This is a genomic window from Sporofaciens sp. St.21A7, assembly GCF_059728535.1.
In genome coordinates this window covers 5282516-5331510 of record NZ_BAAGFN010000001.1, presented here as the reverse complement: position 1 = coordinate 5331510, position 48995 = coordinate 5282516, and the positions used below count along the sequence as shown (strand labels likewise).

The 48995-nt window shown below is 39.3% G+C and carries 50 protein-coding genes, 1 tRNA gene and 3 pseudogenes (1 of these 54 cut by a window edge); 34 read left to right on the top strand and 20 right to left on the bottom strand.

The window, feature by feature from the left end; genetic code table 11:
- The first annotated feature begins 248 nt into the window (after positions 1 to 248).
- The 8 genes from rpmH to rsmG all read left to right on the top strand — a co-directional run bounded on the left by rpmH (position 249) and on the right by rsmG (position 7400).
- Positions 249 to 383, top strand: coding sequence for a 50S ribosomal protein L34 (gene rpmH, locus AC6I3O_RS26415; RefSeq protein WP_159749322.1), 135 nt, complete (start codon positions 249 to 251; stop codon positions 381 to 383).
- Between the two features lie 48 nt (positions 384 to 431).
- Positions 432 to 782 (top strand): ribonuclease P protein component, encoded by a 351-nt coding sequence (gene rnpA / locus AC6I3O_RS26410; RefSeq protein ID WP_497853384.1) that lies wholly within the window; start codon positions 432 to 434, stop codon positions 780 to 782.
- Positions 779 to 991 carry a membrane protein insertion efficiency factor YidD gene (gene yidD, locus AC6I3O_RS26405; protein ID WP_497853383.1) on the top strand — a complete coding sequence of 71 codons (213 nt, stop codon included), beginning with the start codon at positions 779 to 781 and terminating at the stop codon, positions 989 to 991. Before rnpA ends, yidD begins: the two co-directional genes overlap by 4 nt.
- A gap of 64 nt (positions 992 to 1055) precedes the next feature.
- Entirely contained in the window at positions 1056 to 2123 is a 1068-nt protein-coding gene (locus tag AC6I3O_RS26400) for a YidC/Oxa1 family membrane protein insertase (protein WP_497853382.1), read from the top strand.
- Positions 2124 to 2135: 12 nt separating this feature from the next.
- Positions 2136 to 3041 carry an RNA-binding cell elongation regulator Jag/EloR gene (jag, locus tag AC6I3O_RS26395; protein WP_497853381.1) on the top strand — a complete coding sequence of 302 codons (906 nt, stop codon included), beginning with the start codon at positions 2136 to 2138 and terminating at the stop codon, positions 3039 to 3041.
- Between the two features lie 82 nt (positions 3042 to 3123).
- Complete coding sequence (mnmE, locus tag AC6I3O_RS26390; RefSeq protein ID WP_497853380.1) at positions 3124 to 4554, top strand: tRNA uridine-5-carboxymethylaminomethyl(34) synthesis GTPase MnmE; 1431 nt, start codon at positions 3124 to 3126, stop codon at positions 4552 to 4554.
- A 42-nt stretch (positions 4555 to 4596) separates the two neighbouring features.
- The gene (mnmG, locus tag AC6I3O_RS26385; RefSeq protein ID WP_497853379.1) at positions 4597 to 6519 is read left to right on the top strand and encodes a tRNA uridine-5-carboxymethylaminomethyl(34) synthesis enzyme MnmG; all 1923 of its coding nucleotides are present in this window, start codon (positions 4597 to 4599) and stop codon (positions 6517 to 6519) included.
- A gap of 167 nt (positions 6520 to 6686) precedes the next feature.
- Positions 6687 to 7400: a 16S rRNA (guanine(527)-N(7))-methyltransferase RsmG gene (gene rsmG / locus AC6I3O_RS26380; RefSeq protein ID WP_497853615.1), complete on the top strand. Its 714-nt coding sequence runs from the start codon at positions 6687 to 6689 to the stop codon at positions 7398 to 7400.
- Between the two features lie 43 nt (positions 7401 to 7443).
- Here rsmG and AC6I3O_RS26375 read toward each other — a convergent pair whose 3' ends face one another.
- The gene (locus AC6I3O_RS26375) at positions 7444 to 8403 is read right to left on the bottom strand and encodes an alpha/beta fold hydrolase (RefSeq protein ID WP_497853378.1); all 960 of its coding nucleotides are present in this window, start codon (positions 8401 to 8403) and stop codon (positions 7444 to 7446) included.
- 675 nt (positions 8404 to 9078) lie between these two features.
- Between AC6I3O_RS26375 and tnpA (AC6I3O_RS26370) the strand changes: the two genes are divergently transcribed.
- From tnpA (AC6I3O_RS26370) to AC6I3O_RS26305, 14 genes and pseudogenes are all read left to right on the top strand, one after another.
- Complete coding sequence (tnpA, locus tag AC6I3O_RS26370) at positions 9079 to 9507, top strand: IS200/IS605 family transposase (RefSeq protein WP_497853377.1); 429 nt, start codon at positions 9079 to 9081, stop codon at positions 9505 to 9507.
- A 1676-nt stretch (positions 9508 to 11183) separates the two neighbouring features.
- Positions 11184 to 11948 carry a ParA family protein gene (locus AC6I3O_RS26365; RefSeq protein WP_497853376.1) on the top strand — a complete coding sequence of 255 codons (765 nt, stop codon included), beginning with the start codon at positions 11184 to 11186 and terminating at the stop codon, positions 11946 to 11948.
- A gap of 12 nt (positions 11949 to 11960) precedes the next feature.
- On the top strand, positions 11961 to 12878 hold the full coding sequence (locus AC6I3O_RS26360; RefSeq protein WP_497853613.1) for a ParB/RepB/Spo0J family partition protein: 918 nt from the start codon (positions 11961 to 11963) through the stop codon (positions 12876 to 12878).
- Positions 12879 to 12881: 3 nt separating this feature from the next.
- Complete coding sequence (locus AC6I3O_RS26355) at positions 12882 to 13415, top strand: DUF4446 family protein (RefSeq protein WP_497853375.1); 534 nt, start codon at positions 12882 to 12884, stop codon at positions 13413 to 13415.
- A 28-nt stretch (positions 13416 to 13443) separates the two neighbouring features.
- Positions 13444 to 14730 (top strand): serine--tRNA ligase, encoded by a 1287-nt coding sequence (serS, locus tag AC6I3O_RS26350; RefSeq protein ID WP_497853374.1) that lies wholly within the window; start codon positions 13444 to 13446, stop codon positions 14728 to 14730.
- A gap of 51 nt (positions 14731 to 14781) precedes the next feature.
- Complete coding sequence (locus AC6I3O_RS26345; protein ID WP_497853373.1) at positions 14782 to 15657, top strand: DUF3881 family protein; 876 nt, start codon at positions 14782 to 14784, stop codon at positions 15655 to 15657.
- A gap of 180 nt (positions 15658 to 15837) precedes the next feature.
- On the top strand, positions 15838 to 16272 hold the full coding sequence (gene tnpA / locus AC6I3O_RS26340; RefSeq protein WP_300512659.1) for an IS200/IS605 family transposase: 435 nt from the start codon (positions 15838 to 15840) through the stop codon (positions 16270 to 16272).
- 243 nt (positions 16273 to 16515) lie between these two features.
- Positions 16516 to 18987, top strand: a complete 2472-nt coding sequence (locus tag AC6I3O_RS26335) for an NlpC/P60 family protein (RefSeq protein ID WP_497853372.1) — start codon at positions 16516 to 16518, stop codon at positions 18985 to 18987.
- A gap of 276 nt (positions 18988 to 19263) precedes the next feature.
- Positions 19264 to 19340 (top strand) — tRNA-Arg (locus AC6I3O_RS26330).
- Between the two features lie 408 nt (positions 19341 to 19748).
- Entirely contained in the window at positions 19749 to 20975 is a 1227-nt protein-coding gene (locus AC6I3O_RS26325; protein ID WP_289227658.1) for a site-specific integrase, read from the top strand.
- Positions 20968 to 21954, top strand: a complete 987-nt coding sequence (locus tag AC6I3O_RS26320) for a tyrosine-type recombinase/integrase (RefSeq protein WP_162208674.1) — start codon at positions 20968 to 20970, stop codon at positions 21952 to 21954. The genes AC6I3O_RS26325 and AC6I3O_RS26320 overlap by 8 nt, the downstream gene beginning before the upstream one ends.
- Positions 21947 to 22954 carry a site-specific integrase gene (locus AC6I3O_RS26315; RefSeq protein ID WP_162208673.1) on the top strand — a complete coding sequence of 336 codons (1008 nt, stop codon included), beginning with the start codon at positions 21947 to 21949 and terminating at the stop codon, positions 22952 to 22954. The genes AC6I3O_RS26320 and AC6I3O_RS26315 overlap by 8 nt, the downstream gene beginning before the upstream one ends.
- Before the next feature lie 95 nt (positions 22955 to 23049).
- Positions 23050 to 23517, top strand: a pseudogene (locus AC6I3O_RS26310) (ParA family protein); the annotation flags it as partial.
- Positions 23518 to 23612: 95 nt separating this feature from the next.
- The gene (locus tag AC6I3O_RS26305; protein WP_497853611.1) at positions 23613 to 23699 is read left to right on the top strand and encodes a DUF2000 family protein; all 87 of its coding nucleotides are present in this window, start codon (positions 23613 to 23615) and stop codon (positions 23697 to 23699) included.
- A gap of 84 nt (positions 23700 to 23783) precedes the next feature.
- On the opposite strand, the gene AC6I3O_RS26300 is transcribed toward AC6I3O_RS26305, so the two are convergent.
- Positions 23784 to 24155: a MerR family transcriptional regulator gene (locus AC6I3O_RS26300; protein WP_497853371.1), complete on the bottom strand. Its 372-nt coding sequence runs from the start codon at positions 24153 to 24155 to the stop codon at positions 23784 to 23786.
- A 147-nt stretch (positions 24156 to 24302) separates the two neighbouring features.
- Between AC6I3O_RS26300 and AC6I3O_RS26295 the strand changes: the two genes are divergently transcribed.
- Positions 24303 to 25091 carry an SDR family NAD(P)-dependent oxidoreductase gene (locus AC6I3O_RS26295; protein WP_497853370.1) on the top strand — a complete coding sequence of 263 codons (789 nt, stop codon included), beginning with the start codon at positions 24303 to 24305 and terminating at the stop codon, positions 25089 to 25091.
- A 47-nt stretch (positions 25092 to 25138) separates the two neighbouring features.
- On the opposite strand, the gene AC6I3O_RS26290 is transcribed toward AC6I3O_RS26295, so the two are convergent.
- Together AC6I3O_RS26290 and AC6I3O_RS26285 are read right to left on the bottom strand one after the other, a co-directional pair.
- Positions 25139 to 25495 carry a helix-turn-helix domain-containing protein gene (locus AC6I3O_RS26290; protein ID WP_497853369.1) on the bottom strand — a complete coding sequence of 119 codons (357 nt, stop codon included), beginning with the start codon at positions 25493 to 25495 and terminating at the stop codon, positions 25139 to 25141.
- A gap of 121 nt (positions 25496 to 25616) precedes the next feature.
- Positions 25617 to 25976: a winged helix-turn-helix transcriptional regulator gene (locus AC6I3O_RS26285; RefSeq protein ID WP_497853368.1), complete on the bottom strand. Its 360-nt coding sequence runs from the start codon at positions 25974 to 25976 to the stop codon at positions 25617 to 25619.
- 127 nt (positions 25977 to 26103) lie between these two features.
- Between AC6I3O_RS26285 and AC6I3O_RS26280 the strand changes: the two genes are divergently transcribed.
- Positions 26104 to 26622 (top strand): nitroreductase family protein, encoded by a 519-nt coding sequence (locus AC6I3O_RS26280; protein ID WP_497853367.1) that lies wholly within the window; start codon positions 26104 to 26106, stop codon positions 26620 to 26622.
- A gap of 108 nt (positions 26623 to 26730) precedes the next feature.
- On the opposite strand, the gene AC6I3O_RS26275 is transcribed toward AC6I3O_RS26280, so the two are convergent.
- Complete coding sequence (locus AC6I3O_RS26275; protein ID WP_497853366.1) at positions 26731 to 26895, bottom strand: winged helix-turn-helix transcriptional regulator; 165 nt, start codon at positions 26893 to 26895, stop codon at positions 26731 to 26733.
- Positions 26896 to 26945: 50 nt separating this feature from the next.
- Here AC6I3O_RS26275 and AC6I3O_RS26270 point away from each other — a divergent pair, with 50 nt between their 5' ends.
- Positions 26946 to 27551, top strand: coding sequence for an amidohydrolase family protein (locus AC6I3O_RS26270; protein WP_497853365.1), 606 nt, complete (start codon positions 26946 to 26948; stop codon positions 27549 to 27551).
- Positions 27552 to 27628: 77 nt separating this feature from the next.
- On the opposite strand, the gene AC6I3O_RS26265 is transcribed toward AC6I3O_RS26270, so the two are convergent.
- Positions 27629 to 27958 carry a winged helix-turn-helix transcriptional regulator gene (locus AC6I3O_RS26265; protein ID WP_497853364.1) on the bottom strand — a complete coding sequence of 110 codons (330 nt, stop codon included), beginning with the start codon at positions 27956 to 27958 and terminating at the stop codon, positions 27629 to 27631.
- Positions 27959 to 28208: 250 nt separating this feature from the next.
- Between AC6I3O_RS26265 and AC6I3O_RS26260 the strand changes: the two genes are divergently transcribed.
- Positions 28209 to 29108, top strand: coding sequence for a radical SAM protein (locus AC6I3O_RS26260; RefSeq protein ID WP_497853363.1), 900 nt, complete (start codon positions 28209 to 28211; stop codon positions 29106 to 29108).
- A gap of 168 nt (positions 29109 to 29276) precedes the next feature.
- On the opposite strand, the gene AC6I3O_RS26255 is transcribed toward AC6I3O_RS26260, so the two are convergent.
- The 9 genes and pseudogenes from AC6I3O_RS26255 to AC6I3O_RS26215 all read right to left on the bottom strand — a co-directional run bounded on the left by AC6I3O_RS26255 (position 29277) and on the right by AC6I3O_RS26215 (position 35253).
- A complete protein-coding gene (locus AC6I3O_RS26255) occupies positions 29277 to 29513 on the bottom strand; it encodes a hypothetical protein (RefSeq protein WP_497853362.1) in 237 nt (78 codons plus the stop codon).
- A 55-nt stretch (positions 29514 to 29568) separates the two neighbouring features.
- Positions 29569 to 29739, bottom strand: coding sequence for a hypothetical protein (locus tag AC6I3O_RS26250; RefSeq protein WP_497853361.1), 171 nt, complete (start codon positions 29737 to 29739; stop codon positions 29569 to 29571).
- A 72-nt stretch (positions 29740 to 29811) separates the two neighbouring features.
- Entirely contained in the window at positions 29812 to 30282 is a 471-nt protein-coding gene (locus AC6I3O_RS26245) for a hypothetical protein (RefSeq protein WP_160255078.1), read from the bottom strand.
- Positions 30283 to 30344: 62 nt separating this feature from the next.
- Complete coding sequence (locus AC6I3O_RS26240) at positions 30345 to 31829, bottom strand: nitrilase-related carbon-nitrogen hydrolase (protein ID WP_160255077.1); 1485 nt, start codon at positions 31827 to 31829, stop codon at positions 30345 to 30347.
- A 90-nt stretch (positions 31830 to 31919) separates the two neighbouring features.
- Positions 31920 to 32705: a CPBP family intramembrane glutamic endopeptidase gene (locus tag AC6I3O_RS26235; RefSeq protein WP_497853360.1), complete on the bottom strand. Its 786-nt coding sequence runs from the start codon at positions 32703 to 32705 to the stop codon at positions 31920 to 31922.
- 106 nt (positions 32706 to 32811) lie between these two features.
- Entirely contained in the window at positions 32812 to 33540 is a 729-nt protein-coding gene (locus tag AC6I3O_RS26230) for a DUF3239 domain-containing protein (RefSeq protein ID WP_497853359.1), read from the bottom strand.
- A 33-nt stretch (positions 33541 to 33573) separates the two neighbouring features.
- Complete coding sequence (locus AC6I3O_RS26225; RefSeq protein WP_497853358.1) at positions 33574 to 34023, bottom strand: helix-turn-helix domain-containing protein; 450 nt, start codon at positions 34021 to 34023, stop codon at positions 33574 to 33576.
- Between the two features lie 340 nt (positions 34024 to 34363).
- Positions 34364 to 34660, bottom strand: a complete 297-nt coding sequence (locus tag AC6I3O_RS26220; protein ID WP_497853357.1) for a hypothetical protein — start codon at positions 34658 to 34660, stop codon at positions 34364 to 34366.
- 50 nt (positions 34661 to 34710) lie between these two features.
- A pseudogene (locus AC6I3O_RS26215) lies at positions 34711 to 35253 on the bottom strand (DUF6609 family protein).
- A gap of 460 nt (positions 35254 to 35713) precedes the next feature.
- On the opposite strand from AC6I3O_RS26215, the pseudogene AC6I3O_RS26210 reads away from it, so the two are divergent.
- Both AC6I3O_RS26210 and AC6I3O_RS26205 read left to right on the top strand, forming a co-directional pair.
- Positions 35714 to 36016 (top strand): annotated as a pseudogene (locus AC6I3O_RS26210) (type II toxin-antitoxin system PemK/MazF family toxin).
- Complete coding sequence (locus AC6I3O_RS26205; RefSeq protein ID WP_497853356.1) at positions 36000 to 36884, top strand: hypothetical protein; 885 nt, start codon at positions 36000 to 36002, stop codon at positions 36882 to 36884. The pseudogene AC6I3O_RS26210 and the gene AC6I3O_RS26205 overlap by 17 nt, the downstream one beginning before the upstream one ends.
- A gap of 668 nt (positions 36885 to 37552) precedes the next feature.
- Here the strand turns inward: AC6I3O_RS26205 and AC6I3O_RS26200 are convergent.
- The 3 genes from AC6I3O_RS26200 to AC6I3O_RS26190 form a co-directional block, all read right to left on the bottom strand.
- On the bottom strand, positions 37553 to 38113 hold the full coding sequence (locus tag AC6I3O_RS26200; RefSeq protein WP_497853355.1) for a hypothetical protein: 561 nt from the start codon (positions 38111 to 38113) through the stop codon (positions 37553 to 37555).
- Between the two features lie 298 nt (positions 38114 to 38411).
- Positions 38412 to 39590, bottom strand: coding sequence for an IS91 family transposase (locus tag AC6I3O_RS26195; RefSeq protein ID WP_497853354.1), 1179 nt, complete (start codon positions 39588 to 39590; stop codon positions 38412 to 38414).
- Positions 39583 to 40449: a tyrosine-type recombinase/integrase gene (locus tag AC6I3O_RS26190; protein ID WP_172551161.1), complete on the bottom strand. Its 867-nt coding sequence runs from the start codon at positions 40447 to 40449 to the stop codon at positions 39583 to 39585. Before AC6I3O_RS26190 ends, AC6I3O_RS26195 begins: the two co-directional genes overlap by 8 nt.
- A gap of 326 nt (positions 40450 to 40775) precedes the next feature.
- On the opposite strand from AC6I3O_RS26190, the gene AC6I3O_RS26185 reads away from it, so the two are divergent.
- The 6 genes from AC6I3O_RS26185 to AC6I3O_RS26160 all read left to right on the top strand — a co-directional run bounded on the left by AC6I3O_RS26185 (position 40776) and on the right by AC6I3O_RS26160 (position 45769).
- Positions 40776 to 41009: a flavodoxin family protein gene (locus tag AC6I3O_RS26185; protein ID WP_497853353.1), complete on the top strand. Its 234-nt coding sequence runs from the start codon at positions 40776 to 40778 to the stop codon at positions 41007 to 41009.
- 88 nt (positions 41010 to 41097) lie between these two features.
- Entirely contained in the window at positions 41098 to 41697 is a 600-nt protein-coding gene (locus AC6I3O_RS26180; protein ID WP_497853352.1) for a DUF1349 domain-containing protein, read from the top strand.
- A gap of 29 nt (positions 41698 to 41726) precedes the next feature.
- Positions 41727 to 42293 carry a GNAT family N-acetyltransferase gene (locus AC6I3O_RS26175; protein ID WP_497853351.1) on the top strand — a complete coding sequence of 189 codons (567 nt, stop codon included), beginning with the start codon at positions 41727 to 41729 and terminating at the stop codon, positions 42291 to 42293.
- 378 nt (positions 42294 to 42671) lie between these two features.
- A complete protein-coding gene (locus tag AC6I3O_RS26170; protein ID WP_497853350.1) occupies positions 42672 to 43502 on the top strand; it encodes a helix-turn-helix domain-containing protein in 831 nt (276 codons plus the stop codon).
- A complete protein-coding gene (locus tag AC6I3O_RS26165) occupies positions 43495 to 44394 on the top strand; it encodes a DMT family transporter (RefSeq protein WP_497853349.1) in 900 nt (299 codons plus the stop codon). Before AC6I3O_RS26170 ends, AC6I3O_RS26165 begins: the two co-directional genes overlap by 8 nt.
- Positions 44395 to 44998: 604 nt before the next feature.
- Positions 44999 to 45769: a helix-turn-helix domain-containing protein gene (locus AC6I3O_RS26160; RefSeq protein WP_497853348.1), complete on the top strand. Its 771-nt coding sequence runs from the start codon at positions 44999 to 45001 to the stop codon at positions 45767 to 45769.
- Positions 45770 to 45847: 78 nt separating this feature from the next.
- Here AC6I3O_RS26160 and AC6I3O_RS26155 read toward each other — a convergent pair whose 3' ends face one another.
- Together AC6I3O_RS26155 and AC6I3O_RS26150 are read right to left on the bottom strand one after the other, a co-directional pair.
- Positions 45848 to 48259, bottom strand: a complete 2412-nt coding sequence (locus AC6I3O_RS26155; RefSeq protein WP_497853347.1) for a glycoside hydrolase family 94 protein — start codon at positions 48257 to 48259, stop codon at positions 45848 to 45850.
- 26 nt (positions 48260 to 48285) lie between these two features.
- Positions 48286 to 48995, bottom strand: partial view of a GH36-type glycosyl hydrolase domain-containing protein gene (locus tag AC6I3O_RS26150; RefSeq protein WP_497853346.1) — the 3' end only. It continues 1990 nt past the right edge of the window; 710 of the gene's 2700 nt are visible here — the last part of the coding sequence; its start codon lies off the right edge, out of view; it ends in the stop codon at positions 48286 to 48288.

The window sequence follows — 48995 nt, the reverse complement described above, 5'->3', positions numbered from 1 at the left end:
CTAAATCTATGTGGAAAACGTAATACACAACGGAAAATTGTAATTTTTCAAGGAAAATGGTGATGAAATTATTTGTTTCCACGTCTTATCCACAGAAATCCCAAATGTTATCCACAATTTGTGGATAAATAAATTTAGAAAAATCGCGGAATAGCTTGACTCAGACGCATTTTTTCTATATAATCAAGGCTGATGTCTTAGGAAAATTTGTAGGGAGTTTCCCTTAGTATATAAGGAGGTGGATATCTATGAAAATGACATTCCAGCCAAAGAAGAGACAGAGGGCTAAAGTCCATGGGTTCAGATCCAGGATGAGCACCAAAGGTGGAAGAAAAGTTCTTGCTAGCAGAAGAGCAAAAGGAAGAAAGAGATTATCAGCGTAGGCCGCATATATGTGGCCTTTTCTTCTATAAAAATTGGACGGTGTGTGAATGAAGTATTCCGAGTCATTGAAGAAGAACCAGGATTTCCGGAATGTCTATGGAAGAGGGAAATCCTGTGCGAACAAGTATCTGGTAATGTATGTATTAGAGAATGAAACCGGCAGGAACCGGTTAGGTATATCCGTAAGTAAGAAAGTTGGCAATAGTATTGTAAGGCATAGATTAACAAGGCTGATTAGGGAAAGCTATAGACTGCAAGAGGAACGTTACAGACGGGGACTGGATATCGTCGTGATTGCCAGAGCGGCTGCGAAAGAGAAGAATTACCATGAAATTGACAGCGCAATGCTCCATCTGGGACGTCTTCATACCATTATAGATAGGGGTAACGTATTATGAAACACATTCTGTTAGGCTGTATCAGATTCTATCGGAAGTATTTATCTGCTCTGAAGGGATATTCGTCCTGTATTTATTATCCCACATGTTCGCAGTATGCGATAGAGGCTATTGAGAAATATGGTGCGTTTAAAGGAACAGCTCTAGCTGTATGGAGGATATTACGTTGTAATCCGTTTGCAAAGGGAGGGTACGACCCGGTTCCATGATAGGATTTACCCCGCTTTTTGGAAACTTATGTTTCTATAAATAGAATACATTGGAGGAATGAGTATGACATTTAGTTTATTATCGGCAGCGAATTGGCCGATTGTAGGTCAGATTAGCTGGCTGTTGGGGAAGGTCATGAACTTTATCTATACGATATTGGATAATGCGCTTCCAAGTGATAACGGACTGGTGGGGTTATCAATCATTTTATATACCATCTTCGTATATACATTGATGCTCCCGCTTACCGTCAGCCAACAGAGAATGCAGAAGTTATCTGCTGTGACGAACCCTGAGGTTCAGGCAATCCAGAAAAAATATAAGAATAAAAAAGACCAGGCGTCTATGATGAAGCAGCAGGAGGAGATTCAGCAGGTATATGACAAGTACGGAACCTCCATGATGGGAGGATGTCTTCCGATGCTGATTCAGCTGCCGCTGTTGTTGGCTTTATACCCGGTTATTTACGATATTCAGAGTTATGTCCCGGCAATCAAGGATGCTCCGGCAAGCGTGAACCAGTTCCTTACGATACCGGACATGACAATATCTCCGATTACGATGATTAGGAACAGCGGTTCCTATGGAATGGCTCCGGCTGTCATTATTATTACGGCGATTCTTGTCCCGGTACTGTCCGGCCTTACACAATATTTGAGCGTTAAGATTTCCCAGGCAATTTCCGGACAGCAGATGGATAAGGATAATCCGATGGCAAGCACTATGAACACCATGAATGTGACGATGCCGTTATTCTCTGTGTTTATGGTATTTTCACTTCCGACAGGTATCGGTATGTACTGGGTGTTCAGCGCCGTGGTAAGAATTGTACAGCAAGTTATCATCAACAAGCATTTGGCTAAGATTTCGGTGGAAGAGTTGGTGGAGAAGAATAAGGAAAAGGCTGCGAAGAAGCGTGAGAAGCGCAGCGTAAAGGCCGAGAAGATTAACGCTATGGCACAGACGAATACCAGGAGTATCAAGGATTCTGCCAGCAGAAACGTATCGGGAATGAGTGAGAAAGAGCGAGAAAGAAGAATAGAACAGGCAAAATCGCGTGCTGAGAATGCCAGGGAAGGCAGCCTTGCGGCAAAGGCTAACATGGTTAAAAAATTCAATGAAAATAATTAGGGGGCTTTATTCATGGAATATATTACTGTATCAGCGAGGACGTTAGATGATGCGATTACAGAAGCATTAGTCCAGTTAGGAGTGACGAGTGATCAATTAGATTATCAGGTGATTGAAAAAGGAAGCGCCGGATTCCTTGGAATCGGTATGAAGCAGGCAGTAATCAAAGCACGCAGGAAAGAAGAGGCCAGGGAAGAAGAGCCTGAGATTGAAATCCCGAAGGTAGACGTTTCTTTGGTCAGGGAGCCTGTTAAGAAAGAAATAAAAAAGGAAGCGCCGAAAAAAGAGCATGTAAAGAAGGAAACTACTAAGAAGGAGCATAAAGAACATAAGGATTATAAGGAGCATGGAAAGAAGGATTCTGTAAAGAAAGAGTCTAAGAAGAAAACGCCGGTAAAAGAGCAGCCTGCAGCCAATGTTCCTGAGAAGAAAGAGGTAGAGCTTGCAAAGGTAGAGAAATGTACGATTGAAGCTTGTGAGAAATTTGTGAGCGATGTTTTAAAGGCGATGGATATGACGGATGTAAAGGTTACATCCGTTGTGGACGAAGAGGGCGCGCTTTCTATTGATATGGAAGGAAGCAATATGGGAATCCTGATTGGAAAAAGAGGACAGACGTTGGATTCTCTCCAATATCTGACGAACAGGGTTGCCAACAAGATGCAGGAAGGATATGTGCGTGTAAAGCTTGACACGGAGGATTACCGCAGGAGAAGGAAAGAGACTCTTGAGAATCTTGCGAAGAATATTGCAAGCAAGGTGAAGAGAAGCAGGAGGACGGTATCGTTAGAGCCTATGAATCCTTATGAGAGAAGGATTATCCATTCGGCATTGCAGGCAGACCCGGCGGTTTCCACACATAGCGAAGGGGAAGAACCTTATAGGAGAGTAGTAGTTACTCTGGTACGTAATAGGTAGGATAATGAAAATAGGGGTTTCACACCCCTATTTTTGTTATCTGCACAGTCCCGTGCAGAGGAGATTAGATAAGGAGGCAAAAATGGGAAGATTCTATAATGATACGGTTGCCGCAATATCGACCGCAATGAGCGATGCGGGAATTGGTATTGTAAGAATGAGCGGTCCGGAAGCATTTTTGATTGCAGATGGAGTTTATAGAGGAAAAAGGAAGAAATTGCTCTCAGAGCAGCGGACACATACGATTCATTATGGATATGTGATGGATGGGGAATGTATGGTTGATGAAGTGCTTGTAATGCTGATGAGGGGACCTCATAGTTTTACCGGGGAGGATACGGTGGAGATTAACTGCCATGGAGGTGTGTATGTCGTTAAACGTATACTGGAACTGTTGATTGATAGGGGGGCAAGACCTGCAGAACCGGGGGAATTTACAAAGAGGGCTTTCTTAAATGGAAAGCTGGATTTGTCCCAAGCAGAGGCGGTGGGAGATTTGATATCATCCAGGAATCAGTATGCGCTTCAAAGTTCTGTCAGCCAGTTAAAGGGGAATATCAGGGATAAAATCAGTGAGATTAGAAATGAAATCATTTACCATACAGCTTTTATTGAGTCGGCTTTGGACGACCCGGAACATATCAGTGTGGATGGATATGGGGAAAAATTGCGGCAAACTGTGGAAAAGCTTATGGGACAGATACGGAACCTGATAGATACTTATGATGACGGAAGGATGATAAAAGAAGGAATCCGCACGGTTATTTTGGGCAGACCAAACGCAGGAAAGTCTTCTCTTTTGAATGTGCTTTTAGGAGAAGAAAGGGCGATTGTTACGGAAATTGCAGGTACGACCAGAGATATTTTGGAGGAGCATATTAATTTGAGAGGGATCTCTCTGAATATGATAGATACTGCGGGAATCCGGGATACCGAAGATATTGTGGAAAAGATAGGGGTAGACCGGGCAAGGAATTATGCGGGGCAGGCGGATTTGATTCTGTATGTGATAGATGCATCAATGCCTTTGGATGAGAATGATGAAGAGATTTTTCGTTTGATTAGGGAGAAAAAATCTATTATTTTATTGAACAAAACAGATTTGGAGACGGTGGTTACAGAGGAAGAGGTAAAAAACGCATATTTTGCAAGTAATCTTTCAAATTTGGATAGCAAAGAAATAAATAAGTTTACTATACCCATTATTTCTATGTCGATAAGAGAAAAAATAGGAATAGATGTTCTGGAAGAAACTTTAAAAGTAATGTTTTTTGAAGGAAAACTTTCATTTAATGATGAAATATATATTACGAATTTACGTCATAAGACAGCTCTTCAGGATTCATTTTACGCATTGGAAAGGGTAAAAGACAGTATTGATTCTGGGATGCCGGAAGATTTTTATTCGATTGATTTGCTGGATGCCTATGAGTCGCTTGGAGAGATTACAGGAGAGAAGGCAGGAGAGGATTTAGTCAATGAGATATTCAGCAAATTTTGCATGGGGAAATAAGTATCTGGATAAACGGGTGAAAGGTAGAGGAGGATTTGGTTGGTGAAAGATTTGGCAAATTCTGTGTGGATAAATGAAGATGGATATGATGTGGTGGTAATAGGCGCTGGACATGCAGGATGTGAGGCGGCGCTTGCTGTTTCCAGGTTGGGATTTCGTACAATTATATTTACTGTAAGTGTGGACAGCATTGCATTGATGCCGTGTAATCCTAATATTGGGGGAAGTTCAAAGGGACATCTGGTAAGAGAGGTGGATGCCCTTGGCGGGGAGATGGGGAAAATAATCGACCGGACTTTTATTCAGTCCAAAATGCTTAATAAATCGAAAGGGCCGGCGGTCCATTCCCTTAGAGCTCAGGCGGATAAGGCAAATTACAGCCGCACGATGCGGCAGGTATTAGAGAGTCAGGAAAATCTGGAAATTAAACAGATGGAAGTGGTAAAGATTCTGACAGAGGATGGAAAGGTGAGTGGGGTACAGACATTTTCGGGCGCTGTGTATCCATGCAAGGCTGTGATTCTGTGTACCGGCACTTACCTTAGGGCGCGGTGCATTTATGGGGAGGTGAGCAGTAATACAGGACCAAATGGATTGCAGGCTGCCAATTATCTCTCGGATTCTTTAAAGGAGCTTGGAATTCAGATGTATCGTTTTAAGACAGGGACTCCGGCGAGAATTGATAAGAATACGGTTGATTTTAGTAAGATGGAAGAACAGTTTGGGGATGAGAGAGTAGTTCCGTTTTCATTTACCACAAATCCCGAAGAGGTGCAGATAGATCAAGTATCTTGCTGGCTGACTTATACGAATCAGACTACCCATGAGATTATAAGGAAGAATTTGGATCGTTCGCCTTTGTTTTCTGGAATGATAGAAGGGACTGGACCGAGGTATTGTCCGTCTATTGAGGATAAAGTGGTAAAGTTTGCCGATAAGGAGAGGCATCAGGTGTTTATTGAGCCAGAAGGATTGGAAACAAATGAGATGTATATTGGGGGGATGTCTAGTTCACTTCCGGAGGATGTCCAGTATGCAATGTACCGGACGGTGCCTGGATTGGAGAATGTGAAGATTGTCAGAAATGCTTATGCAATTGAGTATGACTGTATTGATGCAAGACAGCTAAAGCCTTCTTTGGAATTTCGGAAGATTGAAGGTCTGTTCAGCGGCGGACAGTTTAACGGAAGTTCAGGATATGAAGAGGCGGCGGCGCAAGGTTTGATGGCGGGGATTAATGCGGCAAGGAAATTGCAGGGGAAAGAGGCTGTTGTATTGGATAGGTCGGAAGCTTATATCGGAGTGTTGATTGACGATCTTGTTACAAAGGAGAGCCGTGAACCTTACCGGATGATGACTTCCAGAGCAGAGTATCGTTTATTATTAAGACAGGATAATGCAGACCAAAGATTAACGAAGATAGGGTATGAGATTGGATTGATTCCTGAGGAAAGATATCAAAGACTTTTAAGGAAGGAAGAGTGGATAGAATCTGAAATTGAGAGGATGAAAACTACGAATGTAGGTACTTCTGATAAGGTTCAGAATTTGTTGGATGATTATGGAAGTACAAGGTTGGTATCGGGTATTTCTCTTGCCGAATTGATTCGCCGTCCGGAGTTATCCTACCGGGCATTGAAGGAGATTGATGAAAAGAGACCGGAAATTCCAGATGAACTGGAAGAAGATGTGATAGAACAGGTGGATATTTTTATTAAGTATGAAGGGTATATCAGCAGACAGAAGAGACAGGTGGAGCAGTTTAAGAAATTGGAGAGTAAGAGGATACCAGAGGATATTGATTATGATTCGATTAAGAGTTTGCGGATAGAGGCAGTTCAAAAGTTGAAAGAGTACCGTCCGGTTTCGGTGGGGCAGGCGTCTCGGATATCGGGAGTATCACCGGCGGATATTTCTGTTTTGTTGGTGTATATGGGGAGTGAGAGTATGCGGTCAGTATATTAGAAATTTAATACATTAATACATTAAAGCGATAAAGTAATATAATACTATATAATCAAAGTAATAAAGTTTCTGTTTGCGGTTATATGGTTAAGAATATGATTGAGAAGCAGATGGCAGGTATTAATGCTTTTGAAAAAAATGATGTGAACTTATTTGTGAGGTTAGGGATGGTTAATTTATTGAAAGAAAAGATGAAAGAGATTCATGTTGAACTGGATGAAAGGAAGATAAAACAGTTTTATAGATTTTATGAGTTACTAATTGAATGGAATAGAGTAATGAATCTGACAGGTATTACAGAATATGAAGAAATTGTGGAGAAGCATTTTGTAGATAGTCTTTCTATTGTAAAGGTTCTTGATTTGAAGCAGGTGGATAAGATTCTTGATTTAGGAACTGGTGCAGGGTTTCCGGGAATTCCTTTAAAAATTGTTTTTCCACATCTTAATATGGTATTGTTGGATTCATTGAATAAGAGAATAAAATTTTTAGATGAGGTAATTAAGGAGTTAGAGCTTACAGAAATTTATACAATTCATGGAAGAGCAGAGGACTATGCAAGAAAAGAGGAGTATAGGGAACAGTTTGATTTGTGTGTATCAAGAGCTGTTGCTAATCTTTCAACATTAACTGAATATTGTTTGCCATATGTAAAAAAGGGCGGAGTCTTTGTTTCATATAAATCTGGGAATATTGATGAAGAGATAGCAGAGTCAAAAAAGGCTGCTCAGTTGTTGGGTGGAAATATTGTTGATGTTGTAAAGTTTCAATTACCGGGGACAGATATTAACAGGTCGTTTGTAAAAATAGAAAAAGTAAAAAATACAGGCGGAAAGTATCCGCGTAAATCGGGTATACCTGCAAAAGAGCCATTAAGATAAAAAGAGTGCAGTTTGGAAAATGTTTTTTCCAAACTGCACTCTTTCAAAATTCATCTTCTAAGAAAATCTTGACTTTATCCATAAACTCATTCGGCTTTTCTAATTGAGGAAGCTGGCGTGTTTCATGAATGGTTTCTACCTCTATCGAAGGCATGATGTTTCGATAAATATCTATATTTTCGGTTTTATTCATTTTATCATCACCTACAATAAAATAAATACTGTTTGTTATTGTTTTTAGACAGTGTTTCAAGTTAACAGTAGTATAATGACCGTAAATGCTTGCAAACAGATATTTGGAGTTGGCATCCATGTGTGCTGTCTCATAATAAGTACTGATTAAATCATGTTCTAAAAGGTTGGAGTTATAAAAGTAATATTCAGTAAAAAGCTCGTCGGTGCTATTTCTTCCGGTAAATAAATTATATATGAAAGTACCTACGATAGGAAGTTGCAATAGGTTCATAAATATCTTGCTCCGTTTGTCAGGAATATTTGATAGTTCTTTTATATCGGGTGGATTTACAAGTATTATTTTGCGAATCACAGAATTATCATTGTGGCATGCAGCGATGGCAAATGCTCCTGAATCGCCAGTTGCAAGAATATCAGTTTCTTCTCCAATGACCTGTTTAATAAAATCATTAATCAATTGTACATAGAGATAGTTTGTATATGTAATGTTGGGTTTATCTGAGCGCCCACATCCTAAAAGGTCGATACGATAAACGGTATTTGTTTTAGAAAGGTCTTTTAAAACCTTATTCCATTCATGTCCAGAACTGTAGGTGTCCAAATTGTGAATAAGGAGAAGTGGATGACCTGACCCAATTTTTTTGTAATATATTTTTCCAAATTTCCAGTTGTAATATGAACCAGAGGCGCTGGATAATAAGTTGTCCATTGTTGCCGAGAAGTAAATGAGTTTGTTCATTATATGAATTATGAGTGTAGCAAAACTTGCTAATGAGATCATGCTTATAATTTTCTTTTTCCAATTCATGTGTACACTTCCTTCCATATAAGTTGTAGAATGATTCTGCTTTTTTTAATGATTTTCTGCCACCATATTTATATGTGCTTTTTAAGATAAATCATTGTTTGGGTTACAATATATAATTTTATGTTTTCAATTTGATTAATATAATAAATTGAAATGTTTTGTTTGAAATGGATTTACAAATTTATAATGAAGTTTGATTTATTATACTATAGAATTTTCTGAAAGTAAATGTTTCACGTGAAACATTTTTGTGGAATAAAAAATATATTATAAATTAATGACTTTATAATTGAATTTAAATGTTTCAGCCTGAATCCCTATCAAGATAATTTTACAAGAATTGAAAGCATGTAGGATAAGTTAGAATCTTACTGTTAGTTGGTTGTATAGTTAAGAAGATGATTAAGCAGCAGAAAAAGCAGGAGAAGCAGATGGCAAGCAAATAATATCTTCTCATTGATATGAAATGAATCGAATATGGGACATAATATGATGTTAAGTATGCGGATATATAAAATATATGCATTCAATAAAAGTTAAATGAAAACCCTAATCCCCCAGCTATGCTGGGGCGAATAGAGTAAGCGGCAGCGGTGAGGATACTATAAAAAAGCCTCCTGTGATACAATGAGTAAGGTGTCGCAAGCCAAACTCAAAGAACAGGAGGCGTCCACAATGGACAAGAAAAGTTTATCACATACTTCATGGAAATGCCAGTACCATATTGTTTTTATACCCAAGTACAGAAAAAAGAAGCTGTACGGGCAGCTGAGGAGCGATGTACGGGAGATCATACAGACGCTGTGCAACTATAAAGGAATAGAAATCGTTTCGGGAGCGGTATGTATAGATCATGTACACCTATGTGTTAGTATACCACCGAAAATGAGTATCTCAAGCTTCATGGGATATCTAAAAGGGAAAAGTACCCTAATGATCTATGATAGGCATCCGGATTTGCAGAACAAATGGAACAAAGCATTCTGGGCAAGAGGGTACTATGTGGCAACAATAGGCAATCTGACAGAAGAGGCGATTAAGAAATATATCGCAGAACAGTCAGAAGAGTCAAGAAAAGAAGATAGTGAAGGATCCGCTTTTTAGCGGAAGCCAGTAAAAACGCTTGCGACACCCGCCTTTCAGGCGCGCAAGTAATAAAGGCCCCTTGGGGGGGCCCTCTCCAAACCCCCACTTGAAGTGGGGGTTGGTGACTTAGTATATGATAAACAATTTGTCATTCTATCCTCTCTTTTCTACATTTGAAAAGAGAGAAAATATCTGTGGTAATGTAACCGGAGATAATGATAAGTAATATAATCTTTATTCTCTCAATTAAAAGATAATATTCTGCTTGTATTAATGAAAATTGCTCCACAATATAAAAATGTAATAGAACCCTTGCAGTAGTTTGGAAAATTTTGAACAAATAGAAAAAATGTATAGGCGGGTGTGGTAGCGTCGCTTATATATTAAAGAACTAATCTGATAAGAAATTATATTATTACCGAAGGTTGTACAAATCCGCCAGACAGAAAAGACATTCAGTCTGATAGGAAACTAAAAGGGTAATAATAAAAAATGCTAATAATATGCCTATGTGCCATAGAGCAATCCATAATGAGAGAGTTGTTGGCTGTAAGTTGTGAAAAAACCATATGTGGTACAAAGTGTAAGAATACTAAATATATGTTAAAAAATACTATCATTGATTTATTATAGTTATATGGTTAAGAAAATGATTGAGCAGCAGGAGAAGTAGATATTTTTATATATTATGATTTTAAATATGTAAGTTCTTTTGATTATTCAAATGTTTCACGTGAAACATTTGAATATATAGAAAAGAAGAATGAAAAATGCAGATATATACTAAATGTTTTTAAATGATATATTATCAATATTTTATAATAATTATTTATGTTGAAAATATCTACTGCTTTTATTAAGCGATAGAAAGCTGCTAATTTTTTTTGCCAAAGGATACACCGTAACATGTTCTTTGAATGGTTGTATTTTGCTCAATAAAGTATACCTAAGGGTACACCGTAATGCATGCCCTGTGGGCAGGTGGATTTTGTTCATTACGGTATACCCAAGGACACACCGTAATTTATGCCCCTTGTGGGGCGTGTGGACATCGTCTAACAAAGTATAAATTTGGAAGAGAATTTTTGTTAAAATAGTAATAATGTTATTGAAATAAAAAATATTTAATGCTAAAGAGTATAAAACTGATTATACTTCCGGTGTTATATGAAAAAATAAATAATAGATAAGTTATAAATTGTATTAATGAGAATAATTGCCGCTTGATAAGTATTGAAAATAATAATGTTTCACGTGAAACATTATTAATGGTAATAAAAGTACATAATAATTGTAATGGATTCTTTTAAAATGAATATGTTTTGTATAAATTAAAGTTATTGGATGAAATATTTGACTTAACTAATAAATAAAGTTTGCAAATGTTTCTATTCAATTATAATCTTGTTGTTATTCTATCTTATAGAATTTCTTTTGCTAAAAATATTAATTTTTAAAGTCAAACATATAATTTTTGCTATAAAGAAATGCTTTATAAACAGTATTAATTTAATGGTAAATATGGTAAAAAGATTTAGAAAAGCTTTTATAGTGGAAAATAATAACAAAAAACTCAGATGTTTCACGTGAAACATCAAAAAAATCATAAAATATATTTTAATATTAAACATTTGCTAGATATGTAGAAAAAAAAGTGTTATACTATTTTCAATGAAAAAGAAAGGTGATTGTAGATGGGAAGAATTATAGCTATTGCCAACCAAAAAGGCGGTGTCGGCAAAACAACAACTGCAATTAATCTATCAGCTTCTCTTGCTGAAAAAGGTCGAAAGGTTCTTGCTATTGATATGGATCCACAGGGGAATATGTCGAGTGGACTCGGCTTAGATAAAAACGCAATAGACGGGACAATCTATGATATGATAATTGGAGAAGCTGATGTGGAAGAGGTAATCCATAAAGATACAATTGAAAATTTGGATATATTGCCTTCCAATGTTGATTTATCCGCAGTTGAAATTGAAATGATTGATGTGGAAAATAAGGAATTTGTAGTGAAAAATGCAATTCAAAAGATAAGGGACAATTATGACTATGTGATTATCGATTGTCCGCCGTCATTAAGCTTACTTACAGTGAATGCTATGACAACAGCTGACTCTGTGTTGGTTCCAATTCAATGTGAATATTATGCTTTGGAAGGATTAAGCCAACTGATACATACTGTAGAATTAGTAAAAGACAGATTGAATCCAGTATTAGAAATTGAAGGCGTCGTATTTACAATGTATGATGCAAGGACAAATCTGTCATTGCAGGTTGTAGAAAATGTAAAAGATAACTTGGAACAAAATATTTACAAAACAATCATTCCAAGAAATATAAGACTTGCTGAGGCACCAAGTTTTGGAACACCGATTAATCAATATGACCCAAGATCGGCTGGGGCGGAGAGTTATATGAGGCTTGCAGAAGAAGTGATAAGTAAGGAATCATAAGGGGAGGATATGATGGCGGTAAAGAAAAAAGGACTGGGAAAAGGATTGGACAGTCTGATTCCTGATAATAGGTCAACAAAATCTGCTGAACCAGAATTAACATCAAAAAATGAACCGGAATCAGAATTAAATTCTGGGGAACAGATGTTGAAAATAAATCTGGTAGAACCTAATAGAGAACAACCGCGAAAAAAATTTGAGGAGGATGGTTTATTAGAATTAGCTGATTCTATTAAGCAATTTGGAATCTTACAGCCATTGCTGGTCAGAAAAAGAAATGATTATTACGAGATTATTGCAGGTGAGAGAAGATGGAGAGCAGCAAAAATCGCTGGTATAAGGGAAGTCCCTGTGATTATCAAAGAATATTCAGAACAGGAAATTGTGGAAATTGGATTGATTGAAAACATACAAAGGGAAAATCTTAATCCGATTGAAGAAGCAATGGCATTTAAAAGACTATTAGAAGAGTTCAATTTAAAGCAGGATGAAGTTGCCGAGCGAGTTTCAAAGAGTAGAACTGCTGTAACAAATTCTATGCGGTTATTGAAGTTGAATGAAAAAGTTCAACAGATGATTATTGATGATATGATATCGACTGGTCATGCAAGAGCGTTGCTTGCGATTGATAGTAAAGAGCAGCAGTACATACTAGCCAATAGGATATTTGATGAAAAGTTGAGTGTAAGGGAAACTGAAAAATTAATAAAAGATATTAAGAATCCTAAAAAACCAAAGGAAAAGAAACCAATAGAGAATCCATTTGTCTATAAAGATATTGAAGATAAGATGAAAGAAGTTATGGGAACTAAAGTCAATATTTCCTCAAAAGGCAATGGAAAAGGCAAAATAGAAATAGAATATTATTCAGATAAAGAGTTGGAACGAATGTTCGATATGATAATGAGTATACGAAGGGAAGAAGAATAATACATGGAGAGTAAGATACTGGTCACGCTAGGGATAGATCCGGCATTCATACTTTTATTCCTATTGATTTTGATTGTCGTGTTGTTTGTTTTGTATGTGAACCTTACCGTAAAATATAATAAATTACAAAGTAGTTATAATACGTTTATGAAAGGAAGAAATGGGAAAACTCTTGAAGAGAGCCTAAAAGAAAAATTCGGAGAAGTAGACTCTATACTCAAGATAACAAAACAAAACCGGTCAGATATCAAAGATTTGTTTAAAAAGTATGAAAAAGGATTTCAAAAGACAGGCATTGTAAAATATGATGCATTTAACGAAATGGGTGGAAAACTGAGTTTTGCAGTAGCACTTCTGGATAAGAATAATAATGGATGGATTATGAATGCTATGCATAGCAGAGAAGGATGTTATACTTATATAAAGGAAATTATTAAAGGCGAGAGTTATGTCGAACTAGCTGAGGAAGAGGCAGAAGCATTGGACAAGGCTATTTTTGAAAATTATGAGATGGATGTAAAAGATGTCAAAAAATAAAATAATACCAACTTAGGAGGAAAAGAGCATGTTAGATATTAAATTTGTAAGAATGAACCCGGATGTGGTAAGAGAGAATATAAAGAAAAAATTTCAGGATGAAAAATTACCTCTGGTGGACGACGTATTAGAATTAGATCAGAGGAATAGAGATATAAAGCAGGAGGTAGAAGGACTCCGTGCAGAGCGCAATACAATTTCCAAACAGATCGGAGCTTGTATGGCGAAAAGTAAGAAGGAAGAAGCAGAGGAGTTAAAGAAGAAAGTACAGGAGAATGCAGAACGGGTAGAAAATCTGTCTGCAGAGGAGAAGGAAGTAGAAGCAAAAATTAAAAAGATAATGATGACAATTCCAAATATCATCGATCCTTCTGTACCGATTGGAAAAGATGACAGCGAAAATGTGGAGATACAGAAATATGGGGAACCAGTAGTTCCAGATTTTGAAATTCCATACCATACGGATATCATGGGAAGTTTCAATGGAATTGATTTAGAGAGTGCGGGAGAAGTTGCAGGAAACGGATTCTATTATTTAATGGGCGACATTGCAAGGCTTCATTCTGCTGTGTTGTCCTATGCCCGTGATTTTATGATTGGAAGAGGCTTCACATACTGTATTCCTCCATTTATGATAAGAAGTAATGTAGTTACCGGCGTTATGAGTTTTGCAGAGATGGATGCCATGATGTATAAGATAGAAGGAGAAGACCTTTATCTGATTGGAACCAGTGAACATTCCATGATTGGAAAATTTATTGGAAAGATGCTTACAGAAGAGGAGCTTCCTCAGACATTGACCAGCTATTCTCCGTGTTTCCGTAAAGAAAAAGGAGCTCATGGAATTGAAGAGAGAGGAGTCTACAGAATTCATCAGTTTGAGAAGCAGGAGATGATTGTTGTATGTAAGCCAGAGGAAAGTATGAAATGGTATGATAATCTGTGGCAGAATACGGTTGACCTTTTCCGTTCTATGGATATACCGGTTCGTACTCTGGAATGCTGTTCCGGAGATTTGGCAGACTTGAAAGTAAAATCTTGTGATGTTGAAGCATGGTCCCCAAGACAGAAAAAGTATTTTGAGGTGGGAAGCTGCTCGAATCTGGGGGACGCTCAGGCAAGAAGACTTGGCATAAGGGTAAAAGGGACAGATGGAAAATATTTTGCCCATACATTAAATAATACGGTGGCAGCGCCGCCGAGAATGCTGATAGCATTTTTAGAAAATAATTTGCAGGCAGACGGAACAGTAAGGATTCCTGACGTTCTCAGACCATACATGGGAGGCACAGAGGTACTAATACCTAAGAGATAAAAGCACATTATGTGCGCGAAGCTAAAAAATTGCATTTATAAGGAAAATAATATGCATCAATATATGAATGCCATTGGATTTGGCAATATTAACAGCAAAAGAGAATTGAAAAATATTCTTACTCAAGTAAGAACTTCATTTACACAGCATGATCTCATTGCACAGGATGAAGAGATGGACATCTGCGAATATCAGAAGGAGTATGGCGCAGGAATTGGGATAGCGATGTTTGGGGACAGAGATATTCATGAAGAGTTTGAGAAAAACTATTACTATCCATTTTTTCTGGGAACCGGAATTACCAGCCATGCAGATGTCTATATAGAAAGAAGGATGGATAGAGAGGCATATGCCGGAATATGCGAGGATATGAAGGTGGGGATTAATCTAATCTTCCACCTTCAAAATACAGTAGAATTGCTCAAAGAGCGTCAGAGAGCAAAAAAATCTGTAAAATACAAGTCCGTAACTTTATCTGGATTGTGCAACGGAGGTACGATTCTTTTGCCAGTATTAAAGGATAAAGAACAGGAGAAGAGGCAAAAGGAAGAAATTCATAATCGGATGATGCTTGTGAGTGCGGCAAGGACGGGAGATCCTGCCGCTATCGAAAGCCTGACAATGGATGATATTGATACATATTCAAAAGTATCACAACGTCTGGTCAGCGAAGATGTATTTAGTATTGTAGACACATATATCATGCCTTATGGAATTGAATGTGATCATTATTCGATTATGGGCGAGATTTTGGAATTACAAATAATTACCAATGAGTACACGAAAGAAGAAATATATGTAATGAGATTGGATGTAAACGAACTTATGTTCGATATATGTGTACCCGTAAAAAATGTTATTGGAGATGCAGCGGTTGGGAGAAGGTTTAAAGGGAATATGTGGCTGCAGGGAAGAATTAATTTTTGAAAAATGATTTAGAAAATTGGGTGTAAAGCCGACATTATATTATATGGCTTTTCACCTGATTTTTATTGTCTGTATAATGGGGTTAAAACCCTCGCCTTAAGGCGAAACCTTTAGGTCAACCCCATAACCTCAAGTTTAGAAAAAAGTAAAAATAGAAATACTAAACGTGAGGTGAAGAATATGGAGAATTATAGAAAATCGTCACATTGCACGTATGATATTAAGTACCATCTGGTTTGGATAACAAAATATAGAAAACCGGTGATAACAGGAAAGATAGCGGTACGGACAAGAGAATTAATCCGAATCATATGCGAAAAGAACGAGGTAGAAATCCTGGCAGGGCATGTAGGAAGTGATCACATCCATATGCTGGTATCAGCACCGCCGCATCTATCAGCAAGTAAGCTGGTACAATATATTAAGGGAACAACATCCCGAAAATTGCAGATGGAATACAAAGAATTGAACAAGCAATTCTGGGGACGGCATTTGTGGGCAAGAGGATACTTTGTGGCAAGTAGTGGAAATGTAACAGATGAAATTATCAAAGAGTATATTAAAAATCAAGATTTACAAGAGAAATTAAAAACAGACAACTTTGAAATAAGTTAAAGATAAAAGGAATAACAAAGAGCAGAGACAACTTTAGGCTGCTTTAGCAGCACACCGAACCTACCGGCTTTAGCCGGTAGTGGTTCAGTTATATGACATTTGGAAAAAAATGGTGTATTGATTTTATTTATAAAATGTTCTAAAATGTGAGGATAAGTAAATATAGTCGAAAGTGTGTAGATTAATAAAACTGTAAGTGAAGAGATAGATTAATATGACCGTTAAAGAAAGAAGAGGTTGCATTTGAATAAACAAAGAATGATTATAAAGAAGATGTGTGCTGCAGGAATAGTCGGAATATTAGCTGCGAATGTAGCTACATCTTTGCCAGCAGTAGGATATACGGAAAAAATGGGGGCAGAAGAGTACCATGCTTCAGCTAGGGATAAGGATGAATCTAGCATCCAGCAAGTAGTGGTTCCTGTGACTCCAGTTACATCAAATAATGTGGTGTCAGGAACACAGTCTGTTTCCCCTAATGTGTCAGGAGAAAATGATGAAAAAGGAAATATGAATGGCACAGGGGGAGATGGAGAAAAAGAAAACCAGAATATTTCGAGTGGAAATGGAACAACTGGGAATCCAGGAAGTACAGGAGGAAACGGAACAACTGGGAATCCAGAAAGTACAGGAGGAAGCGGGACAACTGGGAATCCGGGAAATCCAGGAGAAAGCGGGATAGCTGGGAATCCAGGAAGTACGGATGAAAATGGAGTATCCGAAAATCCAGGAGGAGAAAATGGAAGTGGGACAACTGGGAATCCGGGAAGTACAGGAGGAAATGAATCGATAGAGAATCCTGGGGAAATAGATGGAAATGGATCTACTGAAAATTCAGGAGATTCAGATACATCAAATCAGCCGAATAATCCTGATAAACCAGATGGATCGAACCAACCAGAGAATCCGGATGGAGAGGAAGATACGGATAATCCAGATCAATCTGGTGATCCAGATGGTTCGGAAATTGTGGACGGTTCAAACCAGTCCGGCGATGTTTCTAAACCGGACAATGTAGGAAAACCAGATAATACCCAAAACCCACCAATATCAGGAAAACCCAATGAACCTGATATTCCAGACAATCAAGATAAACCCGATGCTTCTGGTATAACAAAACCATCGTGGCCATTGGATATGAAGCCAGGATTCGGCACAAATACTAACGATGGAATCATAGATATAGAGCAATTTAAACCAGAAACGATTTCACCCGAAAGAATTAAAAATGCATCTCTTATATTGAACCAAAAATTAGTGAAACTACCCCAAATAGTAGAAGATTACCGATTTTGGACAGTTGCAAGAAAATATGCATTTGCAAAAGAAAACCTGGTTATCCGAGAATCAATTATACCAGAAGAGGAGACCAATGATAAGGCGCGTATAGTCGGTAAACTGCGAAAGAATGGTCTATTATATATATTGAAAGAAGAGGAAGATGGCTGGTTATATGTTGAATCAGGAAGAGTCAGGGGATTCGTACGTTCAGAAGAAGTGATTACGAATGAGGATGCAGGACAGCAATTGAAAATCTATCAGGAAAAGGCAAAAAAGAGAGCTGAAAGGTTAAAACAGGAATACAAAGGAATTGAAGGTACTGCACCTATGGCACGGGAAATACTGCCATGGCAGGAAAATGAAGCCTATACATACCTGAGAGCTACAGTAAATCAGACAGTGGTAGAGAAAAAATATGCCCTTGCCAAAAACGAATATGTGGAAGTAATGGAAGATAAAGATGAAGAGAGCCGGGTAATCGGTGTTCTTCCACAAAGAGGATTGTGTTTCATTTTGGAGGATGAGAAGGAGGAATGGATTTATATAGAATCCGGAGATGTTCGGGGATTTGTAAAGAAAAATTCTATCCAATTCGGTGAGGACGTCACAGAACAAGTGAAAGAAAAGCAAGAAGATACATTTTTACTGGCAGAAGAGAAAGTAAAAGCCGAAGAAAATGAAGCATGTTACTATACCCTTACTTCAACAAAACCAGGGGTTCCAAGCGGAGAAATCAGAAGGTCTATGGTAGAATTTGCCGCTCAGTTTGTTGGAAATCCGTATGTGTGGGGAGGAACCAGTTTAACTGAAGGGGCAGATTGTTCAGGATTTGTCCAAAGTATTTATAAACAATATGGATATGAATTGCCGAGAGTATCCCGCGACCAGGCTCAGTATGGCACAAAAATACCGGTAGAAGATGCCTTGCCGGGTGATTTGATTTTTTATGCCAATAATGGTAATGTGTATCACGTTGTCATGTATGCAGGCGAAGGGAAGACGATTGAAGCCATGAGTACAGATATGGGCATTGTTCAGGCAGATGTGAGTAAAAACAGTGCGGTATGGGCAACTAGAATTTTAAATGATAATGGCTATGCCGGGGGCGGAATCAGCGATGTGAATGCTACAAAGGATATGTATGGGAAGAATCTCGGTACATTTAAGCTGACTTATTATTGTGCCTGTGAACTCTGCTGTAATGTGGAGACTGGGATTACGGCAACAGGAGCGCCGGTTGTAGAGGGAAGGACGATAGCCGTTGACCCGAGAGTCATTCCTTACGGTACGCAAGTTATTATTGGAGGGCATGTATTTACCGCAGAGGATTGCGGAGGGGCAATTAAGGAGAATCATATTGATATTTATGTGAATGATCATGAAGAAGCTCTGGCTCTAGGCGTTAATTATGCGGATGTATATCTTAAAAAGTAACAGTAATTGTATGTTTATTAGTTAAAAATAGCTGATTGGAAAATGTAGGGGATTTCCTGTGGTTGATAAAATAATTTAAAGAAGTCGTTTAAATGATTTGACAATTGGCAGGTGTTGAAGTATAATAAGAAAGCATTAAGTTTGATGCATATGTTAGATAGTTGTCGCTATAGCTCAGCAGGATAGAGCGACCGCCTCCTAAGAAAGTGTTATAACACTCGCCTAAGAGGAAAAAGAAAAAGGTAACAAGTAAAACTAAATATAGATTTTGTAACTGTCGCTATAGCTCAGCTGGATAGAGCGACCGCCTCCTAAGCGGTAGGTCGGAGGTTCAAATCCTCTTAGCGACGCCAAAAACTCCGCCGAAAGCATTGATTTTTCAAGGTTTTCGGCGTTTTTTATTTCCAAAAAGAATTTGAACTCATAACAATGTCCGATTAGCAGGAGCGGTTTTTTCTAATCAGATTTGACGGAGAAACAGAGGGAAGTTTGCCAACATCTTATAGATTGCAGGAAAAAGCAGGATTTTGAATACGGCGCTCATGCGTATATAGTACATCAATGAATTAAAAAAAGAATTACGATACTGTCCTCATTGATTGTTTATGTGGATAACCACATAAACAGTCTAATGCGGAGTTAAATATTATGCAGAGTAACTATCTGCAATCATTAATAAAACCTATGATTTTCTTTCTGTTTACTCAGCATAATATTCCATATAGAATACCTCTTACAAATCACAGAAAGGGGGTTCCTATATGGAGCAACACGAGGTAACTATTGAAGAATTAGTAAATGGGCTGATGGATCACCTTAAGCTCATTGGCTACAAAGAAAGTACCCGGGAAAGATACTTGGCTTATTATAAAGTCTTTATCAAGTACTGCAGAAAGAAGGAGATTGATTATTTTTCACTTGATCTTGGAAAGCAGTTTCTGTTAGAACATCACAAGCATAAGTGGGTTGATTTTGAAAATCTGACAATGGCTGAGAATTATCTCCAGCGTCACATATGGATGTTGTACGAATTTCAATTGTACGGTGAAATCCGCCAGAAAAAACGACTTTCAAAAGACATGAGACTTGAATATTTTGAGGGTGTTTTAGATGGCTACATTGCACATGAAACAGAAAGAGGACTTAAGGATACAACCTTAAAGGGCAAGGAATTTTCTGCGAGAAAAGTATTTAAGTATTTCGAAAGCATCGGGATAAAAAATACCAGCGACATACGGTCCGAGCATGCATATGGATTTTTGGCAAGCAGATCCTACTACTCTATAACGACAAAAGAGGCTTATCAGTATTTGCTTAGGAGCCTTCTCGCTTATATGAGCCAAAAGGAACTGTGCAGTAAGGATTTAGCTCAGATGTTTCCGGTTATTTCAATTCACACCAAGAATTCATATCCTTCGTATTTCACGCCGGAATGTATAACAAAACTGCTTCAAAGCATCGATACCGAAACGTTGTATGGGAAAAGAGATTACCTGATTCTCCTCTTGGCAGCAACCCTTGGAATGAGGTGTATCGATATATGCCGGCTTACTCTGGATGACATTGATTGGAAAAGGAAAACTATTGGTTTTGTACAGTCTAAAACCGGTGAATATGTTTCATTACCCATTAGTGATGAATTGCTTATGGCTCTTATCGATTATATAAAAAACGCACGTCCCGAATGTGATTATAGAGAAGTATTGGTCAGCAACCGGGCGCCTGTGAAACCCTTTGAACACAGAAATTTCCATGAAATGCTGCAAAAATATTTTAAGCGTGCAGAAATTACTTTTAAAGAGGACCAGAAGCATGGGATGCATTCCATGCGTTCTTCTTTAGCAAGCAACATGCTTAGAAGTGAGGTCCCTATTCCTGTGATCTCAAATGTATTAGGGCATAAATATACAGATACGACAGGGATATATATCAAAATCGATTTAGAAGGACTAAGAAAAGTCGCATTGGAGGTGCCGAGGTATGAGTGAAAAAGAGATGGCTGGATTCGATGGTTTATATGGAGATACGTGTATCGCCTTTATAGAATACAGACGAAGCCTTGGATATAAATACGAGGGAAGAATCGTCCGTGCAATCAGGGAATTGAACCGATATCTGAATGAGCATGCCGCAGATGACACTATAAATCTGACAAAAGAATTGGTTCTTGGATTTGCTGCTAAGAGAGAAGGTGAACAGCCTATGACTCAAATGCGTAGAGAAGCACTGATAAGGCAGCTTGCAACATATCTGAACAGCATTGGTGTTCCTACATATGTTCTTCCGGAACATCAGCATGAAAGGTGTTCATTTGTTCCATATATTTTCACAAGGGAACAGATTTGCAGTCTGTTAAAGGCGGCAGACAGCCTTCCGTATGCTTATCGTTCGCCTAATATGTACAATGTTTACCCTTTCCTCCTCAGACTGCTCTATTGCTGCGGTTTGAGAATATCTGAGGCCTTATCCCTGAAGATATCTGATATAGATTTTACAGATAAAGTGATTACGGTAAGACAGTCAAAATACAATAACACACGCTTAGTGCCTATGTCGGAGTCCCTGTTCGCATGCTTAAGGAACTATATGAACGCGGTCAGATACTCGGAAAATGATACCGGTCTTCTATTCAGAAACCGATGGGGTAAGGCTTACCGGCCGAACTCTATACTTCAGAAGTATAAGAAGCTGCTTGAAGAAGCCGGTATTCCATGTACGGCAAGCGGAAAGCTTCCCCGTCTGCACGACTTAAGGCACACATTTGCAGTTCATGCACTTGAGGGAATGGCTGCCCAAGGAATTGATATGTATGTTTCCATACCATATCTTGAGGAATACATGGGGCATAGAAATATCAACTGCACAGAGAAATACCTCCGCTTAACAGCAGACTCCTATGATCGGATAATTGATGCACTCACACCATTATACAATGACATGATCAAGGGAGGGGATGCAGATGAGTAAAAAATATTTATCGGATTATCTTACTGACTATCTCACGAGATACCTTCCTCTGCAGATAGGAGCAAGCCCCAACACTATCAGGTCATACAGAGATGCCTTTATTGTATTTTTGCGGTACTGTCGTGATGAATTAAAGATTAAACCAGAGAAGTTAACAATGGATCAGATTTCAAGAAAAATGGTTGAAGTCTATTTGTTATGGCTGGAAGAAAACAAAGGCTGTGCTGTTAGTACAAGGAATCATAGACTTACAGTCATTCATGCATTGATGAGATATATCGCGGTAGAAGATCCCCGGTACATGTCCAAATGTCAGGAAATACTCGGAATAGACTTTAAGAAATGCGCCAAAAGAGAAGTTGAATATCTAACTGTCGATGAATTGAAAATCATTTTTGAACAGCCTGACAGTAAAAGAAAAAATGGCCAAAGAGATCTTACCATGCTTTCACTTTTATATGATTCCGGGGCAAGAGTCCAGGAACTTGTAGATTTAAAACTGAAAGACATCCGCTTTACAAAACCTGCAACTGTTACGCTTACAGGAAAAGGAAACAAGGCAAGAATCGTGCCATTGATGCCGGATACGGGAGCGCTGATAGAAAAGTATACAAGTAACTATGGCATCACAGTGCCGGATCAGTACCTGTTTGTGAATAAAATGAAACAGAAACTGACGAGATCCGGAGTCGAATATGTGATATCGAAATATGTGGCAAAGGCTCAGGTTAGTCACCCTGAAATAGCCATCTTAAATGTGACACCTCATATTTTTCGCCACAGTAAAGCGATGCATTTGGTGCAGGCAAATGTAAATCTGATTTATATCCGCGATTTCTTGGGGCACGAATCAGTCAAAACAACAGAAATATATGCGAAAGCTGATTCTGCCGCAAAAAGAGAAGCTCTTGAAAAGGCAAGCGAAAAAATCATTCCAGAAAGCCGATACAAAGATAAAAAGAGAGAAGAACTCCTTGATTGGTTAAAGGAAATGATTTAAAGAGATCAACAGAATGGAGAATTATTATGCAGAGTATAATACGACACAATCACAGCGAAATGAATGAATTCAGCGGTTTACTCCGCATAATAATTTACTCCGCATTAGACTGTATGCCGAGCTTGGGGATGCTGACAATCAACGCTCTTGCGGCTTCTGACAGCGTAGTTATCCCGACACAGCCGCATTATCTTTCCTCCAAAGGCTTAGAGCTGTTGCTTCGCTCCGTGTCTAAGGTCAAACGGCAAATCAACCCGCACCTGCGGATTGACGGCATCCTTATGACGATGGTAATGTCACGCACGAACATCTCTAAGGAAATCACGGCAACGGTAAAAAGCGCCTACGGGCAGAGGATAAAAGTATTCGACACGCAGATACCACACTCCATCCGAGCCGTGGAAGCCACCGCAGAGGGAAAGAGAATTTTTGCCTACGACAAAGGCGGCAAGGTAGCCGCCGCTTACGAGCAGTTCAGAAAGGAGGTGGCAGAGCTTTTTTTACGGGCGCACGCCGCTATTCTCGGCATCACTATGGGAATGAAAATGCCCGCAATTTTCTGAATTGACAGTTGTTGATTTTTCTGATTTGGCGCAAGGGTGTAAGATTTACAATGAGTTCATTGGTAAAATGGCGAATACCTCAGAAAGCAAATTAAATTATATTATATTATATTGGAATCGCTGTCTGCGGAAATAAAAAGCAGATTAACAAACTGACGGGGAGTATGTCTTTGTTACGATAAGACAGAGGAAGCAGAGGGCTTATCCTTTTGTTTCCTCTTTTACCTTAGATAGCCGATGTGAAGAACTTTCGATATGTGTTCCGACTATTTTAGAGATGTGCGTTCTATTTCTTGGCGATAAAAATCAATTTTATCATCCAGCTTTGCCATGTGTTCCTGCAATACTTTTATCTGCTCATTAAGGGACTCACGATGCACGGTCAGCAGTTCCATTCTCTCATTAAGGGTAAGGTCGCCTTTTGCCCGCAGTTCGGCATAACGCTGTATTTCTTTAATCGGCATACCCGTGTCTTTCAGACGCTTGATAAATTCAATCCATGCAAGGTCTTTGTCCGAATAACAGCGGCGGTTACTGGAATTGCGTTTCGGCGTAATCAGATTTTCATGCTCGTAGTAACGCAGGGTATGTATCCCTAAATTTGTCAGCCTTGAAAATTCACCTATGGAATATTCCATAAAAATCACCTCTTATCTCTTGACATAGAGTTTACTCTACATTGTATGCTCATATTATAATTTGTCACCAATTTCCGCCAGGAAATTGATGACCTGCTTGCGCATCAGCGCAATACCTATTGTATCAGCAAAGAGGAGGTTTTGTAAATGGTTCAAAACACAGAAAAGTACACGGTAATCACGGGGGCAAGTTCGGGGATAGGGTATGAAACGGCAAAAGCCTTTGCGGAGCGTGGGAGCAGCCTAATCCTTGTTGCCCGCAGAAAAGACAGACTGGAAGCTTTAAGGCAGGAAATTCTAGCTTTACATCCGATGATTGATATTGTAGTTAAGGCTGCGGATTTATCTGTTCCCCAAAATGTTTTCCAGTTATACGAAAGCATAAAATCATATCCGTTGCAGACATGGGTAAACAATGCGGGATTTGGAAATTATGGCAGCGTAGGGAATCAGGATTTGGAGAAAATCAGTCGGATGCTGCACTTAAATGTGGAAGCCCTCACTGTTTTTTCTTCCCTGTTCGTCCGTGACTTTAAAGATACGGAGGAGACACAGCTTATCAATATTTCTTCCTGCGGCGGCTATACGATTGTGCCTAATGCGGTAACATATTGTGCTGCAAAGTTTTATGTCAGCGCTTTTACAGAGGGATTGGCGTGGGAGTTAAAAGCTGCCCATGCAAAAATGCAGGCAAAGGTATTAGCCCCTGCCGCAACAAAAACGGAATTTGGGAAAATTGCGAATGACGTCAGTGAATATGATTATGACAGATTATTTGGCGTTTACCATACAAGCACACAGATGGCGGCATTTCTGCTTGAATTGTACGACAGCGATAAAACGGTGGGTTTTGTGGACAGGGAAACCTTTTCATTTCATTTGTATGAGCCGCAATTTCAATATGCAGGTAGTTCATGCCATAACCAGAAAATGTAGTAGATTGAAATAGTCTTTGGTGCGATAAAAAGGAAAAACAGAGGGGCTTATTCCTCTGTTTGCTCTTTTGCTTTACATATTCCTTGCGCCGTTCCTGCTATGATAGTCAGTTCCGCATCATCAAAAGTGTTGAGAAGCACATCCAACCGCCGACGCAAGGTTGTTTTTTCTGTCGGGGTGTCTGGGTGTATGTACTGGTCTATGGATATATGGAACATCGTTACAAGTTGAATGAATAGTGGAAAACTTGGATTTTGCCCCTCTTTTTCTATTGACTGCAAGTGTCTTGCCGAAATACCAAGTTCCTCGTCTAATTCCTCTCTTGTAATCCGTTGTTTCTCACGGGCATCTGGAATTGCCTGCCCCAATTCCAGAAAGTCAAAGCCGTTTGCATTATTGCTCAATTTTCTCACCACCAGTACAATTAGATTTTACTATATATTGTACAGAAATGAGAGTTCTTCTTAAACGATGTAAAATCTTCATGAATAAGAGATGTGATTTCTGATTTGTAGAGATTGGTTCTTACTTTTGGGATTTGCAGCAAGTTGGCGAGATATTTACTTCATCTAAATATACAGTTCCCCAATCGCACATAGCGTCTAAGATTGGGGCGAGCGTCTTGCCGAAGTCTGTTAAAGAATATTCCGTTTTGGGAGGAACGACAGGATAGACTTTTCTGTTTATCAGTCCGTCGTTTTCAAGTTCTCTTAGCTGCTGCGCCAACATTTTATCAGTTGCTTTGGGCACTAATTTATGCAGTTCACTATACCGCAGGGTTTTACCCATGAGATGCCACAGAACGACCGATTTATATTTCCCGCCAATCAAGTCAATAGTTGCTTCTACGGGACAGTTATAACTGCTTTTGCAATTTACACTCATAGAAATTCTCCTAACTTACTTTTTTGATAGTATATACCTAAAAAGTACATTCTTGTCTTTGAATTTGTTTGCGATATAATTATAGTATAGGGAAACCTAAAATACAAGTTTAACAGGAGGAATACTTATGGAATTTTTAGAAATTGCGAAATCACGTTATTCTGTCCGTGATTACAAAAGCAGAAAGGTAGAGCCAGAAAAGCTGGAAAAAATTTTATTAGCTGCCCATGTCGCGCCTACGGCTGCAAATTTACAGCCTGTCCGTCTTATCGTTGTGCAGGAGGACGAGGGATTGGACAAAGTAGGAAAAGCGGCAAACCTTTATGGAGCGCCTTTGGCAATTATTGTTTGCGCCGAACATACGAAAGCATGGACACGCCCGTTTGATAACAAAAAGACAGTTGATGTAGATGCGTCAATCCTTACAGACCACATGATGATGGAAGCGACTGAGTTGGGGTTAGGTTCTGTATGGATATGCTATTTTAAGCCCGATGTTATCAAACAGGAATTTAGGCTTCCAGACACCCTTGAGCCAATCAATATTTTAGCAATAGGATATGCAGGCGGAAGCCCTGCCGACCCAGAACGCCATGCTACACAACGTATTCCGTTGGATGAATTAGTCCATTACGAAAAGTTATAAGTATTTGAAACAAATGGGTAAGCGTGATAACGCCCCGAAAAGATGATGGATAGGAACAGAGCCGATAAACTTGTGGGATTGTTCTACATATTATCGGCTCATTTCATTTTATGTTTCCATATAAGTACGGTATGTCTTTCCCCAATCACATAGCTGCGACAAGATAGGGTTAAGGGTTATCCCTATGTCGCTCAAAGAGTATTCAACTCTGCTCCGCACCGCATCCAGAAAAAGCGGGTAATTTAAGTGAGCTTGAATTGGAGATGGATACATTATACAGAGTTCTTGCAGGAGCTAACAGTAAAAAGGACAACATCCGAAGATTGGAAAAGAATATTTTAGAGGTTAATGAAGCTATAAAAGACAATCCAGACCGCTTTCTGGGTTTTGGCTCTGTACCGTTAGGGCTAAGTTTAGAGGAAACACAGGAATGGATAGAAACACTTATCACAGCCAATTCTTTATGTGGCATAGGGGAATTTACCCCTGGCAATGAGCAGCAGATTATGGAATTAGACACGGTATTCCAATCAGTGCAGAATACAAGGTTATATCCTGTCTGGGTACATACGTTTCATCCAGTTACATTAGACGGCATTAAGCGGCTAATGGCATTATGTGAGAAGTATTCAGAAATACCTGTTATCTTCGGGCATTTAGGCGGCTCAAATTGGATGGATGTGATTAAATTTGCAAAAGGACATGAGAATGTATATATAGACCTTTCAGCCGCTTTTGCTTCTATTGCTACAAAAATGGCATTAGTTGAGCTGCCAGAAAGATGTTTGTATAGCTCGGACGCTCCTTATGGAGAACCATATCTGTATAGGCAGCTCATAGAATTTGTAAGCCCTAACAAGACAACCGCAAAAATGGCGTTAGGCGAGAATATAGAAAAATTGTTGGATAGTCTTGGACTTGTTTCGTAGTTGTTTATCAAGCATAAAAAGTGAAAAGACAGAGCCAATGTCAGCTCGTTGGCTCTGTCTTTTTGAGAAAAACATGATTATATATTGAGGTTTTCATCTCCCCATTGTTTCATATGCTCAAAAACGGGAATGAAACTTTTGCCTAAGTCAGTAAGGTTATACTCCACACGGGGAGGTACTTCTTTGTAGTCATAACGGGTAAGGAAGCCGTCGGCTTCCAGTTCCCGAAGCTGCTTTGTCAGACTTGATTCCGTAATTTCGCCGATATGCCTGCGAAGCTCCCCGAAACGGTGTATATCCCGAAAGGCAATATAATAAATGATTTCGATTTTCCATTTACCGCCTAAAATTTTTTGTATGGTAGAAATTGTTTTGCAGCGTTCAACAGCCAATGTACTTTTTTTCATTCCTGCCACTCCTTCTGAAATAGTATAACACGCCTTTTCTTAAAAATCAATGTACCGCTTTGATATAGGTACTACAAAAAAATACAGTACTTGTAAAATAATTGTATAAAAGTATAATTAGTATAGACTACAGAAAACACCCTGCGGGTATCCCTATATGCACAAAAAGAAGCGCAGGAATAAGGAAACACCCTACGGGTATACCATTATGGCGAAAAACATGCCAACAATAAGGAAAGGAGATGTGTTTATGCACTACACAGGAACAATTTGGCGACCGCCGTATGAAGCGGCATCACTTTTGTTAGAGGTAACGGCAGGCTGTACGCATCATAAATGTAAGTTTTGTACTTTGTATAATGATTTGCCGTTCAAATTCAGAATGTCCCCTCTGGAGGATATTGAGAGTGATTTACGGGAGGTTAAAAGAGCAGCGAAAGGTTGGAACAGCGAGCGTACCCGCCGAGTATTTTTGACGGGAGCTAACCCCTTTGTTTTGTCTTATGACAAATTAACTGCGATTGCAGAGCTAATCCGCAAATATCTTCCGTCAGTGAAATCTATAGGCTCGTTTGCGAGGATTACAGATGTTATTCCTAAAACCGATGAGGAGCTTGCCAAACTGCGAGATATGGGATATGACGGTCTGACAATAGGAATAGAAACAGGGGATGATGAAGCCCTGCGGTTTATGAATAAGGGATATACCTCTGCCGACATCATAGAACAATGCCAGAGATTAGATGCAGCAGGCATTCATTACAGTTTCTTTTATTTGGTGAGCATTTCTGGGGCAGGTCGTGGAGAGCTTGGAGCAAAATTGACGGCTGATATATGCAACCAGATACACCCTACGCTCATAGGGGCAAATATGCTTACGATTTATCCCGATTCTGAACTTTTTGTAGAAATACAGCGTGGGAACTGGCAGGAAGAAGGAGAAGTTGAAAAATACAAAGAAGTACGGACACTCATTGAAAATTTGCAGATACCTACCATCTTTGCGGCAATGGGGGCTTCCAATGCGTTCCAGTTTCACGGGCAACTGCCGAAAGACAAGGAAAAGCTGTTGGTATTTCTCGACGAAATCATTGGAAACGTCAGTGAAGAAGAATTACAGCGGTATAGAAAAAGCGTCTATCATTTGTAAGAGCAGCGGGCAGCAAAAAAGCCGGCACATCAATGTGTGCCGCCCTGCTTTGACGGCGGCGTGTAATCGCCTGTGTGCTATACAAGCATTTTCTATTTAATCTTAAATACATTACCCCACTAAGAACAGAAAATATCATAGTAGAAATCCCGTTCCATATTTCTAGTCCTACTCCTCTTGATACGAAATGAAAAGCCCCCATGTCATAGCTAAAATAATACCACCAAAAGGAATTGGACTTTCTTTTTGCAATAAGGATTCAATTGCTTTTTGTCCGTATATTATGATTAGAATGACAAGCATTACTTCAAATATATAGTATAAATATTGCGCGCAAAATTGGAATATGGTTTTACCCTGTGCTTCTCCGACAATCTTTAATGTATGCCAATCAATGAAAGTCATAATTTTGCAACCAATGAAACAAGCAAGCGTTACGATCCAACTTTTCGAGGAAATCTTATCCCTTTTGCTTCCCTTTTCTGGAAAATGATAATGCTTCCTTGAAAAAAGCAGGAGAATGCAGAATTATAACTTCAATTGCAAATATTGACAGCAATTCAAGCATAAATGCTCCAAATGAGAGCAGGTTCAGCCATAAATATTTTGTCCATTTTACTTCTTTAACCATTATCCTCTCCTTATGAAATTCCGATTTCTTTTTATTCTTGACTTCTCGACAAACAGGAATTTTAATAATTCATCAATCCCAATATAATATTATCATATGGTCTATTTTCTTATGGTCAGTCATCTCAATAATACAAGGATTATTCTCTTTATGAGCTATAAGCCATACTTTACAGTTCCCACATTCATCACTATCGCTAACAAAAGAAATATCACTTGGTTCAGCAACACCACTTTCTTCAATAAGTGCCTCTATTTTGGAAATAGGCAGAACTGTGTCAATCCAAAGAGCATCGGCGTATGTTGATTTTTCTCCTTTACTATTTGTAATTTCATAGCCATAAGTAGATACATAAATTGCACTATCTGAGTCAGCAACCTTAATCTGTGCTACAAGGTTTCGTAGGGAAGTAATATCTTCTTCATCTAAACAGAAGCTGTTATAATCCCTACTTTTTTCATCAAAATAATTATTAAATTCCATCAGAACATCATCATTCAAATCAAATTTTCTTGAATTAAAAACTGTTTCTAACACTCCCATATTTTATCCCTCAAATTCTGAATTTTTCGTTCTCCACAAATTTTCAGCAAACTGGAATTTAACTACCTCTTAATTAAACGTTTAATTTTGGGAAGTATGAAACTCCCTAACAAATATAAATTACACAGATATACAAATAGATTTCCAATATACGAATAAAGAGTAAAGCGTCCTTTCATAGCAACCTGTGCTGATAATGTCTTTGTATCAGACTGAAAGTAATCGGTCTGTGCCAACACACAGCCCTTAACATTTGAAACAATCGACATTCCGCTATTTGTATGTCTGATTATATTACTTCCATTTTCAACTCCACGCACAATCGCTGTCTTTGCAGCTAATAATGTCATTTCTTTCCAATCCGAAGCCGGAACAATTAGTATATCTACATTATTTCTACCTGCCTGCTGTATTTTAGACAAAAATGCCATATCAGAACATATAAACGGCGCAATTCTACCATATTCTGTATCAAAACTTTTTAGCATTCCATCTCCTTTTTGGCACAATTCTCCGATTGAACGTCCATGCTTAAAATATTCTGATATGAGTTCTCCTTGTGGATTAAATACTACCGTTTTATTTTCCTTTAAGTCCTCGTAAGGGGTTTTCACCAGCAATGAAACAATCAAATAAATTTCTTCCTGTTTTGCCATATCCGACGCCCATTGCAAAAGCATATCTTCATCTTGTTTTAAAACCGCTCCATTCAGTTCAGACCAAAAAACAATCTTTGCACCTGCTTGTGCTTCCAACTCTGTTTTTAGGAAAAGTTCATCAGCTACTGATGATAGTTTATTCCTTGTATCGGTAATGTTTTCATCAGTAAATGTATTGGTATAAAATGTAGAATATACATCTTTATCATTATTTAACAACTCTGAAATCGGAACGGTTACTCCAGCGATCCTAACACTTTTATCTGAATTTCCTACAAAATGAAACATAACAACTCCATAGACAAGTACCAGGCCAATTACAGAACCATATACGATTATGTATTTTCTGATGTATTCTTTTTTGCTTTTATTGTTCCAAATCCATATAACCATTGCCGCCGTCCAATACATTAAAAAGGTGATTCCGTAAATCCCTGTTACCGTTACTATTTGTAGTAGGTATAGATTTTGGTATTGTGTATAAGCGTCAGACAACCCTCCCAATGCAGGGTATATCAGATAAATGATATACTCTATTGATACCATTATACTTGCAAAAATAACAGTATCTTGAAATCTCATTTTTGATTTCGACCAGTAGATATATGGTAAAACTTTCAGAAAAGACAGCAGGATTGCTACTATTATACATATCTTTATATCCATTCCAATGGCTCTCCAAAACTGGACAATAAAACCAATGGCATATATTGAACTAATTATAAGGTAGACTTTTCGAGTACGATTAAGATAAATCATACATAGAAACAAAATTGGATAAATCCATGCCAAAATCGGGATACACCATTCTCCATTGGACATTACATAAATTAAAAAAGTTAAGATTATGAAAACTGCAAATCGGTTACTTTTCAAAAGATTTTTCATTGCCAAATTCCTTACTTACATTCTCTATAAACTTCAATTTTGATTTGTCTGCGTTGTTAAAAGCCCTGTCATAAGTTCTGGATACACTGTTTATGTCGAAAATACAGTGCCGAGAGCCATAATAGCCGCATTAGTGAAAGCATGTAAAATGATACAGCTCCAGAGGTTTTTATTGGATTTATAGTAGATAAATCCAAAAGCGCAGCCAGTAAGGACATGTTCCGTCATAACCATTCTGAGTGAATACATTATGTTTCCTGCAGTATCGTCCCACAGATAATATGCAAACGGGAAATGGTACAGTCCAAACAGAATACCGGTGAGCAGTATGGCAAGGTACGGCTTTTTCAGTGAATCCATCATAGTTCTTTGCAGAATGCCCCTGAAGAAAACTTCTTCCGTAAACGCTGCTGTAAGTATCATCAGGCAAAAAAATACTGGAAGTTTTATTAATATTTGGAGAATATTCGTTATATTAAAATAAAATCCCCCTAAACCAAAGACAAGGATAATAACACCTTGGTATACAGCACAAATCAACAGTATCCTTAGTACAGTTTTTCTGTCAAAATGTTTTAAGCCTGTTTCTTTCAGGTTTTGTATCACTTTCTCTTTTCTGAAAACAGCAATAATCAGGAGTGGAAAGAAAACCAGAAACAGCCAGTTTGATAATTCGCTTATTATATCGACCTGATAGGCACAGCTTATGTAAGACAGCATAAAATAGAATATATACCATGATAAGCCGAGGATGAGTTCTTTTTTATTTTTAGACAAATGTTCTATTTCATCAGATTTCTGTTGTCCTGTTTCGGCCATTTTCTGTTTTCTGAATACAATGGCAATCAACAAGATTAATATTACTGAAAAAAACATAAAAATTACCTCCCAAAATTCGTATCAGGAACTCTTTTCTCACTTATAAATCCCGCATTTGCGACGAGGGAAACGCTTTCATCAGCGTTTCCCTAAATGGAACATATTACTTGGGGGCAGCTTCCTCGTTGAGGGGCTTATAGTTGCTGTCCATGTAGTTCTTTTTCCCGAAGGGAACGTAATTTTCATCCAGTAAAATCAAGTTCCCGTTTCCCAAATCAGGGAACTGACGCGCAACCTCCTTGAGCACTTCCCATTCATCTTTTGTATTTTCTTTGTTGTCCTCCTCCACCTGTCTTAACGCTTCTTGAACAGACTGCTGATCAGCCGTTCCCCAATAGAGGGGATGGGGCTGGAAGGAAGAATGGTAATCGCCGCCCTCATAGCAGAAAAAACAGGAGCAGGGGATTTTTTCAAATAGAATCTTTTGCGCCCCGTCAAGCTCTTTCACCTCGAGACAGTAGCACCCATTTACGGTTGCCGCGCCATCCCGCGCGGTCATGTTTGCGATTGCCATGATAGTAAGGGGTTCCGTTTTCACGATCATGCCGGGAACCAAAAGCCCCTCCTCGTACATTTCCCGTAAATACTCGTCAGAAAATTTTCCGACAGCCCGCCATAGGAAAAACAATGCAAGAAGGAAACAGATAACGGCGGGAATCCAGCTTTTAAACAAAGAAATTCCTGCCATACATAGGAAGCACACGCAGATTATCGCGGAGCTTCGCCGCTTTTTGACGACGGCTTTTATTATTTCATCCTTTTGCCGTATCCGGCTCACATCTGCATGGACGCCGGATTTTACACTTGCCTCAAATTGTGAATAATCGACCATTTTTTCCTCCGTTTCTTACGTTTCTGTAGATTACTAATATTTTTTATAGATATATTCAGTAAAAATCCGATAAAAACAATATACAATCCAGACCACCCAGGTTATTTCCCACTTGTGTGATATTACAGAAATCATCAAATAAAGAACAGCAACAGTAATGGCAATCATCCAATTCGTTATTTTTTTCTTCTTGGTTATTTCATTTGCTGATACTTTTACAACATCTGACAACAGACTTTCATATTCGTTATCAACGTTGTTTTCTGTTCTTTCGCCCTTGAATAATTCTGCTATGGAAATCCCCAGGGATGCAGCTAATGGTTCCATAAGAGATACATCTGGAAATCCGATACCCCGTTCCCATTTTGAAACAGCTGCACTTGATACTCCCAATTCATTCGCTAAATCCTGCTGCGTGCGATTTTGTTCTTTCCTGATAGCGGCAATCAGACTGCCTGTTTTTTGAACGTTCAATATTTTCACCTTCTTTCCGATTTCATAATATCACAAGAAACACCATATTCAAGAAACGCTCCGTTGAAATGTTAAACGCTGCATTGGATTTATGCAAAAATAACTTCCCCTTTTACAATCCCCCTTGCACAAGCACGTATGTTATTTATTCTTCCTGTCCGTTCTGTATTCAAACAAAACAAACTTGAAAGAAACTAAACGCGACAGCAATAAATTTTCTATTTTTTGAATCATAATTATCTTAAATATTAAATATTTTTACCCATTATTATCTATTGGCCAAATAATTCTCTGCGTCTTATGCGCCTGGCTCTGTGATGATGTGTTGTTCTGCTCGACAAATGGGAAGTTATCGCTTTCTGATAATCCAATCGTCATCTTGAGTTTTCCTTTCTGCAAAGTAACCGCAAGGCATATCCTTTAAGGTACTAACAGAGTTATCTAAATCAAAAACCCATTTTAAAGATACTAACTTTGCTTCATCTGTTTCGTGTGTTTCTCCGCATAGAAATTGCCACATTCCGTCATCTTCATCATGTGATACATATAGAATAGGTGCCTGACGCTTCAATATATGACAACAGATAATCGTAGCAGTATCGGGTGAATCATAAAAAGGAAATTCCATGTCTGTTACTCCTTTCAAATCTTGATTTTCCAGTATGTCAAACTGGAAGTTGTTTCTTTGTACATTCGCTATTTTATCATATTAGGAATGTATTTTGATGGTTTTGCAATAAATAACAAATATATTCCGCATATCAGTTTAACCATCGCATCTGCAATGCAAATAACTGAAACTGGTATGCCCGGAAAAATATAGCCCATTGTTACGATAACCATACATACAATCCCCAACACTACCATACTCCAACCATGTACAAAAAACCACAAGAAGAAATGTATTGATGTTGCCATCAGTACACCAAGCCATATCTGCCTCCAATGCCATCCGGGGATAAACGGGCCAGCAATACAAAACATTAATATGAACAACGTAGCAATCGAAAAATAAATTATCTTTATCTGCTTTTTAGAAATATCTCCTTAAGAAAGTTTTTCTCTCACTTTTTTGTTTACATTGACTCCAAAAAAGCAGGCATAATAACCTATCAGAAACACAAACGGATTAACAAAAAATTCACCGCCACAAATGACAGCTGCTATTAGTACAATTCCAATAAGAATCAACCATAAACCACATTGTTTTTTGTGGTTAAATTCCAATATTTCTTTCATTTCGTTCCTCCTGTAAATTTCGATTTTCCAGTCTAACTTCTTTTTCCAATTATACATGAAAACATGGGATTTTTCAATTCTCAAACTGTCTTTCTATCTTACTGTCTTTGCTTAGGTTTGAATGGGACTGCCGCTTATTACGGAAACGCTGTCATTCACCTATGAATAAATTATATCATTTTCAACAACTTCCCTTACACACGCCAAAATGTTATTCATCTTTTGTCGTTTTTTGTTGGAATACGTTGTAAGGCTGCTTCTGGCATCCACTGCCGTTCTCCGCCTGCCAATCTGGATTCTCAAAAAAATTCAGATTGGAGGTAAAAGAAATGTCATTCAATTATGGCAGAGAAGAAAAGAAGTGGCGGCTCTGTCAGACCGACAGTTGGGGTGGAACTCCCGTGGCTGTTACATAGGCAGGATATATCTGCCTAAATCCAGATGGAGGTTATAAAGAATTATGGAAAGAACAATTAGGCGTGGCGACATCTACTACGCAGAGCTTACCCCCGTTATCGGTTCAGAGCAGGGCGGCACACGACCCGTACTTATCATATCCAACAACACAGGCAACTGATTCAGCCCGACAGTCATCATTGCCGCCATTACGAGCCGACCGAAAAAAGTGAAACTGCCGACACATTTCTGTTTGGATGGGATTGCAGGGCTTCCCGCAGATTCCATTATTTTATTTGAACAGATACGCACAATAGATAAAAAACGGCTGAAAGAGAGGATGGCACAGCTTGAATGTAAATTCTGATAAATATAAAGAAGAAAAAATAAAACGAAAGGCAGAATATGAGAAAGCGACACATGATTCTGACAAAGAGGAAAACATTCAGGAAGAAGAACAGGCGGATTATTATGAAGATTCTATAGTAACCCATTTATCCATTTGTGATGTATTGTCCAATGATGGCGTTACAAAGGTATTAAAGAAACTTTATTCCTTACCGAAAAAGAAGTTTAAAGTTCATAATCATTATAAAAAGCCTTCTATATTCCATAAATATGACTATGTTCATCTTCAATATTCTGAATCGGGGTATGGATGTTTTGCGGAGATTGAATTATTAGAGGATAAATATATAAAAAGTATTAAGGAGACTTGGGCGCAGATTAACAGTTATTTTGCACTGATTGAATATTGCTTTACGTTTAAAAAGCCTTTAGACGAAGATAGTTATAATCAATTTGTATATGATAATATTAGGAATCTTACTTCCAAAGATTATATAATATGGCATCGCATAAGTAAAGAAGAAGGCAAACGCAAAGACGATATGGATTACGGATTGGCGGAACAGATGACAGAAGAAAGTTTTCCTCTAATTTGTCAACATTATATTACAAGCTTTTTATATAGTGAACAGGGGAAAAATAATCCGCTGATTAATATGGAATATAGGATAAGGAAAGCTCCGATAGATATTAATAGACTATATCTCAAAGGAATTGTAATAGCCTATTATAATAAAAAATCGAACTATGTTATTTGTTCCGATTATGACAAACCCAATTACTGTATGCTTACAGGAAACAACCGTTTTCCACAGTTTAATATATGTGAGTATAGTGCAACCTATAGAAATGAGATTTTTATTGTTTCTTCGGATATAGAGAATTGAAACTATTTGAAAGAGAGTTTTCAAAATTTTCGACAGGGAGAAAAAGCATCGCTTATAACAAGGAATTTAAAAGTTACTCATAGTTTTGAGGTTTCAATCTGGCATTTCAAAATAGAAAGGAGGCAGAACATATGGAGGCTTCTTCTACGGTGGGAGGAGATCCTTAAGGATACGGAAAAGAATACCCAACTGGCATTAAAGGTCAGAGGGGAAACCTACCCGGTAAGGGACTGCGCCATTAAGACCATCCTGGATCGTGCAGGGAGCTCCGGCGCCGGATTACGCAAGTTGGAGAAATCCAACTATGCCAGGGTGGTGAACTACTGCCTGAAGGTACAAAGGGAGATGCGCTGATCAAGATTGCGGATGGAAAGTATCTGCCGTACACGGCGGAGACAGCCATGATTACAGCACCCTTGATATGCGCGCAGTCTTTGAGACGACCGTGCATTATCTTGACAAGAACTTCAATGGAAGCAGTTATATGGAAGGCTCCGGAGCATTTGACCATTTTATTAGATCGGCTATATGGAAGCTTAGAGGAAACCAGGAGCATCTGGATACTTACCGGACTGCCCTTGCCGACCAGTCTGTTTTTTTATTACTGCCCTGTTTGAATGTTTTATAAAATTAAGCTATCAGCGTATTCAAAATCAAGGCGGTGTGCTTCAGATTGTTAAGCAGGATTTTTTATCAAGTATGCAGTATATTTCAAAAGAACAGACCAGCATATCAAAAATGTTGCTCTTAACGGCATTTTCAAGATTTTTTGTGATGGGCATTACCATAGTCGGACTTCCTTTTCTTATGCGGACTGTCTTCGGATTTAATGCAAAATATGTTGTTTTTGCGCCTGTTATTATCTGTAATCCCCTCAGCAGTTTTTCAGCATTTTCCCGGAACTGTGACAGGAATTCCTTTTCCAGATCATAACAGAGATAGAGGATACCAAAGATCGAGTTCCATACTTGCCGCATAGCTGCTTCGTCCAGGAATCTTTCCGCCTTCCTTATGAGCGTTACAAAATTCTTCTGGAATGTCGCCCACTCAATAGAGAAGTCATCATTAAGCGCCACGCCTCTCGGATGGCGGTCATCAAACCAGCGCCAGAGTTCTGTCCGTGTGATTCCGACCGGAAATGAGATCCCCTGCAGTGTAAATGATTCTGCAAAGAATTCGTCTCCGGAGTACGGAACCTCCAAAGGTATATCTGAAAGCTCCCGCCACATGGTTTCTACCACCCGTCTGCACAGACCGGATTCCTGATCATAGTCAAATCCTCCATGGTTTACACATTCAGCGCTCCGTCAAGCTCCAGGATCTTTGTTGCCAGTGGCAAGCTTTCTGTAGTGATGCCGTCGCGGGTGAAATGTGTAAGCTTTCCTGTTGCAACAACTGTGCAGCCCATAAATGAGATTCTTAATATACTAATATGCTTAAAACTCTCTTGTTTTTTGTGTAGATTTACAAATATATCCGGTAAAAAGGCATGCTTCGCAAGCCTTCTTGCGGAGGCTTTTAAAAAATTTATTCAGTAAGAAAAAGTTTGTAACAGGGTGAACCATATGTCCTTCCGGCCTGTTGCATCCTGTGGCGCCCGCATTCCGGACAAATGCGTATATCAATCTTCCAGACCACAGCCAGCAGCTCTCCTATAGATAGTCCGGCATACCTTTCTTTAAACCGCTGTCCTCCCTGGATTTTGAAGATCAGTTTCAGGTTCTTGCTTTTATACCGGTTATTTAAAAAGCCGTAATAGCGGATCTTCTGAAAACCGGGAGGGAGCACATGCATCAGGTAACGCCGGATGAATTCCGTGTTTTCCAGGGTGATAGTCCTACGCGGATTGCCGGGCCTTTTTCCTCTGGCAGAAAAAGTGGTTTCCTGTTCATCCACATCCAGGATACGGCTGTTTGAAATGGCAATCTTATGGGTATATCGTCCAAGATATTCCAGGGCATTGCCAAATCTGTTAAAGGTTTCCTTAATGTATGGGCACCAGTCCTTTTCGTAAAGGGAATTGCGGAATGTGGCCCATTCATAGGAACTGCGCAGTTCTTCGCAGGAAGCGGAAAACTCCAGGCTGGCGCTTTGATAAAGGGCATCAAGCGCTGCAAGGAATTTTTCCTTGAATTTATTCCTGAGGACTTTTACGGGGAGGAAGAAGCTTTTCTTTGTTTTCCGTATTTTATGGTCCTGGGTGAGCCCGCCGCCAGAGATAATGCAATGCATATGTACATGGTAAAGCATCTCCTGATCCCAGGTATGGAGTACCTGGATGATGCCGGGGACTGCACCTAGGTATTTTTGATCTGCGGACAGTTCCAGGAGTGTTTCGGCGCAGCATTTGTGGAGCAGCCCATAAAGGAGCTGCTGGTTGCAATAAAAGAGGCTGTTTAATTCGTGGGGAGTGGTAAACACCACATGGAAATAGGGCGCGTCGATCACCTCAGCCCTGCGCTTATCCACCCAGATTTCCTTATTAACAGCCTGGCAGCTCGGACAGTTTCTGTTCCGGCAGGAATTATTGCGGACCTCTATATGGCCGCAATCCGGACACTGTGAAATATTTACGCCGAGTCTGCCGGATTTACAGTTTAAAATAGCATAGGATGCTTTACGCTGGACATCAGACTGGAAACTCCCGGAAGAAGTGTACTCCCGGTAAGAGAGCTGCCAGATCCTCTGGATTTGGGAATTACTCATGGGAAACACCTTCCATCCGGTCAAAGGGGCTTATGGCAGTATGTGTACCGTTAGAAGCCAGGTGGACATAAATCGTAGTGGAATTTAAAGATTTATGTCCGAGCAGGGCTTTTATGGTAAGCAGGTCTGTACCGTCCTCATACAGATGGGTGCCAAAGGCGTGGCGCAGGGAATGGCAGGTGATCCGTTCTTCCCAGCCGAGTGAGCGCTCTACAGCATGGATATGCCGGGAAAGGTAAAATGTATCAATGGGTTTATCCGGGCAGGTCTGCTTTGGGAAAAGCCAGCCTCTTGGCCTGCCAAAGGCAAACCAGTAGGAAGTGAGGATATCCAGAGCCCTTTTAGAAAGGATGGCATAACGGTCGGAACGATTCTTTCCGTGACGGATATGGATACGCATATTTTTGCGTTCAATGTCCTCATACCGTAAATGGCAGACTTCGCCGATGCGCAGACCGGAGGAATACATGAGGGAGACCATAGCCTTCTGCTTGAGGTCGGGCATGGCGTCGATCAGGATGGAAACTTCCTCTTTGGAAGGGACAAAGGGGAGGTATTCATCAAACTTACGCATGGGAAGCTGGGTATCGTCCCATGGCTTATGAAGGACATAAAGGGTAAAAAAACGCAACTGTGAAATGGCACAGTTGACCGTGCGGTCAGAAAGATTTCTGGAACGCTTTAGCCAGCGGATATAAACACGGAGTTCATCCCAGGAAACATCCTCCGGAAGCTTGCGGAGTACGCTGGAGAGATAATCAAGGTAGGCACGGATATAAGTGCAGTAATTTTTAAGTGTGTGGGCGGTAAGGCCGCGAAGGGAGATCATTTCCCTGAAAGAATCTAAATAATTGTCCATAATGGAACCTCCACGGTGTGATTTTGATAGAGTGAACAGGAAAAATCACAAAAGAGGTGGCGGGCGGGCAAAAAAATGAAATATAGAGTTGTTGAGTTTGAAAATCCATGATAATATAAACATAGCAGTTTTTGGGGTTATGTTTGCAGTTGTGTGTGGTAACTCAACAATACAACATAAACCAAAAAACTGCTACTTTTATTTTGAGAAAACGAAAAAATTTTGAAAAAGTAGTGGAATCACGTACCTAGGGCTAGCCACCGCGCTAGCGGTTTGGTACAATAAAGACAGTATCGGATTAATGATTAAGAGGAGGAGATCTGTTTATGAAGAGGATACTTGTAATACAAGGAGGAGGCAGGTCAAATGGAAATACGGCACAGCTTGTTGAAAGCTTCATTCAAGGTGCAGAGGATGCAGGACATTCTGTAGAAAGAATCTCACTTTTAAAGAATGAAGTGAAAGGATGTCTCGGCTGTAACGCCTGCAGATATGGGAAACCCTGCATTCAAAAGGATTCTTTTAACGATATCGTTCCTGAGATTGCAAGGCAAAGATAGAGCAAACAGAGCATTTGAAAAAGGCATATGAATTTGGAAAAGAACTTTATACAATGTAAATTGAACGGAAGCTATGGAGGAGAACACTATGGATACAACATGTTTTAAATGGATACGACAGCCAAAAAGCTATCATATTGACAGTAATAAGGTGGAAATTATTACGGCGCCGCATACTGACCTGTGGCAGAGAACCTATTACCATTTTCAGAATGACAATGCCCCGGTTCTGCAAATGGAGACTGATGAAAAGTTTTTCAGTTTTATAGTGAAAACTGAATTCTCCGAAAGCCATCACCGGTTTGATCAGTGCGGCATTGTTATGTACCTGGATAGTGAAAATTGGCTGAAAGGTTCCATTGAATATGAAAACGAGGATTTTCAGCATTTGGGAAGCGTTGTAACGAATGGCGGATATTCTGACTGGGCAACTACCGCTATTTCCGCCTCTATAAAATCTATGTGGTATCGTTTTAGCCGGCGGGAAGATGATTACTGTATTGAGTGTTCGGAGGATGGCGTAAATTTTAGGCAGATGCGTATTTGTCATATGGTAAAAGGAAATGGTAAGATCCAGTTTGGAATATATGCCTGTTCACCGGAAGATTCTTCGTTCAAAGCGGTCTTTACCGATATGGAATTTACGGAATGTCAGTGGGACGCACATGATGGACAACAACCTGATTAAGGTTAACATTCAACATACAAAGAGGAAATATGAGAAAAGATATTATTATACGACCGGAAACACATAAAGATTATAAGGATATCATATCGTTAATATTACGTTCTTTTCGTGAGGGAACAGATTATTCGGACGGCGTAGACGTTGTTGCGTTGGTTGAGGAAATAAGGGATTCAAAATATTATATTCCAGAATTGTCCTTTGTTGCTGAATTGAATGGAAAAATTGTAGGACATTTCTTATTTTCACGATTTCCATTGTCCCGAACGAAAACTGGAGGCCATATCGAGGACGATAGTATAGCAATGCTGGCGCCAGTTGCGGTTCATGCAGATTATGTGCATGAGCATATTGGATTAACAATGCTCACTATGGGCATTCAAAGAGTGAGAGAATATGGTTTTAAAGGGATTACTGTGGAAGGGGATTATCACTTCTATCATCGTGTGGGATTTAGGACGTCGGCTGAGTTCGGAATATATCCGACGCAAGGAATTCCTCTGAATGAACCAAGGTGTATGATGTGTCAGGAGGTATATGAGGGCGCATTAAATGATATAAATGGATATGTAGTCTACGATATGTATTATAATGCATAATGTTGGGAAATGTATATTAAGAAAATGTATGACAATAGCTTTCCACAAAAAGCCGTGTAAAATCCGAAGATTGACACGGCTTTTTGAATAATAAGTTTATTATTTGTTTTTAGATACAGCCAGTTCCTTTTCGGCGCCAACAAATAATTCCTCATACCCAAGTAAATCCGCGATTATTGAAGGGCTTGAAGCGAGAACACAGAGCTAAATAGCAGAACGACGAATCTACTATTCTTTTGGTTATGTGGTTAAAAAAAACTATGAGAGCCTCTGGCTGTTCCTTTGCCTTACATATTTGAGATTTTTCAAAATGAAGATATTATACAAGAAATCGGCAAACATTCTGAGTATAATATAGAGCGGTAGGAGGTGTTATCAATGCAAAAAGAAATACGGACAATCTGTTATGATGACGATTTACATCTTGAAGCATATCGTTTTGAGGGAATCGTCCAACAGTTTCCGAATCATTTTCATAATTACTATGTGATTGGCTTTATAGAAGCAGGGACACGCTGTTTATCCTGCAAAAATAAAGAATATACGGTAAGTCAGGGAAATATCCTTTTGTTTAACCCAAACGATAACCACAGTTGTGTGCAATGCGACGGCGGAACGCTTGATTACAGAGGTTTGAATATCCCCAAAGAAACGATGCTGTCATTAGCGGAAGAAATTACAGGGCAAAGTGTATTGATTGGCTTTTCAGAAAATGTCATTAAAAATGATGAGCTAAATTTTTATCTTCATTCTTTGCATCAGATGATTATGGACGGCGGGGAGGCGCTTGAAAAGGAAGAAATGCTCCTGCTCCTTATTTCGTTGCTTGTCGAGCAGTATGGACGACCTTTTGAGAAATGTATTCTAGAGTGCAGTGAAGAAATAGGAAATTCCTGCACATTTATGGAAGAGCATTTTGCAGAGCATATTACACTTGCTGACCTCTGTAAATGCAGTGGTCTTAGTAAATCGACATTGCTCCGTGTTTTTACCAAATCAAAAGGAGTTACGCCATACAGGTATCTTCAGACGGTTCGCATAGGCAAAGCAAAGGAATTGTTGGAGCAGGGCGTAACTTCGGTTGATGCAGCTATACAGACAGGATTTTCAGACCAGAGCCACTTTTCAAATTTTTTTCATATGTTTATCGGATTGTCGCCTGCCGCATACAGACGCATTTTTAAGGAGGGCGGCAGGAATCGTGGATAAAAAAACTACCACAGGGCATATCACAGCTCTGGTTACGATTATGATATGGGGAACGACTTTCATATCCACCAAAATACTTCTTGCAGATTTTACGCCGATAGAGATACTGTTTTTTAGATTTTTGCTCGGTCTGCTTGTATTGATTGTCATTTATCCGAAACGCTTAAAAATAAAGGATAAAAAACAGGAGATTATATTCGCTGCGGCGGGGTTATGCGGGATATGTTTATATTATCTACTTGAGAACATAGCATTGACTTATACGATGGCTTCTAATGTCGGCGTTATTATTTCTGTCGCCCCGTTTTTTACTGCTGTTTTATCTCATGTATTTCTAAAGACAGAAGAAAAACTGAAAGCACAATTTGTTGTTGGTTTTGTAGTTGCTATAATAGGGATATGCCTTATCAGTTTTAACGGTAAGGAATTGGAGCTGAATCCCATTGGTGATATTCTGGCGGTTGTTGCGGCATTGGTATGGGCAGTTTATTCCTTGCTTACACGAAAAATCAGCAGCTATGGATTGAATACGATTGGGACTACAAGGAAGATATTTACATATGGAATACTTTTCATGCTTCCGTTTCTCTTTGTTTTTGATTTCAATTTGGATGTGCAAAAAGTTATAAAGCCAGAGTATGCCCTAAACCTTAGCTATTTAGGTCTTGGAGCGTCAGCCCTTTGTTTTGTTACCTGGAATTATGCGGTAGGGGCGCTTGGGGCTGTTAAGACAAGCGTGTATATTTATATAGTCCCTGTCATTACCGTTGTCACATCCGTTATTGTGTTAAAGGAAAAAATTTCATGGATTGCCGCGATAGGAATAGGGCTTACCTTAATCGGCTTGTTTCTATCGGAAAGTAAATTAAAATTTAGGAAAAGAGGAAAGTGAAAATGAATGTAGAGAATGAAAAATGTGTGATTGTTGTCGATGAAAATAAAAGGAAATACCGAGATACTGAAAAAATTCAGAACAAAGTTGTTTGAGCCGTAATTTGCTGAATTGACAGTTGTTGATTTTTCTGATTTAGCACAAGGGTGTAAGACTTACAATGAGTTCATTGGTAAAATGGCGAATACCTCAGAAAGCAGAGGGCTTATCCCTTTTGTTTCCTCTTTTTCCTTACATAGCCGATGTGGAGAACTTTCGATATGTGTTCCGACTATTTTAGAGATGTACGTTCTATTTCTTGGCGGTAAAAATCAATTCTGAAGAATCTATGATTCTCGCTGTGCTGAACGCAATCTGTTGTCTGTTTGTAAATGAAAAAATATCATGAATTTGATATTTTTTTCATTCATGTAATATAATAAAGAATAAAAATATTCTATAATCTTTTCAGGTAAAGTATGATGAGGAAAAATTATAATTGTTCAATGAGAATTTTATAGTTATAATTATTCGTAAGATTTTTAATCATAGGAAGAATTAGACGCAGATTCGATAAAATCTTTTCGGATTATCAGAAAGAAATGATACGAAAGGGGATAATACTATGGGATATCAGGATGAATGGCTTCTCTTGGAAGCGGAAGATGATATCGATGAAGTAGAGCACAGACAACCAACAGAAGAATTTTTATTCTATCAGGCAGTAACCAACGGCGACATGGAAGCAGTCAGGAAGAACTGTGAGCAAGAAAGGTTTCTGGACAGCGACGGAGTCGGCGTGTTATCGAGGAATCCGGTTACGAATTTAAAATATCATTTTGTTATTACAACAGCGATGATTACCCGTCTATGCAAACAAAAAGGCATGGAATTAGAACAGGCTTTCAGAATGAGTGATTTTTATATCCAGAGACTGGATGACATACACACGGTACAAGGGGTACGGAACCTTCATGACGCTATGGTTCTGGATTATACGGAGAAGATGTGTAAGATATGCCATAGTGATACGAATTCCAAACATATCAGTGTTTGCAAGGAATATATTTATTCTCATATAAAAGAACGTATTACGATTGAAGATTTAGCAGATGAGCTTGGAGTATCTGCTAGCTATCTGTCTCGATTGTTCAAGAAAGAAACTGGTGATTCGGTCAGCGCTTATATACGCAGACATAAAATTGAGATGGCAAAAAATCTGTTACAGTACAGTGAATATTCAATGATTGATATTGCAAACCGTTTGTCTTTTTCTTCACAGAGCCATTTTATACAACAATTTCGGGAATATGTCGGCATGACTCCGAAGAAATACCGGGATCTAAATCATACGATCCAATGGGATACTGAGACAGATTTACAAGAAGATATGTAAAAAACAGAAGATAAAATAAATAAGAGGACGCAGTGTACAGAATGCTGCGTCCTTTATTTGGGTATTCGCTTATATAGGTTAGAGGATCATCTGAATATGATTTCTATCCTTAAGGCAATCGGCCGGGATATAATTACTGTCAAGTTCTGTGCCATTTAGAATAAGCTTTTCGTGACCGGTTTCTCGCTTGTTCGGATTTTCGATAAGAATATGCAGATGTTTTCCGCGAAAATCTTTCTCTATTTCCAAATGTGTCCAGCTTTTTGGAATAGCCGGAGATAGGCTTATACCATTCAGATCAGGACGGAGTCCCAGAATCCCCTCCACACATCCAACCATCATGGTCGAGGCAGTTCCGGTCAGCCAGTGGACATGAGAACGTCCGTGATGTTTGCTGGCACGTCCTTCTGTAAATTGTCCGTAACAGTAAGGCTCCAAACAACGGAGTTCCGCCTGGTTGTTCCAAGCGGCAGGTGCGTTTTCTATGAAATAGGTAAAGGCACGTTCTCCATGTCCGCATAGAGCTTCTGCCAGGATCAGCCAGCCCTGAGATTGCGAGAAGATACCGGCATTCTCTTTTGTTCCCTGATTATATATGACGGCAAGAGCGCCGTCGAAAGCATTGGCATGATAGGGCGGATTCATCAGAAGGGCTCCATATTCCGTATTTAATTGTTTATAGACATTTGTAAGCGCCGTATCGGCCTGATCGGCGGCGGCAAGTCCGCTGATGACAGACCAGCTCTGTGGATTCAGCCACAGATTAGCTTCCGGGTCTTTCGCAGCGCCGATCCGATCTCCGGCTTCTGTATATCCGCGAATAAAGCGATCCTGATCCCAGCATAATTTTTGAATTATATCGCCTGTCTCTTCCTGTCTTTTTTCGAGGTATTTTTCATATTCCGTATCCTTCATGTACCCGGCAAAATGCTTTAAAACAGTCATTGCGTAGTAGAACTGCATCGCAACGAATGAGGACTCTCCGTTTGCGCCCAGACGAAGGCAGTCATTCCAATCCGCATAAAGTCCTGCGGGCATACCGTGGGGACCAAGGTGATCAAATGAGAATGTAACCGCACGTTTCAGGTGTTCGTAAACAGTGGATTCCCCTTTATCTGCGAAAGGTATGACTTCATTTAGAAATTCCGTATTTCCGGTCTCGGCAATATATTTGTATACGGTTGGAAAAAGCCACAGCGCGTCATCGGCGCGATAGGCAGGGTGGCCGGTTTCCTGCCTGTAGGAAGCGTCGTCCGGCGTATCCTCATGTCCTGGATTGTGTGTGAATTTAACAAGGGGAAGTCCGCCGCCGTTACTTACCTGTGCCGAGAGCATGAAACGGAGCTTCTCTGCTGCCATCTCTGGCGCAAGATGAATGATTCCCTGTATATCCTGTACGGTGTCACGGTAACCATAGCCATTGCGAAGACCGCAGTAAATGAAGGAAGCGGCACGGGACCAGATAAATGTCATGAAGCAGTTATAAGCATTCCAAGTATTTATCATCGTGTTAAATTCCGGGCTGGGCGTATTTACCTTCAGGCGGTTTAATTTTTCATTCCAGTAGTTTTTCAGTTCCAGTAATTCCTGATTTATCATTTCTGCCGGATTTATATAAGCGTCAAGAAGAGCGGACGATTCATGAAAGCCGCCTGTTCCAAGCAGAAAAGCAATGTCTTTCGTTTCTCCCGGAGCCAGAGTAACGCTGCAGGAAAGAGCGCCGCAGGAATTTTCGTTGTAGCTGGTTACATTTCCAAGATCGCCTGACAGGATTCCCTGTGGATTGCTATAGCTGTGATATCTGCCAAGGAAATGTTCTTTTTCACCGCAATAGGAGGATATTGGAGCGCCTGCAAGGCCAAAGAAACGTTCTGTTACATTTTTGTCATCTACTTGCTCGTCTTCTGGCAGGACGTCCAGATTGCCATGAATCTGCTGAATAATCTGGTTCTTTTCAAATAATGTTTTTGTAATGAACAGAGAATACTGTAGATTCACCTGATCCTGCTCATAATTACTATGATTTGTAAATTCGGCATAGCCGCTCAAGGTAAGGCTTCTGGTACGTGCAGAATCATTTGTTACAGAAAGTCCCCACACTTCGTAGGATTTACCCAGAGGAACATAGTAGCGGGCTTCCGAGCTGATCCTGTCATAACTGGAGGTCATCCTGGTATAGCCCATACCGTGATAACATTTACTTTCATAATTGTTAAGGTCTTTGCCCACCGGCTGCCAGGAGGCAGACCAGTAATCCTTAGACTCGTTATCACGGATGTAAAGATATCTGCCGGGCTGGTCAAAGCTGTTGAAAATGTAACGCAGAATCCGTCCGTTTGCGCCTGACTTTGCAAAACTGTAACCGCCTGCATTATTGGAAATAATTGCTCCATATTCCGGAGAACCCAGATAGTTTACCCAGGGAGCGGGTGTATCCGGCCGGTCTATAACATATTCCCGTTCTGTGTCGTCAAAATGTCCATATTTCATATATTTCTTCCTTTCTTTTCAGGAGCTTACAGCAGATTTATGATGATGGTGTGCATGCCGTCTGATAATGCAGTAAGCATATTTCGGGAAAGACTAACAAAAGAATCTTCATTTACTGCAAGTTCATTCCCATCACATGAAGCAGAATCAATAATATAAGCTCCAAAGTCTTTGCTGTTTTTATTTTTATAAATAATAGTAAAATTTTTCCCTGCAAAAGGAATGGTAATGGAAGCGGCGGCATTTTCATCAAACTGGCAGGCCAGAAGTTTTGGATACAGGATAAGGTCTCCGGCTTCGCCCCGGACACCGAAGACTTCTGTAATCATCGTCAGCATAAACCAGCTTGCGGCGCCTGTCAGATACTGGTACATTCCCCGTCCGTCAGAACGGAAATATTCCGGAATCCCTGGATAGATATGGCTGGTATTAAAATCCAGGGCTGTATCGGCAAGTGTCTTAAGCGCTTTCCATCCTTCTTTTACAAATCCTCTGTGATACAGGGCGTTGGCATACATAACCGCCATATGGGAGAATACCGCTCCGTTTTCTTTTTCGCCATATGCAAATCCAAACATACGCCCCATATCAAATTTCAGTTCATGGAAATCGGTATTCAGGCGGTAACCGCCGATTTCTTTTTGATAAAGATAGCGATCGGCGCTTCTTGTAATCTTTTCAATCTGGCTGTCTTCCGCGGTTCCGCTCATAATAGCAAAAACTTGTCCGGTCAGCA

Bases quoted from the DNA above. Each gene is read 5' to 3' on its own strand.
- AC6I3O_RS26235 (WP_497853360.1), bottom strand. From the start codon at position 32,705: ATGTTTTTTTCAGTAATATTAATCTTGTTGATTGCCATTGTATTCAGA.
- AC6I3O_RS26255 (WP_497853362.1), bottom strand. From the start codon at position 29,513: ATGACTTTCATTGATTGGCATACATTAAAGATTGTCGGAGAAGCACAG.
- AC6I3O_RS26320 (WP_162208674.1), top strand. From the start codon at position 20,968: ATGAGTGAAAAAGAGATGGCTGGATTCGATGGTTTATATGGAGATACG.
- AC6I3O_RS26345 (WP_497853373.1), top strand. From the start codon at position 14,782: ATGCATCAATATATGAATGCCATTGGATTTGGCAATATTAACAGCAAA.
- tnpA (WP_497853377.1), top strand. From the start codon at position 9,079: ATGGACAAGAAAAGTTTATCACATACTTCATGGAAATGCCAGTACCAT.
- yidD (WP_497853383.1), top strand. From the start codon at position 779: ATGAAACACATTCTGTTAGGCTGTATCAGATTCTATCGGAAGTATTTA.
- AC6I3O_RS26260 (WP_497853363.1), top strand. From the start codon at position 28,209: ATGCACTACACAGGAACAATTTGGCGACCGCCGTATGAAGCGGCATCA.
- AC6I3O_RS26265 (WP_497853364.1), bottom strand. From the start codon at position 27,958: ATGAAAAAAAGTACATTGGCTGTTGAACGCTGCAAAACAATTTCTACC.
- AC6I3O_RS26300 (WP_497853371.1), bottom strand. From the start codon at position 24,155: ATGGAATATTCCATAGGTGAATTTTCAAGGCTGACAAATTTAGGGATA.
- AC6I3O_RS26155 (WP_497853347.1), bottom strand. From the start codon at position 48,259: ATGAAATATGGACATTTTGACGACACAGAACGGGAATATGTTATAGAC.
- serS (WP_497853374.1), top strand. From the start codon at position 13,444: ATGTTAGATATTAAATTTGTAAGAATGAACCCGGATGTGGTAAGAGAG.
- tnpA (WP_300512659.1), top strand. From the start codon at position 15,838: ATGGAGAATTATAGAAAATCGTCACATTGCACGTATGATATTAAGTAC.
- AC6I3O_RS26175 (WP_497853351.1), top strand. From the start codon at position 41,727: ATGAGAAAAGATATTATTATACGACCGGAAACACATAAAGATTATAAG.
- AC6I3O_RS26245 (WP_160255078.1), bottom strand. From the start codon at position 30,282: ATGGGAGTGTTAGAAACAGTTTTTAATTCAAGAAAATTTGATTTGAAT.
- AC6I3O_RS26295 (WP_497853370.1), top strand. From the start codon at position 24,303: ATGGTTCAAAACACAGAAAAGTACACGGTAATCACGGGGGCAAGTTCG.
- AC6I3O_RS26325 (WP_289227658.1), top strand. From the start codon at position 19,749: ATGGAGCAACACGAGGTAACTATTGAAGAATTAGTAAATGGGCTGATG.
- AC6I3O_RS26195 (WP_497853354.1), bottom strand. From the start codon at position 39,590: ATGAGTAATTCCCAAATCCAGAGGATCTGGCAGCTCTCTTACCGGGAG.
- AC6I3O_RS26190 (WP_172551161.1), bottom strand. From the start codon at position 40,449: ATGGACAATTATTTAGATTCTTTCAGGGAAATGATCTCCCTTCGCGGC.
- AC6I3O_RS26280 (WP_497853367.1), top strand. From the start codon at position 26,104: ATGGAATTTTTAGAAATTGCGAAATCACGTTATTCTGTCCGTGATTAC.
- AC6I3O_RS26230 (WP_497853359.1), bottom strand. From the start codon at position 33,540: ATGGTCGATTATTCACAATTTGAGGCAAGTGTAAAATCCGGCGTCCAT.
- AC6I3O_RS26250 (WP_497853361.1), bottom strand. From the start codon at position 29,739: ATGGTTAAAGAAGTAAAATGGACAAAATATTTATGGCTGAACCTGCTC.
- AC6I3O_RS26275 (WP_497853366.1), bottom strand. From the start codon at position 26,895: ATGTATCCATCTCCAATTCAAGCTCACTTAAATTACCCGCTTTTTCTG.
- rpmH (WP_159749322.1), top strand. From the start codon at position 249: ATGAAAATGACATTCCAGCCAAAGAAGAGACAGAGGGCTAAAGTCCAT.
- AC6I3O_RS26240 (WP_160255077.1), bottom strand. From the start codon at position 31,829: ATGAAAAATCTTTTGAAAAGTAACCGATTTGCAGTTTTCATAATCTTA.
- AC6I3O_RS26200 (WP_497853355.1), bottom strand. From the start codon at position 38,113: ATGTGGCGGGAGCTTTCAGATATACCTTTGGAGGTTCCGTACTCCGGA.
- jag (WP_497853381.1), top strand. From the start codon at position 2,136: ATGGAATATATTACTGTATCAGCGAGGACGTTAGATGATGCGATTACA.
- AC6I3O_RS26375 (WP_497853378.1), bottom strand. From the start codon at position 8,403: ATGAATTGGAAAAAGAAAATTATAAGCATGATCTCATTAGCAAGTTTT.
- AC6I3O_RS26315 (WP_162208673.1), top strand. From the start codon at position 21,947: ATGAGTAAAAAATATTTATCGGATTATCTTACTGACTATCTCACGAGA.
- AC6I3O_RS26360 (WP_497853613.1), top strand. From the start codon at position 11,961: ATGGCGGTAAAGAAAAAAGGACTGGGAAAAGGATTGGACAGTCTGATT.
- AC6I3O_RS26185 (WP_497853353.1), top strand. From the start codon at position 40,776: ATGAAGAGGATACTTGTAATACAAGGAGGAGGCAGGTCAAATGGAAAT.
- mnmE (WP_497853380.1), top strand. From the start codon at position 3,124: ATGGGAAGATTCTATAATGATACGGTTGCCGCAATATCGACCGCAATG.
- AC6I3O_RS26160 (WP_497853348.1), top strand. From the start codon at position 44,999: ATGGGATATCAGGATGAATGGCTTCTCTTGGAAGCGGAAGATGATATC.
- AC6I3O_RS26365 (WP_497853376.1), top strand. From the start codon at position 11,184: ATGGGAAGAATTATAGCTATTGCCAACCAAAAAGGCGGTGTCGGCAAA.
- AC6I3O_RS26285 (WP_497853368.1), bottom strand. From the start codon at position 25,976: ATGAGTGTAAATTGCAAAAGCAGTTATAACTGTCCCGTAGAAGCAACT.
- AC6I3O_RS26170 (WP_497853350.1), top strand. From the start codon at position 42,672: ATGCAAAAAGAAATACGGACAATCTGTTATGATGACGATTTACATCTT.
- AC6I3O_RS26355 (WP_497853375.1), top strand. From the start codon at position 12,882: ATGGAGAGTAAGATACTGGTCACGCTAGGGATAGATCCGGCATTCATA.
- rsmG (WP_497853615.1), top strand. From the start codon at position 6,687: ATGGTTAATTTATTGAAAGAAAAGATGAAAGAGATTCATGTTGAACTG.
- rnpA (WP_497853384.1), top strand. From the start codon at position 432: ATGAAGTATTCCGAGTCATTGAAGAAGAACCAGGATTTCCGGAATGTC.
- AC6I3O_RS26400 (WP_497853382.1), top strand. From the start codon at position 1,056: ATGACATTTAGTTTATTATCGGCAGCGAATTGGCCGATTGTAGGTCAG.
- AC6I3O_RS26180 (WP_497853352.1), top strand. From the start codon at position 41,098: ATGGATACAACATGTTTTAAATGGATACGACAGCCAAAAAGCTATCAT.